The sequence below is a fragment of the Candidatus Dependentiae bacterium genome, from assembly GCA_026389015.1.
Lineage (GTDB): Bacteria > Babelota > Babeliae > Babelales > Vermiphilaceae > JAPLIR01.
Genome location: JAPLIR010000018.1, coordinates 1 through 53493, shown reverse-complemented (window position 1 = coordinate 53493; position 53493 = coordinate 1). Strand labels below are relative to the sequence as shown.

The 53493-nt window shown below is 40.6% G+C and carries 60 protein-coding genes and 1 pseudogene; 41 read left to right on the top strand and 20 right to left on the bottom strand.

Annotated features, from left to right (window positions below; all coding sequences use genetic code 11):
- On the top strand, positions 1 to 200 hold a 200-nt coding region (locus NTX86_03165), incomplete at its 5' end, for a hypothetical protein (protein MCX5922302.1).
- A gap of 120 nt (positions 201 to 320) precedes the next feature.
- On the opposite strand, the gene NTX86_03160 is transcribed toward NTX86_03165, so the two are convergent.
- Complete coding sequence (locus NTX86_03160; GenBank protein MCX5922301.1) at positions 321 to 2417, bottom strand: DUF6165 family protein; 2097 nt, start codon at positions 2415 to 2417, stop codon at positions 321 to 323.
- 155 nt (positions 2418 to 2572) lie between these two features.
- Between NTX86_03160 and NTX86_03155 the strand changes: the two genes are divergently transcribed.
- Positions 2573 to 3922, top strand: a complete 1350-nt coding sequence (locus NTX86_03155) for a hypothetical protein (GenBank protein ID MCX5922300.1) — start codon at positions 2573 to 2575, stop codon at positions 3920 to 3922.
- Positions 3923 to 3925: 3 nt separating this feature from the next.
- On the opposite strand, the gene NTX86_03150 is transcribed toward NTX86_03155, so the two are convergent.
- Genes NTX86_03150 through NTX86_03140 form a run of 3 tightly spaced genes read right to left on the bottom strand, consistent with a single transcriptional unit; the run spans position 3926 to position 8142 of the window.
- Positions 3926 to 5635: a tetratricopeptide repeat protein gene (locus NTX86_03150; protein ID MCX5922299.1), complete on the bottom strand. Its 1710-nt coding sequence runs from the start codon at positions 5633 to 5635 to the stop codon at positions 3926 to 3928.
- A gap of 11 nt (positions 5636 to 5646) precedes the next feature.
- Entirely contained in the window at positions 5647 to 6906 is a 1260-nt protein-coding gene (locus NTX86_03145; GenBank protein MCX5922298.1) for a hypothetical protein, read from the bottom strand.
- Positions 6907 to 6936: 30 nt separating this feature from the next.
- Positions 6937 to 8142, bottom strand: coding sequence for a hypothetical protein (locus NTX86_03140; protein MCX5922297.1), 1206 nt, complete (start codon positions 8140 to 8142; stop codon positions 6937 to 6939).
- Between the two features lie 227 nt (positions 8143 to 8369).
- Here NTX86_03140 and NTX86_03135 point away from each other — a divergent pair, with 227 nt between their 5' ends.
- The 3 genes from NTX86_03135 to NTX86_03125 all read left to right on the top strand — a co-directional run bounded on the left by NTX86_03135 (position 8370) and on the right by NTX86_03125 (position 10461).
- On the top strand, positions 8370 to 8897 hold the full coding sequence (locus NTX86_03135) for a rhodanese-like domain-containing protein (protein MCX5922296.1): 528 nt from the start codon (positions 8370 to 8372) through the stop codon (positions 8895 to 8897).
- A gap of 106 nt (positions 8898 to 9003) precedes the next feature.
- A complete protein-coding gene (locus tag NTX86_03130; GenBank protein ID MCX5922295.1) occupies positions 9004 to 9285 on the top strand; it encodes a hypothetical protein in 282 nt (93 codons plus the stop codon).
- Between the two features lie 27 nt (positions 9286 to 9312).
- On the top strand, positions 9313 to 10461 hold the full coding sequence (locus NTX86_03125) for a hypothetical protein (protein MCX5922294.1): 1149 nt from the start codon (positions 9313 to 9315) through the stop codon (positions 10459 to 10461).
- Between the two features lie 73 nt (positions 10462 to 10534).
- Here the strand turns inward: NTX86_03125 and NTX86_03120 are convergent, their stop codons facing one another.
- The 8 genes from NTX86_03120 to hflX all read right to left on the bottom strand — a co-directional run bounded on the left by NTX86_03120 (position 10535) and on the right by hflX (position 21696).
- Complete coding sequence (locus tag NTX86_03120) at positions 10535 to 11734, bottom strand: hypothetical protein (protein ID MCX5922293.1); 1200 nt, start codon at positions 11732 to 11734, stop codon at positions 10535 to 10537.
- Entirely contained in the window at positions 11731 to 13227 is a 1497-nt protein-coding gene (locus tag NTX86_03115) for a tetratricopeptide repeat-containing glycosyltransferase family protein (GenBank protein MCX5922292.1), read from the bottom strand. The genes NTX86_03120 and NTX86_03115 overlap by 4 nt, the downstream gene beginning before the upstream one ends.
- The gene (locus NTX86_03110; protein MCX5922291.1) at positions 13211 to 14548 is read right to left on the bottom strand and encodes a tetratricopeptide repeat-containing glycosyltransferase family protein; all 1338 of its coding nucleotides are present in this window, start codon (positions 14546 to 14548) and stop codon (positions 13211 to 13213) included. The genes NTX86_03115 and NTX86_03110 overlap by 17 nt, the downstream gene beginning before the upstream one ends.
- Positions 14548 to 15981: a tetratricopeptide repeat protein gene (locus tag NTX86_03105; GenBank protein ID MCX5922290.1), complete on the bottom strand. Its 1434-nt coding sequence runs from the start codon at positions 15979 to 15981 to the stop codon at positions 14548 to 14550. The genes NTX86_03110 and NTX86_03105 overlap by 1 nt, the downstream gene beginning before the upstream one ends.
- Positions 15978 to 17801 carry a tetratricopeptide repeat protein gene (locus NTX86_03100; protein ID MCX5922289.1) on the bottom strand — a complete coding sequence of 608 codons (1824 nt, stop codon included), beginning with the start codon at positions 17799 to 17801 and terminating at the stop codon, positions 15978 to 15980. The genes NTX86_03105 and NTX86_03100 overlap by 4 nt, the downstream gene beginning before the upstream one ends.
- 25 nt (positions 17802 to 17826) lie before the next feature.
- The gene (locus NTX86_03095) at positions 17827 to 19608 is read right to left on the bottom strand and encodes a tetratricopeptide repeat protein (protein ID MCX5922288.1); all 1782 of its coding nucleotides are present in this window, start codon (positions 19606 to 19608) and stop codon (positions 17827 to 17829) included.
- 98 nt (positions 19609 to 19706) lie between these two features.
- A complete protein-coding gene (locus NTX86_03090; protein ID MCX5922287.1) occupies positions 19707 to 20462 on the bottom strand; it encodes a hypothetical protein in 756 nt (251 codons plus the stop codon).
- A gap of 82 nt (positions 20463 to 20544) precedes the next feature.
- Positions 20545 to 21696 (bottom strand): GTPase HflX, encoded by a 1152-nt coding sequence (gene hflX, locus NTX86_03085; protein ID MCX5922286.1) that lies wholly within the window; start codon positions 21694 to 21696, stop codon positions 20545 to 20547.
- A 197-nt stretch (positions 21697 to 21893) separates the two neighbouring features.
- Here hflX and NTX86_03080 point away from each other — a divergent pair, with 197 nt between their 5' ends.
- The 8 genes from NTX86_03080 to NTX86_03045 all read left to right on the top strand — a co-directional run bounded on the left by NTX86_03080 (position 21894) and on the right by NTX86_03045 (position 28061).
- Positions 21894 to 22598, top strand: a complete 705-nt coding sequence (locus NTX86_03080) for a hypothetical protein (GenBank protein MCX5922285.1) — start codon at positions 21894 to 21896, stop codon at positions 22596 to 22598.
- 127 nt (positions 22599 to 22725) lie between these two features.
- Positions 22726 to 23622, top strand: coding sequence for a hypothetical protein (locus NTX86_03075; GenBank protein MCX5922284.1), 897 nt, complete (start codon positions 22726 to 22728; stop codon positions 23620 to 23622).
- Positions 23588 to 24991 (top strand): signal recognition particle protein, encoded by a 1404-nt coding sequence (gene ffh / locus NTX86_03070; protein MCX5922283.1) that lies wholly within the window; start codon positions 23588 to 23590, stop codon positions 24989 to 24991. Before NTX86_03075 ends, ffh begins: the two co-directional genes overlap by 35 nt.
- Before the next feature lie 87 nt (positions 24992 to 25078).
- A complete protein-coding gene (gene rpsP, locus NTX86_03065) occupies positions 25079 to 25330 on the top strand; it encodes a 30S ribosomal protein S16 (GenBank protein MCX5922282.1) in 252 nt (83 codons plus the stop codon).
- A 30-nt stretch (positions 25331 to 25360) separates the two neighbouring features.
- Positions 25361 to 25591: a KH domain-containing protein gene (locus NTX86_03060; GenBank protein MCX5922281.1), complete on the top strand. Its 231-nt coding sequence runs from the start codon at positions 25361 to 25363 to the stop codon at positions 25589 to 25591.
- The gene (gene trmD, locus NTX86_03055) at positions 25592 to 26896 is read left to right on the top strand and encodes a tRNA (guanosine(37)-N1)-methyltransferase TrmD (protein ID MCX5922280.1); all 1305 of its coding nucleotides are present in this window, start codon (positions 25592 to 25594) and stop codon (positions 26894 to 26896) included. It abuts the gene before it with no gap.
- Positions 26897 to 27049: 153 nt separating this feature from the next.
- The gene (gene rplS, locus NTX86_03050) at positions 27050 to 27439 is read left to right on the top strand and encodes a 50S ribosomal protein L19 (protein ID MCX5922279.1); all 390 of its coding nucleotides are present in this window, start codon (positions 27050 to 27052) and stop codon (positions 27437 to 27439) included.
- A gap of 34 nt (positions 27440 to 27473) precedes the next feature.
- Positions 27474 to 28061, top strand: coding sequence for a hypothetical protein (locus NTX86_03045; GenBank protein ID MCX5922278.1), 588 nt, complete (start codon positions 27474 to 27476; stop codon positions 28059 to 28061).
- A 29-nt stretch (positions 28062 to 28090) separates the two neighbouring features.
- Here the strand turns inward: NTX86_03045 and NTX86_03040 are convergent, their stop codons facing one another.
- The 4 genes from NTX86_03040 to NTX86_03025 form a co-directional block, all read right to left on the bottom strand.
- Complete coding sequence (locus NTX86_03040; GenBank protein MCX5922277.1) at positions 28091 to 28342, bottom strand: hypothetical protein; 252 nt, start codon at positions 28340 to 28342, stop codon at positions 28091 to 28093.
- Between the two features lie 194 nt (positions 28343 to 28536).
- On the bottom strand, positions 28537 to 29103 hold the full coding sequence (locus tag NTX86_03035; GenBank protein MCX5922276.1) for a hypothetical protein: 567 nt from the start codon (positions 29101 to 29103) through the stop codon (positions 28537 to 28539).
- A 137-nt stretch (positions 29104 to 29240) separates the two neighbouring features.
- Positions 29241 to 30635: a UDP-N-acetylmuramate--L-alanine ligase gene (murC, locus tag NTX86_03030; protein MCX5922275.1), complete on the bottom strand. Its 1395-nt coding sequence runs from the start codon at positions 30633 to 30635 to the stop codon at positions 29241 to 29243.
- 137 nt (positions 30636 to 30772) lie between these two features.
- Positions 30773 to 31156, bottom strand: coding sequence for a MerR family transcriptional regulator (locus tag NTX86_03025; protein MCX5922274.1), 384 nt, complete (start codon positions 31154 to 31156; stop codon positions 30773 to 30775).
- Positions 31157 to 31392: 236 nt separating this feature from the next.
- Here NTX86_03025 and yidC point away from each other — a divergent pair, with 236 nt between their 5' ends.
- The 3 genes from yidC to NTX86_03010 all read left to right on the top strand — a co-directional run bounded on the left by yidC (position 31393) and on the right by NTX86_03010 (position 35116).
- The gene (gene yidC / locus NTX86_03020; GenBank protein ID MCX5922273.1) at positions 31393 to 32979 is read left to right on the top strand and encodes a membrane protein insertase YidC; all 1587 of its coding nucleotides are present in this window, start codon (positions 31393 to 31395) and stop codon (positions 32977 to 32979) included.
- The gene (recR, locus tag NTX86_03015; protein MCX5922272.1) at positions 32976 to 33575 is read left to right on the top strand and encodes a recombination mediator RecR; all 600 of its coding nucleotides are present in this window, start codon (positions 32976 to 32978) and stop codon (positions 33573 to 33575) included. The genes yidC and recR overlap by 4 nt, the downstream gene beginning before the upstream one ends.
- Positions 33576 to 33724: 149 nt before the next feature.
- Positions 33725 to 35116 carry an aminopeptidase P N-terminal domain-containing protein gene (locus NTX86_03010; protein ID MCX5922271.1) on the top strand — a complete coding sequence of 464 codons (1392 nt, stop codon included), beginning with the start codon at positions 33725 to 33727 and terminating at the stop codon, positions 35114 to 35116.
- A gap of 89 nt (positions 35117 to 35205) precedes the next feature.
- Here the strand turns inward: NTX86_03010 and NTX86_03005 are convergent, their stop codons facing one another.
- The 3 genes from NTX86_03005 to NTX86_02995 all read right to left on the bottom strand — a co-directional run bounded on the left by NTX86_03005 (position 35206) and on the right by NTX86_02995 (position 37917).
- Positions 35206 to 35766, bottom strand: coding sequence for a hypothetical protein (locus NTX86_03005; GenBank protein MCX5922270.1), 561 nt, complete (start codon positions 35764 to 35766; stop codon positions 35206 to 35208).
- Positions 35767 to 35863: 97 nt separating this feature from the next.
- Positions 35864 to 36319, bottom strand: coding sequence for a hypothetical protein (locus NTX86_03000; protein MCX5922269.1), 456 nt, complete (start codon positions 36317 to 36319; stop codon positions 35864 to 35866).
- Positions 36320 to 36321: 2 nt separating this feature from the next.
- The gene (locus tag NTX86_02995; protein ID MCX5922268.1) at positions 36322 to 37917 is read right to left on the bottom strand and encodes a hypothetical protein; all 1596 of its coding nucleotides are present in this window, start codon (positions 37915 to 37917) and stop codon (positions 36322 to 36324) included.
- Positions 37918 to 38261: 344 nt separating this feature from the next.
- Here NTX86_02995 and rplM point away from each other — a divergent pair, with 344 nt between their 5' ends.
- Entirely contained in the window at positions 38262 to 38687 is a 426-nt protein-coding gene (gene rplM, locus NTX86_02990; protein MCX5922267.1) for a 50S ribosomal protein L13, read from the top strand.
- A 100-nt stretch (positions 38688 to 38787) separates the two neighbouring features.
- Here rplM and NTX86_02985 read toward each other — a convergent pair whose 3' ends face one another.
- Positions 38788 to 39903, bottom strand: a complete 1116-nt coding sequence (locus tag NTX86_02985) for a M50 family metallopeptidase (GenBank protein ID MCX5922266.1) — start codon at positions 39901 to 39903, stop codon at positions 38788 to 38790.
- Positions 39904 to 40287: 384 nt separating this feature from the next.
- On the opposite strand from NTX86_02985, the gene rpsL reads away from it, so the two are divergent.
- From rpsL to rplO, 24 genes and pseudogenes are all read left to right on the top strand, one after another.
- Positions 40288 to 40662, top strand: coding sequence for a 30S ribosomal protein S12 (gene rpsL / locus NTX86_02980; GenBank protein ID MCX5922265.1), 375 nt, complete (start codon positions 40288 to 40290; stop codon positions 40660 to 40662).
- A 19-nt stretch (positions 40663 to 40681) separates the two neighbouring features.
- Positions 40682 to 41164, top strand: a complete 483-nt coding sequence (gene rpsG, locus NTX86_02975; protein ID MCX5922264.1) for a 30S ribosomal protein S7 — start codon at positions 40682 to 40684, stop codon at positions 41162 to 41164.
- A gap of 13 nt (positions 41165 to 41177) precedes the next feature.
- Complete coding sequence (gene fusA, locus NTX86_02970) at positions 41178 to 43244, top strand: elongation factor G (protein ID MCX5922263.1); 2067 nt, start codon at positions 41178 to 41180, stop codon at positions 43242 to 43244.
- Positions 43245 to 43303: 59 nt separating this feature from the next.
- Complete coding sequence (gene tuf / locus NTX86_02965; GenBank protein ID MCX5922262.1) at positions 43304 to 44494, top strand: elongation factor Tu; 1191 nt, start codon at positions 43304 to 43306, stop codon at positions 44492 to 44494.
- Between the two features lie 8 nt (positions 44495 to 44502).
- Complete coding sequence (rpsJ, locus tag NTX86_02960; protein ID MCX5922261.1) at positions 44503 to 44808, top strand: 30S ribosomal protein S10; 306 nt, start codon at positions 44503 to 44505, stop codon at positions 44806 to 44808.
- Between the two features lie 19 nt (positions 44809 to 44827).
- The gene (rplC, locus tag NTX86_02955) at positions 44828 to 45445 is read left to right on the top strand and encodes a 50S ribosomal protein L3 (protein ID MCX5922260.1); all 618 of its coding nucleotides are present in this window, start codon (positions 44828 to 44830) and stop codon (positions 45443 to 45445) included.
- A gap of 7 nt (positions 45446 to 45452) precedes the next feature.
- Positions 45453 to 46118 (top strand): 50S ribosomal protein L4, encoded by a 666-nt coding sequence (gene rplD, locus NTX86_02950; GenBank protein MCX5922259.1) that lies wholly within the window; start codon positions 45453 to 45455, stop codon positions 46116 to 46118.
- A pseudogene (gene rplW, locus NTX86_02945) lies at positions 46109 to 46387 on the top strand (50S ribosomal protein L23). The gene rplD and the pseudogene rplW overlap by 10 nt, the downstream one beginning before the upstream one ends.
- Positions 46388 to 46475: 88 nt before the next feature.
- Complete coding sequence (gene rplB, locus NTX86_02940; protein MCX5922258.1) at positions 46476 to 47297, top strand: 50S ribosomal protein L2; 822 nt, start codon at positions 46476 to 46478, stop codon at positions 47295 to 47297.
- Positions 47298 to 47332: 35 nt separating this feature from the next.
- Complete coding sequence (gene rpsS, locus NTX86_02935; protein MCX5922257.1) at positions 47333 to 47629, top strand: 30S ribosomal protein S19; 297 nt, start codon at positions 47333 to 47335, stop codon at positions 47627 to 47629.
- 114 nt (positions 47630 to 47743) lie between these two features.
- Entirely contained in the window at positions 47744 to 48106 is a 363-nt protein-coding gene (gene rplV, locus NTX86_02930) for a 50S ribosomal protein L22 (protein ID MCX5922256.1), read from the top strand.
- A gap of 2 nt (positions 48107 to 48108) precedes the next feature.
- A complete protein-coding gene (gene rpsC / locus NTX86_02925) occupies positions 48109 to 48741 on the top strand; it encodes a 30S ribosomal protein S3 (protein ID MCX5922255.1) in 633 nt (210 codons plus the stop codon).
- Positions 48742 to 48764: 23 nt separating this feature from the next.
- Positions 48765 to 49187: a 50S ribosomal protein L16 gene (gene rplP / locus NTX86_02920; GenBank protein ID MCX5922254.1), complete on the top strand. Its 423-nt coding sequence runs from the start codon at positions 48765 to 48767 to the stop codon at positions 49185 to 49187.
- Between the two features lie 15 nt (positions 49188 to 49202).
- The gene (rpmC, locus tag NTX86_02915) at positions 49203 to 49397 is read left to right on the top strand and encodes a 50S ribosomal protein L29 (protein MCX5922253.1); all 195 of its coding nucleotides are present in this window, start codon (positions 49203 to 49205) and stop codon (positions 49395 to 49397) included.
- A 45-nt stretch (positions 49398 to 49442) separates the two neighbouring features.
- Complete coding sequence (gene rpsQ / locus NTX86_02910) at positions 49443 to 49715, top strand: 30S ribosomal protein S17 (protein MCX5922252.1); 273 nt, start codon at positions 49443 to 49445, stop codon at positions 49713 to 49715.
- A 13-nt stretch (positions 49716 to 49728) separates the two neighbouring features.
- Positions 49729 to 50094 carry a 50S ribosomal protein L14 gene (gene rplN / locus NTX86_02905; protein MCX5922251.1) on the top strand — a complete coding sequence of 122 codons (366 nt, stop codon included), beginning with the start codon at positions 49729 to 49731 and terminating at the stop codon, positions 50092 to 50094.
- Between the two features lie 9 nt (positions 50095 to 50103).
- Positions 50104 to 50418 carry a 50S ribosomal protein L24 gene (gene rplX, locus NTX86_02900; protein ID MCX5922250.1) on the top strand — a complete coding sequence of 105 codons (315 nt, stop codon included), beginning with the start codon at positions 50104 to 50106 and terminating at the stop codon, positions 50416 to 50418.
- Between the two features lie 27 nt (positions 50419 to 50445).
- A complete protein-coding gene (gene rplE / locus NTX86_02895) occupies positions 50446 to 50991 on the top strand; it encodes a 50S ribosomal protein L5 (protein MCX5922249.1) in 546 nt (181 codons plus the stop codon).
- A 23-nt stretch (positions 50992 to 51014) separates the two neighbouring features.
- A complete protein-coding gene (locus NTX86_02890; protein ID MCX5922248.1) occupies positions 51015 to 51200 on the top strand; it encodes a type Z 30S ribosomal protein S14 in 186 nt (61 codons plus the stop codon).
- A 24-nt stretch (positions 51201 to 51224) separates the two neighbouring features.
- The gene (gene rpsH, locus NTX86_02885; protein ID MCX5922247.1) at positions 51225 to 51620 is read left to right on the top strand and encodes a 30S ribosomal protein S8; all 396 of its coding nucleotides are present in this window, start codon (positions 51225 to 51227) and stop codon (positions 51618 to 51620) included.
- A 12-nt stretch (positions 51621 to 51632) separates the two neighbouring features.
- Positions 51633 to 52193, top strand: a complete 561-nt coding sequence (rplF, locus tag NTX86_02880; GenBank protein ID MCX5922246.1) for a 50S ribosomal protein L6 — start codon at positions 51633 to 51635, stop codon at positions 52191 to 52193.
- A gap of 39 nt (positions 52194 to 52232) precedes the next feature.
- Positions 52233 to 52586: a 50S ribosomal protein L18 gene (rplR, locus tag NTX86_02875; GenBank protein MCX5922245.1), complete on the top strand. Its 354-nt coding sequence runs from the start codon at positions 52233 to 52235 to the stop codon at positions 52584 to 52586.
- 32 nt (positions 52587 to 52618) lie between these two features.
- Positions 52619 to 53131: a 30S ribosomal protein S5 gene (rpsE, locus tag NTX86_02870; GenBank protein ID MCX5922244.1), complete on the top strand. Its 513-nt coding sequence runs from the start codon at positions 52619 to 52621 to the stop codon at positions 53129 to 53131.
- Positions 53121 to 53493: 50S ribosomal protein L15 (rplO, locus tag NTX86_02865; GenBank protein MCX5922243.1), on the top strand; the 373-nt coding region annotated here is incomplete at its 3' end. The genes rpsE and rplO, both read left to right, overlap by 11 nt.

The window sequence follows — 53493 nt, the reverse complement described above, 5'->3', positions numbered from 1 at the left end:
ATGATTGGAAGACGGATGCAAATAGTAATGATGTATTTTTTGAAGAAAGTTCATCATCAAATGAGATATGTTCTTGTGGTGCTAATATTGCCGTAGGTAAGGCCCATTCTATGGGATGCACAGTTTATGCTCATCAGTCAGCTAAGAAAGATCGTAATGATGATGATGTTGATCCAAATGATGATGAAGAAAAAAATTAAATAATTTTTACGCTCACGCGAGACTACATTATAGGGCCCAGTATCTGGGCCCTATAATGTAGTCTCGCGTGAGCGCATTAACGTTATGCAAGAATTTTATAAATCTTAATGCACCTTAAGCTATTTTGCAGGTTGCTTGTAATCTCTATACGATTTTTCTTCAATCAATCGCGATCCACTCAGTTCATTAATCGCTCGTTTAATGCGGCAGCGCTCATCGTTGGTGTAATAGACTGCGCGGGCAAGACGAATGAATTCATGGTCAAATTCTAGCACTCGTTCTTTGTCGCGGATGTCATCTTCAATAACCCACAGTGATTTGTTTATGGTGAGTAAATCTTCCCAGAGCTTTTCCAACTCGGCGGTTTGTGGTACGCTATTTTTGCACGTAGCAAGGAGCGTATCAAGTTCAGTAGTAATATTTTTTAATTTTGCAGGATCTTTAATCTGTTGTGCTTTGATTTGCAGAATGGTTATCTTATCAATGAGCTCACCAATTTGTATCTCCGCCATGATTGATAAGGTGGTAGGCAGTTGATTGGTAATGAATTTCTTGGTACAGCGTTGTTCCAAGACTGCTTTTAATTCTCCAGCCATAGTGCTAATAACTGATGTCCAATCGCCCATGCTGTGTTGTCGGAATAAGCGCATGCTGCTTGGATACCACGGACAATCGTTTCTATCAATCATCCAACGCCAATCGGCAACAAGCGGCAGCATAACCCAGACTGGTTTGCCCAAAGCGCCGGCAAGATGGGTGACGGAAGTGTCCACCGTGATAATCAAATCAAGGTTTTGAATGACCGCTGCGGTGTCCATAAATCTGCCATGCTTGTTATCAAACTCATCATTAAAGCTATGAATGGTCATGCCTTGAGGGAGTGCTGCAAGTTGTTCGGTGCCATTCATTTTTTGTAAACTATACAAGCTTACGCCAGGCAGTTGTGCAATAGGTGCAAAGGCAGCCAGCTGCACGGCTTTTTTAGAACGTGCTGATTTGAACTGTTCGTAGTAGGGTGAGCCTTCCCAACAAATACCAATCTTGAAGTTCGTGTCTGATTTGAGTTGTTCTTGCCAGTGAGTAACAAGGGTCGGGTGTGCGGTGATGTAAGGAATGGTTGTTGGTATAGTCGCCACGGTGGTGTGGAAGTAATAGGGCAGACTCATGACCGGAACTTGAAAGTCGTGTGCGGGAAGCTGTTCGAGTCGGTCAGCAACGGGAACCACTGTGTCTAAATAAGGGCAGAGTGAAAGGAGGGTAACCAACGTATTTTGTGCTTCCAAAATTACGGTTGCTCCTTGTTCTTTCAAAAGCTGCGCATAACGAATAAATTGTATGGTGTCACCTTGGCCGTACTCAGCGCGAATTAAGATTTTTTTGCCTGCTAGATCTGAACCATCCCATAGTCGTGTGCCAAAATCACGAGGATTGTGTTCACGCTTCCAACGATACTCAAATGATTGCCATCCAGATTGAAAGTCGCCCAAGGCCAGTGAGCATTCAGAAAAGCCATAATGCGTATGCGCATCGGTAGGCCAGAATGAGAGTGTTTTTTTGTAATAGGTAAGCGCTTCTTGAATAAGGCCTTGGTAGCGCAATACATGGGCAAGGTTGCAGGTCACATTAGGCATGTTGGGATGTGAAGAAAGAATTTTTTTGTAATAGGTGGTAGCATCTTCGTATTTTTCTTGCAGTGTGTTGAGAAGTCCGAGATCAAAAAGCGTTATCAAATTGTTGGGGTCAAGAGTGAGTGCTTTTTTGAGGATCTCTACCGCTTGGCTATTTTTATCTTGTGCGCGCAAGGTGCCAGCCATAGCAATGAGTGTATCGGTCGATGAAGGATTAAGTTCCATGACCTTGCGGTAGTGTTTGAGCGCAGCGTCATAATTGTGTAGATGTTGATAGGATTGTCCTAAAAAGTGGTACGCTTTGGTATAGTTTGGGTTATGTGTAATTGCTTGCTCAAAATAATTGCATGCTTGGCTGTAGTTTTTTTGTTCCATGCATATGAGCCCGGCATTAAAATAGGTGGGTGCATGGTCCGGTTCAAATTCTATGGCTTTTTGGAAATGGGTAAGTGCTTGTTCGTTCTGTTGCTGTCTAAAGCATTCAACGCCCAGATTGAAATAGGTTTCAAAGCTTTCTGCGATTGCGGAAGTTGAAATAATGAGAGTGAGAATTAAGAGCGCAATGCTCCCGTAGTTTTTTAGCTTCATTAATATCCTTTTTTTAATATAACGTTTCACATTCCTTTTTATGCTCATGTACAACGTGTCATCAATTAATACAAAAAAAAAAAATAAGAGTCAAAGTTTGGTTTTTAGATATAGTTTTGGTTCATAATGACAGATTAAATCTTGGGGAGTACTGGATGAAAAGTGGTGCTATTTTAATAAGCATAAGCCTTTCAGCATTGGCGTTAAGTAGCGCCTTTTTTTGGTCAAAGCATTTATTTTGGCTCGTATTTATATTTCTAGTGCCACTATTTTATAGCATCCTAAAAAAACCAAAGATAGTTGGTTTTACCTATGGTTTGTGGTGGGGGCTGTTGTTTTTTGGTACGCATTGCTATGGCATTGTGAGATTGATTCTAGAAAAAGGACACGGGCCATTCAGAATATTCTTGGGTATTTTTTTTGTTATCTATTGCGCGTTGCATGCCGGGTTGTGGTTTTGGGGTGCACAACGTTTGGCAAGGGTGCGTGCACAATCAATTAACTGGATGGCGCTGTGTTGGTTAATAACTACCATGGCTTATTTTTATTGGGTGCGGCATGGCATATTATGGCCGCTGGGAAGTTACATGGGTTATTGCGCAGGCTCGCCATTATTAGTACTTGCGGAATATTCGATGTTGTTACAAGCCTTGCCAATTATTGGTGAGTATGGGTTATTGTTTGCACTGTGTGTTATGCAGATGAGTATAGTGCTTGCTTATATAAAAAAATCATGGTGGCATGCAGGCTTGGCAATTATGTGTCTTGTGCCATTTTTTATGGGATTGTGGCAATCGTCTTTGTACGACGGAACATCGTATGTTTCCACGCTGGGGTATGTTGCTCCGCCATCGCGCAGTGACACTTTAGAAGATCAGGCTGCCTATGTTAATGAAGCGATCTACCAAAAATTAGCAAATAAACCTTCTGTCACTACCATCATAATGCCCGAAACATCTTTTTTGGCGCCATTGAATTATCATACCTGGATAGGGCATAGTTGGGCGGAACATGACGTTACTATTGCTGTCGGTTCTGCGCGTGTTATAGAAAATGATGAAGGGGTACAAAACTTTACCAGTTATTTTATTATAAAACATGGACGCATTGTGCAGTGGTACGATAAGAAAAACCTCTGTCCTTTCACAGAATTCATACCATCCATTTTTAAAAAGTTTAGTTGTTGTCGTGCGTTGTTTTTAAACGAGTGCAACGACTATTGTGTGAGTGAGCAATCAGATAGGCTCGAGCTCTCTCCTACATTAACCGCGGTGCCGCGATTATGCTCTGATATTTTTATTGGTAATGATCATATGCGCAACGAGCAAGAGGATCTTCCCTTGCTCGTTGCTATAAATGATACGTGGTTTTCTGCTGTGTACATGCGGCGTCTCATGTATCTCTTTGCTATTTTTGAGTCAGTGCGATTGCAACGAGATACTATTTTTGCCAGCCACTCTACTGGGTTTTGGATCAGTAGAGTGGGGCGTCTCATTACATTGTAGGTGCTATTTTACCAGAGCAGCCAATGCTACTTTTAATTCATTGCCTACTGATTGCCAATCGTACGGTTTTGGTTGTCTGAATAAGCGCATGTTGGGATACCATGGTGTGGCCTGGCCTTCGTTATACCAACGTGGGTCGGGAGTGTACGGCAACAGCATCCACACTTTTTTGCCCATGCCAGCAGCAAGGTGTGCAACGGAAGTGTCAACCGTAATCACCAAATCAAGATTCATAATCACGGCAGCAGTATCCATAAATCTGCCATGTTTTTCATCAAAGTTTTGGTCAAAGGTTTTTACGACAAAACTTTCGGGCAGATTCTTGAGCTGATCTTCGCCATTAATTTTTTGCAAGCTATAAAAACTGGTGTTAGCTATTCGCGAGAGTTGTGTGAAGAGATCAATAGTAACGGTGCGTTTTTCCCATGGTGATTTATCAACTTCGTGGTGCGGGTCAACATGCCAACAAAGGCCAATTTTGAATTTTGTATCGTGAGCCAATTTTGATTTCCACAAACTGATAAGCTTTGGATCTGCTTTGAGATAAGGGATGTCGGCAGGAATCGTATGTTCACGTGTCTTTAAAATGCCCGGCAGATTCAAGAGCGGTGCTTGGTAATCAATATGCATTCCTTTGGTTTCTGCCATGCTGCTGATGAGCTTGTCGATGTGCGGAAATTGAGCCAGTAAAGTAAGCAGGGGCTTTTGTACTTTGCACACCACCGTAGCGCCTTTTTCTTTTACTAATTTTGTGTAGCGTACAAATTGTAAGGTGTCGCCCAGGCCTTGTTCGCAGTAGAGTACAATGGTTTTACCTTTTAGATCGCAGCCATCCCACAGTGGTGTACTCATGGCATGTGGGTCAATGCCTAAGAGTTTCCAGCGCCACTCGTATTCTTGCCATGCAACATCAAACTTTTTTTGTGACCAATAAGCTTGTGCAATAGCAACGTGTGCATCAACATAATTTGCTTGGAGTTCCGCTGCGCGGAGTAAGTAGGTGAGCGCTTCGTCAGTTTTTTTCTGAATTCTGAGTGTGTAACCTAGGTTGTACAATGCATTAGGAAATTCAGGTGTAATTTCTAATGCTTTTTTGTACATGGCAACGGCATCGTCGAGTGTGCCATTTCTGTTATGGATATGCCCGAGGTTGAGATAGGCATGAATATTGTTCGGTTGTAGAGTTATTGCTTTTTGTGCATTTTTTATTGCTTGTTCAAATTCTGCTAGTTCTGTTTGTGCTTTGCTGAGTTGGAAATAGCCATCGTAATAATCAGATACTAGTGAAACACCCATTGTGGCGTATTTTGCCGCTTGCGCATATTCTTTTGTATACCGTAAATTTGCGCTTAATGCACCATAAGCACCAAGATGGTTGGGTGCAATAGTGATGGCACTTTTATAATACGTAATGGCGCTGTTGTAATCTTTAAGTTCTGATGCGGCACTGCCCAGGCGAACGAGCGTTTGAGTAATGGCGGGATTTGTTGTGAGTAATTGCTTATAGGTGCTGATAGCCTCTTTGAGTTTACCCGCTGCTTGGAGATCTATGCCCTGTTTTAGTAAGAGGTCTATCTGATCGGGTTGTGTTTGAGGAAACGTCTTACGATAGATTTTATCTAAGGGGTTTTTTATCACAATACCAATGCACAGAGCAAGTGCAAGGGGTCCATAACGGAGTGCAACAGTGGTGAGTTGTTTGTGTGCAAACATAGTGATTCCTTTTATTGTTGTTTATTGAGTAGCTCTTGTAATGCTTCTTTAACTTCTTTTATGACTGCATGCCAATCACCCGGCGTTTTTTGTTTGAATAACCGCATGGTGTTGGGATACCACGGTGTTGTGGAGCCTTGTGCATAGTCAGGATGGCCTGGGAGCCAACGCCATTCAGCTGAATAGGGGAGCAATACCCATACCGTCGCACCGAGTGCACCAGCAACATGTACGATTGATGTGTCAGCTGAAATAATAATATCCAAATTTTTTATGACTGCTGCAGTATCCATAAATCTGCCGTTAGTTGTATCAAATTCTGGATCAAAATCATGGATTGGTAATACGTCGGTGACGATTTTTAATTCATCTGTGCCAAATTCTTTTTGTAAACTATAAAAGCTGCATCCTTGCAATGATGCAAGCGATAGGAAGTTTTCTAGCGGTATGGAGCGACGTGTGTAGAGATTGTCTTCTAGATAAATTGGTTTTGCATGCCAGCACAAGCCAACTTTCAGATTATGGTCGTGTGATAGTTTCTGTTGCCACGATGCTACTAGTTTGGGATCTGCGGTCAGATAGGGTATTGAAGCGGGAATGGTGTTGATATTGGTTTTGAAAAGCATGGGCAAACTAAGGAGAGGAATTTGCACATCATTGTTTGGTATAGCATCACCCGCGCTTATTGTTTGGTCAATAAAATCGCAGCGTGATAATAATGGTCTAAGTGCATCGAATACTTGCACAATAGTGTAGGCTCCTGCGTTTTTTAGTAATTGGACGTATCGTATAAATTGTACCATGTCGCCCAGTCCCCATTCTGCTCTTATTAATATGTGTTTGCCTGCAAGATTTTGCATGTCCAATGCTGTATAACCAAAAGTTTGTTGATAGATTTTTGGATCAGGGAATCGACACTCAAAACTAGGCCATGCCTCATCAAAATTACCGCAGGCCAGTTGAGCTTTGCTTAAACCAAACAGGGTGGTAGTTGAAGATCCCTGCGCGAGAGATTTTTGATAGTAGGGTATTGCTTCTTGGTTTCTATTGAGTTTGCCCAAAAGATAAGCACAGTTGTAAAGGGTGCTACTGTTGGAGTGGTTGCATTCTAAAAGTTTTGTATAATAGACAAATGCCAGCGGAAGATTATCTGCAGTAGTCGCTTGTAATCCAAGCATTTCTATCTGTTTTGGATCGGTTGGAAAATCGCTTGCGTGAAGAGAAAAAAATAGAGGCAAACACAGTAGAACTGTTGTTATGGGTAATTGCATTTAGGTTCCTTTTTTATCATGATTTTTTTATTATTTCAAGCCTTGTATCATCTGATTTATTACCGATTGCCAATTGCCCGGTTGAGATTGTTTAAACAAGCGCATGGTAGGATACCAAGGGCTGTCATTACGATCAAGCATCCAGCGCCAATCGGCTGCATAAGGAAGCACAACCCAGACGGGAACACCCAGCCCACCAGCAAGATGTGCAATAGATGTGTCGACGGTAATAATTAAGTCTAATTGTTGCATGAGTGCGGCGGTGTCCATAAAAGGTCCATGCTCTTTGTCCAGTGCATCAAAATGATGAATTTTGTTAGTACGAGGCAATGCCGTGAGTTGATCCAGGCCATTCACCTTTTGCAAACTATAGAGTTTTATATTGGGCAGTTCAGCCAGTTGTGTAAGGTAGTTGAGTGGTATTGATTTTGCTTGTGAATCTTTTTTTACTATTTCGTCTGGTGAATCCTTATGAATGTCTGCTTGCCAACAAATACCAATTTTTATATGTGTGTCCTGGCCAAGCTTTTCTTGCCAATAGGCAGCGACTGTTTGATCGGCATACAAGTAAGGAATTTGTGTGGGAATCGTTACTCGTGTGGTGTCAAAAATAAGAGGAAGACTCATAAGTAATGCCATAAAATGGTAAGGTGTCGGGCGGCCTTCGGGAACTATTTCATCGATATACGGGCATTGTTTCAGGAGTGGTATGAGTGGCTTTTGGCATTCAACAATAATATGTGCGCCTTTATCTTTTAATATCTTGGCATAGCGAATGAACTGTAAGGTGTCACCAAGACCATATTCTGTTTTGAGGAGTACTATTTTATTTTTGAGGCTATTGCCAGCATTAAGATAGTTTTTCAGCTCTTGATTATAGGCAGGAGGGTTTATCCACCGATATTCATAAGCTGCCCAGCCTTTTTCGAAATCACCGAGTGCTAGATAAGCACTAGAAAGTGCCCGTTCTATTTTTGAGGTGCGGTCAACAAAGGGTCGAGCCTTTTCATAGGCTGTTATAGCTTCCTGCATTTTTTGTTGTTTTTTTAAGATAAATCCTATGCTGCAGAGTATATCACCATTATGTGGGTGGGTTTTTGCTAATTCTTGGTAAGCAACGAGTGCGGTATCGTAATCATCATTAATGAGAGAGTCATAGGCTTTTTGTATGTTCATTTCGGTCGCATGGAGGGGGATGTAGCATAGAATATAGGCTGAACGGAGTATTTTTTTCATTAAGCGCTCTTTTCTAGGGTTGAAATGTAGGTTTGATTGTTAAATTAGTAGAAAGTCATACTAAATATACAAAGGGACGTAAAGATTCATTATGGTTAGACTATACTCTATATTAAGCGTATTTATATTCAAATAGAATTATATTGTTGACTTATTCATGTTAGATTGATTATCATCTTAATTAAGAATCAAACAGATTAAGACGCAATATTGAAATGGATGGTTATATGAATTATATAAAGAAGATTATGGGAATAGGACTTTTGTTAGCCGGCGTACCCCTTTATTCAAGTGAATGTGGGACTGGCGCGTGCCCCATTTCGTACACTTCTATGTATAAATCCTCATTGGGTGCAAAATATACCCATCCAAGTTTTACTGATACCAGATATAAGATTGAAACAATTTCTGCGCAAGAGCTCTTGGCAAAAATAAAAAATGATCCATCTCTTTTTGTGGTGAATGTTTTGGGCCAAACGTTTTTTGATGATGCGCATATTACCGGATCTATAGACGCTCCTTTACGTTTTTTAGAAGAAAAAGCGAAAGCATGGGATAGAAATAGAGAAACCATTGTGTACTGCGCTACAAAAAAATGTGATGCGAGTCTTAAAGCATTTAGATTGCTCAAATATTTGGGATTTAAAAATGTACGTGCCTACGAAGGTGGTATTCGCGAATGGTATAGACTTGGTTATCCTTGCGAAGGACCATGTCAATATGCCTATTTAAAGCAACAAGGTGATTTCGAGTAGTCACATTATTTAATGCGTATTTTGATTGTTGTTTGTTTTTTTTGATGTAGTCTTCATTCCCGAAGTATAACCATATAGTATTCAATGCATGAAGGGGATGCGATTTATGAAGGCAACGATACGCTCTGTTGGCGTTATATCAGCGCTGACGTTAGTAAGTGGTTGTGAAGCCATGAAGGAATTAACAGATCAACGCAAAGATGCGCAGATTAAAATGCAAGAATTGGTGGCGAGCAATCCCTTTGCACAAGCTGCTGTATTGCGTGAATATCAAACCGGTAAAATTAAAAAGAGTCCCTCATTAGACAATATGGCATCATTGTTGCGTGCTGATTTAGAACAACAAGGCATCAAAGTCGGTACACCATTTGATACTTTTATGAATTAATATTGCTCAGGTAGCTACGGTGAAGCATTGTCTTCATGGACACGCTTGAAAACTGGTTTTAATGAAAAAGAAATTCCAACACATATTAAGTTTGCAGTGGCTGAATCCTTATTAGGTCAAGGTGATTTAGGTAATGGTTTTGGTTTAGTCGCAGAAAATATTGATCCAGAAAACAATCAATTAGATGCTGCTGCTTTCAAGAATAATCCAAAATCGGTCATTGTTCGCGCAAAACAAGGCATTGGTGATACCGGATTTTATATGCGTTGGCTTCCTGTATTGAAAAAACAAACGGGAGCAAAAGTTACTGTTGTGGCACGTCCGCCAGAGTTATGTTTCTTGAATGCGTTAAAAGATCAAGGAATCATTGACGAAGTAGTAAAAGCTAACGATGTTAACAGTGGTAAAGTTCAATTGCCACAAGGTTCGTACGAAGCTGACTTCCGTCATTTACCAGCATTGTTATCAAAAAATGGTGTAGGCGCAACAAAAACTATTAAAGATGTGCCAGGTGTCGATGCAGGCTATGTGCAACCAGACGCAGCTAAAGTTAAATATTGGGAGCAAGAACTTGCACAGATTAAAGGGCCTATTGTGATTGCAGGATGGTCTGCAAGTGCAAAAGCGCCTACACTAACCTCACGTGAACTTGATCGTAAATATCCAATAGGAAACTTATTAACAAAGCTCAAAGGTAGTGGAGCAACTGTCTTTGGTGTTGAGTTTGGCTACGAGCAAATGAGTTCACAAGAACTTGGCAAGCTCCAAGCGAGTGGCGATGCAGTCAAAAAGAATCTTGATGCGCGTGATGTTATTGACAGTGTGCCATCAGATTGCACATTTAAGTCATTAAACAAACTTGATTTCATGGAATTAATGGCATTAGCAAAAGCTGCTGAAGGTCGTGGTCTTATGGTGTTTGCTGATTCAGGTCCAGTGAATCTTCTTGGTGCAGCGCAGATTAAAAATGTGATTACCTGTTTGCCAAAAGAATCAGATTGGCGTTGGGGTGCTCATGGCGCTAAGTGGTCTGAGTACTATCCAACGGTAGAATTGCTATGGCAACAAAAACAGGGTGATTGGGAACCAGTTATGAATGAAGTTGCAAAACGAGTTCATGCTATGGCTGGCAAGCACTACGTTGCGCCAAAAGATACTGACGAACATAAGAACTAAGCTTAATGATTGATAGTTGATTCGATACATTTTTTAAGCAAAAGAATCCCCCGAGCATTCGGGGGATTCTTTATTACTGCATAATTTTACTGAGTGCTTGCTGTATTTCATTAAGTACCATGTCCCAATTACCATCTTTTGCTTTTCTGAACAATTTCATACTTGGATACCACGGGCTGTCGTTGCGCTCTATCATCCAACGCCAGTCGGCAGGATGAGGTACAACAACCCACACCGGCACACCCAGTGCACCAGCAAGATGAGCAATAGAGGTGTCAACGGTGATAACGAGATCAAGATTTTTCATGACGGCAGCAGTATCTAAAAATGGTATGGAATCAAATGTATCATCGAATTGTTTGATGATGGTTGGGTCTTGTAAATTATTGAGTTGGTCCATGCCATGTTGCCGTTGCAAGCTGTACATAGAAACGCCTGGTATGTTTGCAAGTTGCGCAAAGTAACTGAGTGGCATGAATTTTTCTTCACCATGAATGGTGCTGCCATGCCAACAAATACCAATTTTAAAATTCGTATCGTGTGACAATGGTTCACGCCATGTATCAATTAATGCTTGATCAATGGTAATGTAGGGCCCTTGAGCGGGTATTGTTTTGACGGTCGTTTCAAAAACCATAGGTAAGCTCATAATCGGAATTTGAAAATGAAAGAGTGCGCTGGGCTCCTGTGGTGCAATGACTTTGTCAAAATATGGTTGTTGTTTAAATAATGGCACGAGTGCTTGGTGAATAAGGTGAATGATGACGGTTGCTCCTCGACTTTTTAGTTGTTGGGCATAACGTGCCATCATAATCGCATCGCCAATACCCCATTCTGCATTGAGAAGGATGATCTTGTTATCTAATGAATAATGACTGTGTAGATAGGTGAGTGCTTCTTGTGTGTAGGCAGGTGGTTCTCCCAAATGCCATTCTAAATCTTGCCAGCCTTGCAGATAATTACCAACTGCCAAATGAGCTTGTGCTGCACCAATGTGCGCATGTACATAGCCCGGTTGTTTAGTGAGTACATGCTCGTAGTAGGGCAATGCTTGTGCAAAGTTGCCTGTTTGTTTCAAGATATAGGCAGTATTATAATGAGCTTCGAGGGATTCTGGTTCTTGTTGTATAACTCCTTGCAACAATGCTACGGCATGCTCCGGTTCTTCTTTATAGATGCGCATGGCGTTGTTGAATAAGGTGACGCAGTTTTGTGCGTTGGTTATGGGTGACCAGCTTAGAGTTGCGAGTAGCACCAAAAAGAGCATGTTCATGCGTCAAGCCGTTCGGCTAAAGCTTGGAGTAATTGCGTGTAGACACCTTGCCAATTATTGTATTCTTGTTGTCTAAACAAACGCATGGTTGGGTACCAAGGACTGTCATCACGTTCGATCAGCCAACGCCATTCAGCAGGGAATGGAAGCACTATCCACGTTGGCACGCCAAGGCCACCAGCCAAATGCGCAATCGAGGTGTCGACGGTAATAATTAAATCGAGATTTTTGATGACCGCAGCAGTATCCATGAACCGTCCATGGTGTTCGTCAAAGTCTCCTTCAAATCTTTTAATGCGGGTTTCTTGGATGAGGGCATTGTATTTTTGATCGTTGGTGGTCTCATCTTTTTGAAGGCTGTACACGCTTACGCCAGGCAGTTCTGCAAGACGTGCAAAATAATTGAATGGCATGAATTTTGATGCGCCGTGTGCGCTGTCGCCACGCCAGCAAATGCCAATTTTAAAGTTGGTGTCTTGTGCGAGTAGTGAACGCCACTGCGTGATTAATTGAGGGGCCGCACGCAAGTAAGGTATGTCTGCGGGAATCGTTTGCAAGTTTGTTTTATACACGTGGGGAAGGTTCAGCATTGGTATTTGATAATCGAATGCGGGGAGCGATGTTCCAATAGTGACAATCTCATCAAGATAAGGGCAGAGCGAGAGAATATCGGCAAGTGGTTTTTGTACTTCTGCTATGACAATGGCGCCTTGATTTTTGAGTAACTGTGCATAGCGAATAAACTGTAACGTGTCACCAAGGCCTTGTTCAACATTGATGAGTATGCGTTTGCCGCGTATATCGGCTATACCGTCCCATTGTTTGGCAAGAGGATAACTGAAGGAACGTGGGGCATGGTTGGCGCGCTTCCAACGTGTTTGGTAGGCATCGAACCCTTCAACAAGATTTCCTGATGCCAGGAGCGCTAGTGAAGAACAAAATCGTGTTTCAACATTGTTAGGATTATAGTTTGTGGCTTTGCGATAATGTTCAAGGGCGCCGTGTATGTCGCCGGATTGTTCGGCTAAGGTGAAAGCAATGTTGTGGTGCACTGCTGAAAAATTTTCTGAAATGGTAAGTATTGATTTGAAAGCATCGAGTGCTTTTTCTGTTTCATGGGTACCAAAAAAGTGGTTACCAAGATTGAGTAAACAGTTTCCTAATTCGACGGCACTTTTATCATCGGAAGGTCTTGTGTTAAGTGCCTTGGTGAAACTTGCCAATGCAGCATCAGCGGCATTCAATGCAAGATGGCTTTTTCCCATAGTAAGATGTGCGCGGAATGACGTGGGGTCTTGTGCGATTATAATTGTACACAAACGTAATGCTTCTTGATGTTTGTTTTCGGTCATACACTGTTGTGCTTGCTCAAGCAGTGTAGTGGTTTGTTCTGTTTTTGTGGCGGGAAGAGATTCTATATGGCCTACATAGTCAGCTTGTTGAGCTGAGCATAAGGTGGTGCATGTCAGGAGAATACTATAATATTTTTTCATGAGCGGTTTCCTTTTTGATTATGAAGAAAGATACTTTATCAATAATTTTTTCAATGACAGTAGTCCACGGTTCCGACTGATTTTTTCTAAAAATATGCATAGTTGGGTACCACGGCGTTGTGCGTTGTGTGGTCAACCAACGCCAATCTGCTTTATAGGGTAATATGAGCCAGGTTGGCGTGCCGAGCGCTCCAGCTAAATGAGCGATGGCAGTATCAACTGAAATGACTAAGTCAAGGTTGCACATAATCGCGGCAGTATCCATGAATCGTCCGTTGGCAGTATCAACGGTTGGTCCAAAATCATGCATGCATGGCGGTGCTACGGCTCCTTGTTGGAGGCTATAGAGCTTTATGTTGGGTAGTAGTGCAAGTGGTGCAAGCATGTCTGCGGGAATCGAACGTTGTGCTTGTGGAGGGCGGTTAGCATCATTGGTGGTGTCTGCTTGCCAGCAAATGCCAATGTTAATGTTGTTAGCGTCGATGAATTTGTTTTTCCATAACTCAATAAGTGTAGGCTCTGCATTGATGTAGGGAATAGGTATTGGAACGGTGTCGATGGTGGTATGCATGAGCGCAGGTAAGCTCATGAGCGATGTATAATAATCGGTTGCCGGCAGGGGTTCTTTTTCGGTAATAATTTTGTCGATGTATGAACAGTTACTTAATAATGACGTCAGGGGTTTTAATGTTTTGAGAATCACGGTTGCACCCAGTTCTTTTATGCATTGTGCATAACGGACAAACTGTATGCAATCGCCTAGCGCTCCTTCAGAAAGTAGCAGTATTGTTTTGCCGCGCAATGACTGTATGCCATCCCAACGAATGGCGGAAAAGGTGAGAGCTTTTTTATCTGGTTGTTGCCAGCGTTGTTCATAGTTTTCCCAGCCTTGTTCATAGTTGCCCAACGCTAATTGTGTTGTTGCTAAAGCGACATGGAAATCAGGATTGTCTGGTTTGAGCATGCATGCGTGTGCAAGTACTTTTTCTGCTTTATCGTAACGGGTGAGTTCAACCAAGGTGAGGCCAAGGTTGTGATGTACGGCTGAGCTGTGTGGAAAAAGATCGACGAGTTGTTGGAATATAGTTGCTGATTTTTCCATGGCCGCTTGTTGATAATACATGTTGCCGAGGTTCAGGAGTGCATTGCCGATGGCATATTGTTCGCTGTCTTGAATGGTCTGAGTTAATGCTTGTGAAAAACAGTGATGTGCTTCGTCTAATTTTTGTTGCTGCAAAAATTGGTTGCCTTGTTCGATGAGAGATGGAGATGCGTGGAGATGTGTTATGAACAGGAGGAGGATTGTAAAAATACCCTTCATTATTTGTCCTCTACCAACATTTTCAGTTCTTTTTCAACCTCATGCATCACTGATTCCCAATCGAATGGGTTAGGCTGCTTGAAGATACGCATGCTTGGATACCATGGTGTGTCAGTACGACCAACAATCCAGCGCCAGTCAGTAGCATAGGGGAGCAAGAGCCATACCTTGGTGCCCAGTGCACCAGCAAGATGTGCGATGGCCGTATCGACCGTAATGACCAAATCCAAATGCTTCATGACCGCAGCGCTATCCATAAAAGCACCGTGGGCGTTATCAAATTGTTCGTCAAAGACATTGAGCGTGCATGGTGCTGGCATGTGTTGAATTTGTTCGGTGCCATCTTTTTGCTGCAGACTATAGAGGCTGATGTTGGGCATCTGTGCCAGAAGATAAAAATGCGTTAATGACATGCCACGTCGTGCAACGCGTGGACGAGAAGAATCATTAAATACATCAGCCTGCCAGCAGATGCCAATTTTAAAGTGGGTATTTGTTTGAAAAAAATTTCCCCATTGTTCTACGAGCGCAGGGTCTGGGTAAAGGTAGGGAATATTTTTGGGTATGGTGACTTCGTCTGAATTAAAAATTGCCGGGAGACTCATAAGTGCTACCCACTCGTGACAAGGAGGTAGTGGGCTTTGCACTGGCACTACTGTGTCAATATAGGGACATCGTGTCAATAATGGCACGAGTGGTTTTTGTACTGCTGCAATAATGGTGGCACCTTTTTCTTTTAATAGTTGTGCATAGCGGATAAATTGGAGTGTGTCACCAAGCCCCCCTTCAGGACGCAATAAAATAATTTTGTCGGCGAGTTGATTGGTGAGTAATAATGTGCGTAACAGTTCAGAGTTCTTATGGGATCGTTTTAAATAGTGTTCATGCTGTTGCCAGCCTTTGTTAAAATCACCTTTATATAAATAGGCATGGCCGAGTGCAAATTCTGCCGATTCATAGTCAGGCTGTAGCATAAGTATTTTTTCATACAGCGCTATTGCCTCATCAACACGGCCGGCCATTTTGAGTGTATAGGCACTATTGTACATGGTTTGTGTACTATGGGGGATCTGATTAAGAATGTCGTTAAAGCCATCCAGAGCTTCTTCAACACGGCCAATATTGATGCACAGGCAAGCAAGTCGGTGCGTGAACCCTACGTTGTGAGGAGCCAGGCACAGCGCTTGCTGGAGCACCGTGCATGCAGCATCGTAATCACCCGATTCGTCTAACAAGTCTACCAACAAGGATGTTGCATCATGATTGGCAGGCTCAAGATCCAGAGCCTGTCTGAGTTGTGCAATTGCCTTCTGATTATCGCCGTGCTTTCTCAGCGTGGTTGCTTGTGCAAGGTGATTGGCTATATCATGCGCTTGTAGCCCTGTCGCCGCGCAGAGCAATGACATACAGAGCATTATTTTTTTATTGATCATACCGTTCCTTGTATGGCTTTCTTGAGTTTGTTGTGCTCGGCACATAAAGCAAACATTGTTTGATTGAGTTGGGTGAAGTTTGCATCGAAAGATTGTTTGTGTTCATGGAGATTAAGTTGCTGTTCAATTCGCGCTATTTCTTCTTGAATGTCCCGTATTTTTTCAGCAATAGATTGTTTTGGCGTCATGAGTTTGGTCAGTTCTGCGGTGATGGTTTGCATGACACTGTCCCAATCGCCAGCGGCAGGTTGTCTGAATAAACGCATGGTTGGGTACCATGGTGTATCCGTGCGCTTGAGCATCCAGCGCCAGTCTGGTGGTTCGGGGAGAAATACCCATGCTGGTACGCCCAAGCCACCAGCAAGGTGCGCAATGGAGGTGTCAACGGTGATAATAAGATCAAGATTTTTCATGACAGCTGCCGTGTCCATAAAGCGTCCGTGCGTCGTGTCAAAGTCATCGCCAAAATTAATAAGTGATGCGTTGGTAGGTAATAAGTTTAATTGATCTTCACCCGTAACTTTTTGCAAGTTGTAGGTGCTGACGCCTGGCATAGTAAGCAGTGGCATAAAGGTTGGGAGTGAGATTGATTTAGCAGCAACGGCGGTGCGTAAAAAATGGGTGCTGTAGTTTGAATTTCCTTGCCAGCAAATACCAATTTTAAATTTCTTATCGGCAGATAGTTTTTCCTTCCAGGATTCTACCAATGCTGGATCAGCATATAAATAGGGCATGTCGTGAGGAATGGTTTCAGCTCTTGTTTTTAAAAGATAAGGGAGTGACATTAAGGGTGCATGGACATCATAGAAAGGTAAATTATCATTGAGTGATATCACGGTGTCCATATAAGGGCAGAGCTTGAACAAGGTGACCAAGGGGCTATGCACAGCGGCAACAATTTTGCCACCACGTTCTTTTACCATTTTGGCATAGCGAATAAATTGGAAGCTATCGCCAAGGCCTTGTTCGGCATGGAGCAAAATTGTTTTTCCATGGAGTGGGGTGCCATCCCAGAGTGGTTTGCTGAGATTGCGGGCAGAACCTTGATCGCGCTTCCAACGCCATTCGTATTCAGGCCATCCTTGTTCAAAGTTGCCAGTGATAAGATAGGCAAGGCTGAGACTGAAATGCGCTTCACTGTTATTGGGGTCAAGTTCCAATACTCTTTGATAAACAGGAAGTGCTTCTTCTATTCTATTAAGTTTTTTTAAGGTGTAGGCGACGTTATACATGATTGAACTGTTGTTAGGAAGAATGGCCAAAATTTTATAATAGATTTCGAGCGCCTTTTCTGTCTGGTTGGCCATATTTAATGTGTTGGCATATTCCAATAGGATGTTTGCATTCTGTGGTTGCAAGCCGAGGGCACGTTCAAAGCAGCGGGTTGATTCCTCAAATTTACTGACTGCATTGAGTACGCGTGCGAGTCCAACTAGTGCATCGTAATGGTTTGGGTCAAGCGACAGTGTTTTTTGGAATTGTTCTAGTGCTTCCTGATTTTTCTCTTGATCGCGCAATGCGGTACCGAGGTGATAACGGGCTTTTGTATAATTTGCATCGTGGTCAATGGCTTGCTTAAAGGCATCGGCCGCTTGTTCAAAACATTTTTGTTGTAGGTGTACTAATCCGAGATTGAAATAAAGCTGCGGACAGGTTGTGTTATAGGATAATGCTTTTTTATAGGCGACAATTGCTTGGTCATGGTTTCCGCATTGAAATTCTTGTGTGCCTTGGTTGAATAGTGATTCAAATGATTCTTGTGCTTGGCAATTCATTATGGAAAACATTGTCGTCAGTATAATTTTTTTTATTGTGTGCATCGTTGGGTCCTTTTTTATAGCATGTTTAGGAATGAGTGCTCATTGATTTTCGTTCAGTAAGTAATTGCTCAAGCGCCACACCTACTGCTGCAAAAACCGATTGCCAATCGCCCAATGTCGGTTGCTTGAATAAACGTACATTGGGATACCATGGTGTGTCTTTACGATCGATCATCCAACGCCAATCTGGTGGTTCAGGAAGCAATATCCATGTTGGACACCCCAGCGCAGCAGCAAAGTGGGAAATTGATGTGTCGACGGTGATAACAAGATCCAAATTTTTAATAACGGCTGCTGTATCCATAAAACGTCCATGGTCTTGGTCAAAGTTGCCGTCAAATTCTTTGATGTTGATAAGGGAACGTATTTCTTGTAGTTGTTCTGAACCATTCATTTTTTGCAGACTATAGAGACTAATGCCAGGAATGTCGCCCAGTGCTGCAAATTCTTTGACATGTATAGATTTGGCAGCAACGGTGCGCCGTAAAAATTGTGTGGAATAGTTTGCGTTACCTTGCCAGCAAATACCGATTTTAAAGTTAGTGTCGTGAGCAAGTTTTTTGTGCCAGTCAGTGATGAGGGTATCATTGGCATAGAGGTAGGGAAGAGCTGCAGGCACCGTATCGACTGTTGTTTTAAAAATGAGGGGTAAGCTCATGAGTGGTATTTGATAATCAATGTGTGGGATAGAGTCACCAGCAATAACAACCCGGTGAATATAAGGACATAGGCTTAATATGGTTTTTAGCGGTTTTTGTGCTTGAAAAATCACCGTACCGCCTTGTTCGCTGATAAGTTTTGCATAGCGAATAAATTGGAAGGTGTCACCCAGGCCTTGCTCTGAATACAAGAGAATCGTTTTTCCTTGAATATCTTCGCCTTGCCATAATGGTGCGTTAAACTTTTTGGGTGTTTCATTATAAGCAGCCCAGCGCCATTCGTATTCTTGCCATCCATGCTCAAAGTCACCAAGTGATAAATAGGCGAGCGATAGGCTGAAATGAGGTTGTGCATAGGTCGGCTTGATGGCGATTAATTCTTTGTAAATTTCCATTGCTTGGATAAAATGTCCCTGCTTTTTGAGCGTAAAGGCATAGTTATAGCGCGCTTCATTAATAGCCGGATTAATCTCTAATATCTGTTGATACCACGTGAGTGCGGCATCAAGGTCGTCAATCATGTTGTAGGTGTTTGCTAAATCAAGCATGGTATGAATGTTCTTTGGATCAGATGCCAACGCGCGTTGAAATAGTGGTATGGCTTCCTCAAAATTATCAGATTGTTTGAGGAGATTGGCAGTTTTTCTGAGCGTTTCAACATTGTTAGGATCAAAGGTGAGAGAAATTTTGTTGTGTACTAACGCTAATGGTATGTTCTTTTGTTTTTCATAGATGCTGGCCAAATGTTGATGAGCTTTGCTATGGCTTGGGTTGAGTTCAATAGTTTTTTTGAAAGCAACCATAGCTTGGTCGGTATTACCGTCTTGGTTATAGCTCATGCCTACATTGAACCAGGCAGCAGGGCTGTTGGGATTAAGAGCGATAGCTTTTTTATAGAATATAATGGCATTAGTTGGATTGTCTTGGCTGTAGAAGATGCTTGCGCTATTGAAGCAAGCTTCGAAGTTAGTGGGATTTTCAGTCAGAGCTTTTTGATAGTATTCAAGAGCTTTGTTTTGATTGTTGTGCTTGGCGTAGGTTTTTGCTAAATCGAGGTATTCCTGTTCTGAATCTGTGTAGCTACAAGAGACATAGGTGAGTGCAATGATGACCAAATATTTTCGGTTAATATTGATAAGAGGCTTCATAGATATCCCTTTGTATACGAATGTACGATGATATGAAAGATCATCAATTCATACAAAAAAATATATCAAAAGTAAACTACAAAGCCTCTGAGATGTTTTTATAAGATTACGCAACAAGGATTTGTTGATGTTGAGCCATCTGAAAGTGGTTTTTTTGCTAGACGTTTTTTTGCCTCCGAAGGCTTAATGTCGTCTTTGGCTTCAGCGACCATGGTAAGGGTTATTTGTTGGGCTGCAACAGCAGATGTTTGATTTTGTTGTGCGGTAACTGAACTGCTGAGGGAAGCTAGAGGAGTATCTCCTGAGCGGATTTGCACGAGGGTTGCTTGGGAGACGGTGGTCATTATTGGTGCTGCCGATGCACTAGTGTCGGTTGTAGCACTTGAAGCAGCGGCATTTTTTGATGCGAGTTCAAAAGCTTCTTGAGCTTGTGGTTTTGGTGAGGTGCTTTGTGAGCGATTAGAAGTTGCCGGTGTAGATGATGGTAGTTGGTCTAGGTGTGATATTTGGCACGCTGAATGTGATTTTCGCATCGCCGTTGCCGGTAGTTCAAAAGGTGAAACGTGTGTATTGTTTTGCTGAGGAGTTTCTGAGTTATTTTGATGCTGTGTGTTAATTTTTAGGGTTGCTGCAGCAAGAGAAACGGCAAAATTCGGTGCAGTTTGTTGAATTTCTGGAGTATTTGGCTGTGTAGAACTTTTTGGGGCGCATCGTACTTTGTTTCTGCTGCTTACTTTTGCTAAGTCTACCCAACCAGCGCCATCAGATGAAGCGTTAGAAGCCGTGTCCATAGCGTTGATGTATGGGCAGAGTAATAGGCTTGTGTATAGTAATGTCGTTGCAATGTTATTCATGATTTATCCTGCGTAAAAAGAGTTACAGAGTGCCGATTGAAACGCTCTATATATAGCATGAGTCAGGATAAAAAACAATTATTTACTTTTGTTCTGTAGGGGTCAATTCACTATCTGCGTTCTTATTTCGAGAATCCCAGGTGGCAATAAATTCAATAAGAGATTGTAATCCTTCTTTATTTAAAGAAGAGACTAAAACATGAGGTTGATAGGTTGATACTGGTCCATAAAGTGTTTCAATTGCAGGTATTTTATCAATCTTATTGAAGGCATAGACCATTTCTTTGTGTATATCAAGATCTCTGAGAATTTGGTGTACAACGTTAATATGGGATTCCCAGTTTGGATCAGAAAGATCAATAACGTGTATTAATAAATCAGCATATTGTAGTTCTGACAAGGTAGACTTGAAAGCTGCAATGAGATGAGGAGGTAATTGTTGAATAAAACCTACAGTGTCTGATAGAACACCGACTTTCTTCTTATTGATATACAGTTCGCGTGTTGTTGTATCAAGCGTTGCAAATAATTTATCTTCAGCAAGCACATTACTTTTGGTTAGTGCATTGAGGATTGTGGACTTGCCAGCGTTAGTATAACCAATAATACATATATGAGGTATCTGATTATTGATACGTTGTTTTCGTTGTATTTCACGATTGTGATGCAGAGCTTCAAGTTGTCGCTTTAGTTTAAGCATGGTGTTTTCGATATGGCGACGTTCTTTTTCTTTGGTTGTTTCACCAAACCCACCACGCATACCGCGGTGGCCAGCTTGTTGGTCAAGATGGATACCTTGGCCTGTTAACCGAGTTTTTTGGAATTGAAGCATGGCTATGGCAACTTGTGTTTTGCCTTCAGCTGAATGAGCTGCTTTATCAAAGATTTCTAAAATAAGTTGTGTGCGATCAAAAATTTTACAGTCAAAAAAATCACTAAGATTAGATTCTTGTCGGCACGTGAGCATCTCAGAGAAAACTACTTCTTCAATTTCATGCTTGTCGCAATATTCTTTGACGTCATTAAGCTTACCTTTGGTTAAAAAGTAAGAAGTGTCAATGTCTCTTATTTTAATGAAGAGCGTCTCATAATTTCTGATATTGTTAGTTTTTGCTAAATTGACAAATTCTTCAAAGTAGGTCTCTATACTTTTAGTATGGTTATAAGGTGCTTGAACGCCTAAAAGAAGGGTTTTTGGGTAATCAGTGGCGTTATATTGGGCTTCGCGTGTCATGGGACCTCTTTGTGAGATTGGTGATATATCTCACATAAGCCTATGAGAAAGGGGCTTTTTGTCAAGCTATTCAAGTGTGGCAGAGGAGGCGAGTCCTATTTATTTAGTTGCAATTTGTAATTGATTATTGCTAGTATAGTTAAGTATGGAGGGCTATCCTAAAAAAAATTAAAGTGGTATTCATTAGGAGAAATAGGATGAAAAAGATAGTAATAGCGATAGGGATGATTCTTATCGAAGGCGGCCAGGTTTTTTCAATGTCTGATCCTTATAGCGATATAATTATATCGCTTGATCCTGAAGTCAGCGTGGGCACTAGGCAGTTAGATTCGGAAAAACAGGTTGTTCAGCTCAACGATGGCCAAAAACAAGCGATTGCACAGGCAGTTAAGCATCTTTTTGATGCGCAGCAGGCTTCAACGGTTACTTATGATGCTATTTTACAGGCTATGCAGGCTGCACTTGGTTCATCAGAAGTGCGAACAAGTGGAGAGCGTGTTATTGCGGATATTAAAGAGTGGGTGCGATTATTTGTCAAAAACCTTGCATTAACCAATGAGCAGGCTTTGAAAATTCGTGACGCTTTGGAATCAGTGCGATCGTTGGTTGCTATTCAAGAGCAGTATATGAGAACACAGGTTCTCGATGAGGCCATGCGCGTGAAAGTTGATGCATTACAAAAAGGTTTAGCGCGGCATATTATGGCGATGGCTCAGAGTGTAGATCGTGCTGATATGCAAGAGTTTTTAGAAAAAAAGCAGACCTATTTTTTACAGATTTTACATCAATTGCTTGAAGAAATGTTGGCCGTAGTACCAGCAAGCACGAGTGGATCTGGCACTACAAGCCTTGGGGAGCCATTTGTTCCTGAAATGGTCCTTGTTGATGAGCGGGTTAATTAGTCTTATTCTTTTCATAAAAAATGTTATAAAAAACTGTATGTTGTTCTTTACGGACATGGTGCCTGGTGGTATTCTTACTACATGTTTAATAGTGTAGTGGTTAGGGTTCTTTTCAGGGGGATTGTCTATGAAAAAATTATTAGTAAGTTTGTTGTTGGTATCAGTAATAACCGTTGGTGTGCGTGCCAATAATGAGATGGCTGCTGATGTGTGCATGAGTTCTTGTGTCGATCGTAACGTATCAGAAAAAATTGCTGACTTTTTAACGAGCGAAGACTTTTCTTATGAAATTCAAGGTTTTTTCGATCGCTCAGCGCAGCCAACTAAAGAGTTATTGCGTGGGTTAGTGATGCATGCTGATTTTAATAAACAGCAGTTAGGGCAAGTAAAGTTGTATCTTAACGATTTTTTAGTATTAGCGGCAGCTTCAAAGCCGTTCGCATTGGATTTTATTTTTGATCTAGTAAGAAGCGTTGAATTAAGAGATTTTGCCAAGATTGCTATCGAGAAAAAAGTGTGGGAAGTTGATGGATGTGGTCAACGCAAGAGTCTCGATAGTGAGGAAGCATTGACACAGGCAGGAGATCGCGTCCAAGAGTTCTTGGGAGCGGCTCTTGATAGACTTGATGAATCAGGTTTAGCAGAATTGTGGACAAGTTTTATTGGTGATGTGGTATGTAGTGACATTTCCAATACCATGAGCGACCAGGTAATAGCACGTTGGAATGTGTGTCAGGAACCCATGAAAGAACATCTTCAAATTTTTGTTTGTTCCATGGCTCTTGTGCATATTACTCGCGCAGAGGTTTTCATGAACAAATTTGATCTTAGCGATACGTGGTTGGAAGAAGTAAAAAGAAATCCTGCTGTGCATGGTCTTGGTTTTGTTAATCAATTACACAGCAATGTCGTCGAGAATGAAGCGGTACTCAAGGAAAGACTTGGCCTATTGGTGCAGAGAGTGCTTGATACGTATGGTGCGTTGATTAATGAAGTTATTGATGAGGCGCTTGCTCAGTTCTAACGCCGATAACACTTTTGATAGTTGGATTAAGCTTATGTTTGATTTTCTTTCACAAAAATTTTCATCATTATTCACCCACTTGACCGGTCAAAATAGGTTAACGGAAGCGAATATTGAGGATACGCTCGTAAAAATACAGGATTCTTTGCTTGAGGCGGATGTTCCTCATGGTCTGATTGAGCAGTTTATTGCATCGGTTAAGGCTGAGGTTATTGGAAAAAAAGTTCTTGGTTCTCTCAAGCCTGGTGAGCAATTACTTAAAGTAGTGCATGAGCGTTTATTGCACTTTTTGGGTGGCAACAATTCGGTTCAATTTGCTTTTCAGTTGCCTTCAGTGGTAATGGTTATGGGGTTGCAAGGATCAGGAAAAACGACCTCAGTAGCAAAAATGGCCCACTTGGTTACGCAGCAGGCTCAACAGCGTGGAAAAAGCAGGCGGATTTTACTTGCTTCGGTTGATTTTTACCGTCCAGCAGCTATCGATCAACTCGAGGTATTAGCTCAACAGGTCGGTGTTTCTTTTTATCGTTCTTCGCAAAAAGATCCAGTCAAGGCGGCAGTAGATATCTATGCCCATTATCAAAAAGAGGGTTTTGAGCTCTTATTTTTAGATACAGCAGGCAGATTGCATATTGATACTGCATTGTTACAAGAGTTGCGTGATATTGATGCGCGACTTAGGCCTCGTTACAAGGTTTTGGTATTAGATGCAATGACTGGTCAAGAATCGCTCAATGTTGCCCAAACTTTTGATCAACACGTCGGGTTTAATCATGCCATTCTCAGTAAGATGGATAGTGATACGCGAGGCGGTGCGGCTTTTTCCTTCAGATATACACTACAAAAACCTATTGTGTATGTTGGTGTAGGTGAAAAAATTGGTGATTTAGAGCAATTTTACCCTGATCGTATGGCCGGCCGTATTTTGGGCATGGGCGACATGTTGAGTTTAGCCGAAAAAGCTTCAGCCTCTATTAAGGAGTCTGAACAGAAGAAAATGTATGCCTCACTGACGCAAGGCAAGCTGACGTTGCAGGATTTTGCCGATCAGTTAGGGATGATGGGTAAATTGGGATCATTAACCCAGTTGTCCAAGTATATGCCTGGCATGGGCGGGTTGAATTTGACTCCTGAAATGCTTGAAAAGGGTGAGCAAGAGTTAAAGCGATTCAAGGCGGTTATAGGTTCTATGACCTCTAAGGAGCGCATATATCCTCGCCTGCTCGATGCATCCCGTAAGCAAAGGATTGCAAAAGGGGCCGGGGTAACGGTTGCAGATGTAAACGGATTGCTAACTAGATTTGAACAAACGCAGCAATTTGCTAAAATGTTTAAGGGATCGGGAAGATTTCCCAAATTATTTCAATAGTCCCTGGACTCTTTTTGTAGTATCGGTATTATTAATAGTTAAGAAAAGCTTAATTAAAGATGTTTTTTTATTGTAGAGGATATATACATGGCAGTTAAAATTAGATTATCTCGTGTGGGCAAGAAGCACGCACCTTTTTTCAGAATCATCGCAATTGATGCTCGTAAAAAGAGAGATGGCGCTTGTTTAGAGAACCTTGGTACCTATGATGTACTTAAAGGCGTTTTCGTTCAATTTCATGATGAACGCATTGCTCATTGGGTTTCTAAGGGTGCAGTAATGACTGATTCAGTCAAGAAATTGCAACGTGAATACAAGCAACTAGAAAAAGCTCAATAATTCACGCTAGCTTCAAATGAGGTTTTTTGCATGTTAAAAAATATTATGGACTATGTTGTTAAATCGCTCGTCGAAGATACTGCATCAGTGGCAATAACGGTTACACAACTTGGTGGCAAAGATGTCTTTGAAATCCAAGTGGGCACTCAAGATATTGGCAAGGTTATTGGTAAAGACGGTCAGACCATCAGAGCATTACGCATGTTAGTTACGGCGCTTGCTCCTAATGGTCAAGAAATTGAAGTAACCATAATTAAATAAATGAATATTTCAATCCTCACGGTTTTCCCAGAACTTTATAATTCTTTTTTGCAGACGAGTTTAGTTGGTCGTGCGCAAGAAAAAAAGCTTGTTAGCTTAGAAGCGACAAGCTTTTTTTCCTATGTTCAGCCAAAAGAACGTATTGATGCGCCAACCTTTGGTCATGGTAGCGGTATGGTTATTCGTCCCGACGTCATTGAGAAAGCAATTGCCGATAAAGAGCAACAATTCGGTCCAGCATTCAAAATCTTCTTTTCGCCGCAGGGTAAAAAGTTGGATCAACCTATGCTCCGTAAGTTAGCGCAGATTATTCAAGAGCGTAAGCATATCATGCTTATTCCGGCGCGCTATGAGGGTATGGATGCTCGTGTTGAACAGACGTATGCCGATGAGATTCTTTCTATAGGCGATTTTGTGTTGCTGGGTGGCGATCTTCCGGCGATGGTCTTGATTGAAGGTTTAATAAGACTTTTGCCCGGTGTTGTCGGCAAGCAAGAATCGATCGAAAAGGAATCGTTTTCAGGGGCATTTGTTGATTATCCTGTATATACTGCTCCTGTGGTCTGGAAGGATCTTGAAGTTCCTGAGGTTGTACGTTCTGGTAATCATGCGGCTATGGAAGCATGGCGCATGGATCAAGCAGTACACAAAACGGTACTGACTCATTTTGATTGGCTGAGGTCGCAACAATTAACGTCTGATCAGGTTAAGGTTGCCAAGCAGCATATGCCAAATCATTACGTTGTCCTTATGCATGGTGATGTTTTGATTGGTGAGGATAAACAACTCGGCACCACCTCGGTTACTTCCATTGATATTCATGATATCGCACGGGCTTCAAAATCGTACGGAGTTAGACAATTTTTTATAGTCACACCACTACTCGATCAGCAAAGAATCGTGCGCACCTTGTTGGATTTTTGGCAAACAGGAGTGGGTATTGATTATAACCGGCATAGACATGAAGCGGTAAATGCTGTTGACATAAAAGATACTATTGATGGAGTGATTGCTTCGATTGAGGCTCAAGAAGGCGTAAAGCCTCTTTTGGTTGCCACATCGGCTCGTGATCATGGCGTCGATAAGACTATTTCCTTTTTTGATCAAGCAAAGGTTTGGGGGCATGGACGACCGGTTCTCTTTATTTTTGGTACAGGTAAAGGACTCAGTGAGCAGCTTATGAGTCGCTGTGATTATGTTTTGATGCCGGTTCACGGCTTTTCAAACTTTAATCATTTGTCGGTCCGATCGGCAGTAGCCGTTATTTTGGATCGATGGATGGGTATTAATGTTAGAATTAGATAAAAAAAATTAGCAGAGTTAGCATTTTTTTAGTATATTGAAAAGATATTTTAGACTATTGTGGCACTATTATTTTATATAAAGTTTTAAGAATTCCCAAGGGAAAAGCATATGAAAGCTAACAAAATAACACGCGAAACAGTTCGTGAATTAGGCATGACTCAACGTAGTTTTCCTACCTTTGATGTTGGTGATACTGTTGCAGTTTCACAACATATTATTGAAGGTGACAAAAAGCGTTTACAAATATTTGAAGGTGACGTTATTGCTATACACAATAATGGCGTATCTTCAACCTTTACTATACGTAAAATAAGCACCAATTCTGTGGCGGTTGAAAGAATTTTCCCGTACTATTCACCAAAAATTGAATCTATCAAATTCGTTCGCTACGGCAGAGTGCGTCGCGCTAAATTATACTACATGAGAAATCGTGTTGGTAAAGCGGCTCGCGTTAAGGAAAGAGTAATGACTCGCGAACAACGTGAGCAAAAAGGCATGGCTAACGTTACTGCATCAGCAGCAAACAATCAAGCCGCTGTTTAAGCTCTAGAAATTTTATATAACGGGAGTTTCTGGCGTGTTTATACAGTATGGCATACTTATTATACTGATGAGTATACTATTGCCAGGTTGTGTAAAGACAAAAGAGGTCACTGTTAATCAACATAATCCATTCATGGATTATGTTGATTCTGTAGAACATTATAAAAAAGCGCCCTTTGATGATAACAAGGGGCGCTTTTCTGTTTCTGGATCAGATGGGGAATCTACTCTGTCGGACCATCAGTCATCAAGGCGACATCGCGAGCGAGTAGTTGATACGTTGCCTGTGTACCGAGAAGCAAAATTAGATGATATCCCTATTCCGTTATCAGCATTCTTACAATCATATGATCCAAAAAAATCATCGACGCTCGTCGATTCTATTATGCTTACCTATACCGTATTCCTTTCGCGTAATGATATTATGCTTTTCTATGATCGCGAAATGGAGCGTCTTGGTTGGCAAAAGCTTGCCTTTGTGAACGATGAGGAAGCATTGTTGCTTTTTAGTAAGCCTACCAAGGTCTGTTCTATTTCTTTACGGTCAAATTCTGATGAGCGTAAGGGTATCATCATGGTGATCATTACTGGTAAAAAAGAAATCGGCTACTCAAACGAATAACCGATTATATTGTCATTACAAGAGAAATCTTATGCGGCCTTGGTGCTGGTCGTTTCTTCTATCTCTACCGTTGTTTCGTTTGTTTTTTTCTGAGTATCTTTTTTTCGACATGCTTTTCTTGTTGAGACGCCTTTTTTTCTACGGTAATTTCCTTCAAACCAAAGTGGTGTATTTGTTATATAACTATTAGCACCATAACGTTGTTGAAACGTGTTTGCTGATAGATTACTTGCTGTGCATGTTGCAACAAGTATGGTTAAAAGCATAAGTATCCGTTTCATACTGCATCCTCCATCATATTGAATTTTAGCATAGTGTGATCACATATTTAATTTACTATGTGTAAAGAAAAGAATGCAATAAGGGAGAGAATATGATAAGAAATCTGGTGTGCTAGCAGCTTTTTTTAAATGAGATAGTGTATACGAAGGCGCATGTGTACAACGGCATACGCCTTCGTTGGTATGATAAGTGATTATTCTTGTGTTCTAACTTCGTTTGAATCTTTTTCAATAATTTCTTCTTGAGCGTCTTCAATGTCTTCTGCTTGTCCGAGATCTATAGAGTCGTCAAGAGTTGCTTCTTTTTTTTCTTCTACTTTTTCTTTAAGTTCTGTCTTGGTTTTTTTAGCCGGGATGCTTTTTTTGTCTTCTTTGCTTGGTTGTGTGGCTGGTTCTTCTGTTGGCTCGTCTGTATCATCAATTCTTACGGCGACTACTTCATCAGAATCATCTTCGTCTTCATTATCTGCATCGTAGCCAGAGTCATCAAAGTCATCATCGTAGCCATAATCTCTGTCTCGTTCCGCTGCTGCGGCCATTGCACCGACGCCTAAGCCAACACCGGCACCTATTGCTGCACCTCTACCGCCTCCAGCAAGACCACCTACCGTAGCGCCCAACAAACCTGTTCCAACTACTTGTCCAGCGGTTCTACCGCCATCGTCACGGCGACTATAATATATTCGTGCTTCGAGATTGTGTGGCGACAAGGTGCAGAGTATCATCCCCAAAAGTGTTAACAGGGTTAATTGTTTTTGCATAAGTAGAGTCTCCTTGTGTAGGGGGTTATGATACCTAGAGTTCTTCATAAAAATAGCACCAAGAAGCTAACATCTTGGTGCTATGATTTTACTCATACATAGTTCTTTGCGTGCAACGCAATAGTTTAAAAAGTTTATTAAGCACTTAACGGGATAATGACGTCGGCTAATTTGTTGATTTTTCCTGCACCTAATAAAAGAACGAGATCATTAGCTTCAAGAAGCGGTTCAAGTTGTGTGCGTATTATAGCGTAGTCTGATTCGTACGGTGCATAGGAGACGGTAAACTTTGGACTACGCAGTAAAATAGCTTTGACTAAATTTTGGCTGGTAATTTCTGGAATGGGGGCTTCACTGGCTGGATAAATGTCGGTGATGATTAAGTGGTCGATGTTACTTTGTACAAAAACATCGACGAAGTCATTCCATAATGCATAGGTTCTGGTGAAACGGTGTGGTTGGAATATGACCGTTAATTTCTTTTTAGTGCGTCGTTTTGCAACGAGAAGCGTGTTTAAAATCTCTTGAGGGTGGTGGCCGTAGTCATCAAAAAAGTCAGCGCCTTTAAATGAACCTTTAAAACAAAACCTACGTTCAATGCCTTTGAAATTTTGTAAAGCTTTGGTAGTAACATTAAATGGGACATCTAAATCGTTGGCGAGAGCTATTGCTGCTAAGGAATTGAGTATATTGTGTCGGCCGGGCATATTGAAAGTGACAACGCCGAGAATGTTTCCTTTGTGCCAGACGGTATAGGTTGAATGGTCGGGTTGCAAATCAATATCAGTTGCGTAGAAATCAGCATCAGTAGTGAGGCCGTACTTGATTGTTTTGACATGAGGAATCGGCAATAGCGATCGAACATTGGCATCATCAATGCATACAATTGCTTTTCCGTAAAAAGGAATATTATTGAGGAATCGTTTAAAGGTGTCCTTGATGTCATCAAGGTCGGTATATGTTTCCAAATGTTCTAAGTCGATATTGGTTACGATTGCCAGTGTTGCATTGAGATATAAAAATGAGCGATCGCTTTCATCTGCTTCAGCAACTAAAAAATCACCATTGCCAAATCGTGCATTATTAGAAATGTTCTTGAGATGGCCGCCAATGATGACGGTCGGATCGATATTTGCTTCAATTAAAATATGAGATATCAGGGATGTCGTGGTTGTTTTACCATGAGACCCGGTGATTGCTATGCCGTATTTTGTTCGCATTAATTCTGCAAGCATAACGGCTCGTGGTATGGTTGGGATGCCGCGTGCTTGAGCGGCAGTAATTTCTGTGTTGAGAGCTTTAATAGCGGATGAATATACTAGAATGTCTATGGCGCTATCATTACATGATGGCGTATTATTGCCATGATAAATGTGACAACCAAGATCTTTTAAATTTTTTACACTGGTTTGATCTAAATCAAGGTCGCATCCAGATATTTCATAGCCCTGGTATTTTAGAATCGTTGCGATACCGCTCATGCCAATGCCGCCAATACCAACAAAATGTATGTGTGCTTTTTTCTTATACATGAATAATTTTTCCTGTTCTACACCGCTAAAAATAATTGCGCTCTATACATTAAGTTTACTGGAGAATGACTGGTGTGCCAAATTTATTTATAGGCATGCAAGAGCCCTGTTGTACAACAGGGCTCTTATAAATATCTTTATAATAATTCACGTAATTTCATGAGTTGTTTTTGAAGTTCGGTAATTTGGTCTTGGAGGTTTTCTGATTCGTGTGCTGTGACATGCGATAGTTCGTTGTCAAATGTAGTTTTGTGCGAAGCTATAATAGAGGTGTTTGCAGATGGCACTGTTTTACTTTTTAACTGTTTTCGTGCTCCGGAGATAGTGAATCCTTTTTCATACAGGAGTTCTTTGATTTGCTTGAAGCGTTCAAGATCTTTTTCATCGTAAAAACGTTGGCCGCCATCGGATCGAGTGGCTTTCAAAATGAACTCTTTTTCCCAAAATCTAATGACAAAGCGTTCTACATTGAGAATCTTTGCTAATTCACCAATGCGGAATTTCCTTTTTTGCATTTTCATACTACTTCCTTTTTAGGGATTAAGGGTTGATGCTCTATACCATTTTTATTTCTTTATCTTAAGTGATACTTTATGTAAAAGCTACATTTGCTCCTGATTTTTTAATTTTCTCTAGCCTAATAAGGGTTTCTTTGTTATTCTAACTTCATTATTTGCCCGGGTGGCAGCATCTTTCTATCTGTATTTATTGTTATTTTGAGTAGTTTCCATAATCTCTTGTTTGAAGGGTTAAGTATATGAATTTTTTTGAACGTATGAATTTTAAAGATTTAGTGGTGCCTTTATCGCTTGCGCTATTAACAACATGGGGTCTTCATTATTTTTTCTTCTCTAAAAATAGCGAAGAAACAGGCATCCGTGCCGGTCAAAGTTTTGTAGCACCTAAAAATAAACAGGAATTAAAGCCGCTTAACACTGAGGTAGATTTTATCGATGTGCAGCGTCCAGGATTTGCTACACGCACTGAAGTTGAAACTCATGGCGCACGGCTTATTTTTTCTACTGATGGTGCATCATTGGAGAGCTTAGAATTCAAGCATTTAGCTGGTTGTCCTGCTTGTCCATTGTCCACCATTGAAGCGCCAGCTGAAGTTGATAAAGCTGCGCGTTGTTTTTTGGTTGCATTGGATCACGAGACACCTTACTACTACACATTAGTGAGTCGCCAAGATGTTGGCGATACGACAGAATTGCTTTATCAAGCAGATTTTCCTAAAGGTTCTATACAGAAAAAATATACGGTTCATAAAGATACTTACAAAATTGATTTAGAGATTAAGCTGGAACCACAAAATCCTGAAACAAGTAAGCTTGAACCTCGTATTTTCTTCTCATCACCTTTTGTGGCTCCTATTGAGCAGACAGATGTTGTTTCGGCTATTGTAAGTAACGAGAAAGGTTCTCTTGATAAAGTTGGTCGCGACCGTTTAACAGTTGGCCAGGGTTGGTTTTCACCACGTCTTTTTGGTACCGATGATCGTTATTTTGTTAATGCCTTAGTGGAGGATGCTCAAGGGTTTGTTCAACGAGCTTATTATAAATTTGCTGATAAAACTAAGTTGACCTCGATTCTTGAGGGACCAGCAGTTGGACTTAAAACTGAGACATGCTGTAATCAATGGAAATTATCATTCTATTTTGGTCCAAAAGAAAGTGCTGCTTTTGCTAAGGTTGATAACAGGCTAGAACAGACGTTGGATTATGCTGGATTCTTTGCTCCAATATCAAAGTTTTTACTTGCTGTCTTAAGAATGCTGTATAGCTACCTAAAAAATTATGGTTTTGCGATTATTGCCATGACCTTTTTAGTGAAGTTGGTCTTGTTGCCATTTTCCTATGGCGCAGAAGACAGCATGCAAAAACGAGCAGATTTCGACAAAAAACTACGTCATATTCAGCAAAAATATAAAAATGAACCTGATATGTTAGCGCAAGAGCGTGCAGCTTTGATTCAAAAGCACGGCATGCCCGGACTTTCTGGTTGTTTGCCATTGTTGTTGCAAGTGCCGATTTTTATTGCGTTGTCGCGAGTTCTTTCCAGTGCTATCGAGTTGTATCAAGCGCCATTCATAGGTTGGATTCACGATTTATCAGTAAGAGATCCATACTTTGTTTTACCTATTGTTACAGCATTGGGTATGATTTTTCAAACAGCACAAAAACCAGGCAACGATCCTAAGCAGCAATTATCAACGGTAGTTATGGCACTCGTTATTGGTGCAGTGACAGCGAATCTTGCGGCAGGATTAGCACTGTATATTTGTATGTTTACGTGGCTTGGTATTGCACAAACAAAATTACTGGCTAAGTTTAAAAGGTCATGATAGATAAACTGCCCACCTTAGTTCAGTTATTGAAAAATTTGCAGCAGGTTCCGTTTCTTGCTTCAAAGAATATTTATCGTGTGGCTTCGCATTTCTTGCACATGGATAACGCGCGGGCTGAACAGTTCTGCGCGATAATTTTGGAAGCAAAGAGAAAGCTGACGCAGTGTGTAACCTGTTTTTCTTGGCAAGAAAAGGATCGTGATTGTTTGTTTTGTGCTGCCATTAAACGCGATCAACGCGTTGTATGCGTGGTTGAAACATGGCAAGAGCTGCTTGCTATAGAAAAAACAGGAGGCTATAACGGCGTATTCCATGTTTTGGGTGGTGTTATTTGTCCTCTTGAAGGCGTGGGGCCAGAAGATTTAACTATTGTCCCATTAGTCAAGCGTGTTGATAGTGGTGTTACTGAAATTATTTTGGCACTCAATCAAACACCTGAAGGTGAGGCGACGGCCGCTTATATTGCGAGTAAATTAAAAGGCATGCCGGTTGTTATATCTTGCCTTGCTCGTGGGTTGCCGGTTGGTTCATCATTAGACGCAATGGATCGATTAACGGTGTATAAAGCATTGTCTGAGCGTCGACCATTTTAACATAAGATCTTGAGCTTCTCGTGCTACTGTTCTACAGTTCGTAGTATGAGAAGCTTTTTATGTTAAAGCGGGAGTCGGTAATGAACATTAAATATAGTTGTATATATGTAATGCTAGGATTGCTAGCGATAGATTGTAGGGGTATGACCATGACTTCAGGATTAGAACAAAAAAAACAACATGATTTTTCATTGAATGTGTTACGTAGAAAAGATTTAATAAGTGTTATTAAGCAGACGCATCCAGGTAAGGATGGCGTTATTGTGTTATTTGCTGGCTTTGAAAGTGAATATAGATCGTTTAGGCAGGAAAGTTCATTTTATTATTTGACTGGCATTACTGAGCCCGGTGTGGCATTGGTCGTTGATTTGCATGGCCAATCAACACTTTATATACCCAATTGTGCTGATGCTCGCTCACAGTGGATGTCAGCCTCTGTTGCTTTAACGCAAGCAAACGCAACGAATATTGGAATTAACACGGTCAGTACATTAGGCGGTTCATGCGTTGGGTATCAATTTCATCCCTTTTTCCCTCGTGCAGAATATGAAACATTGCTGGCCGATTTGAGTAAACTTATTGAGTCACAAAAAACTATTTTTACGTTATCACCTAACAATGCATATGGTTACGTTGAACAACGATTAGTATTGAAACGTTTAGAAGAGTTTTTGCCAGGATTATCTCAATCGATTGTTGATATATCTCCTTTGGTTGCAGAGCAGCGTCGCATTAAAGATATGCGAGAAATCGAATCATTGTACTCCGCAGTAGAAATTACCACTATGGCTCATGAGGCAGCAGCTCGAGCAATTGAACATGATGTTATGGAATGTGAAGTGCAAGCAACGTTGGAATATATTTTTACCGCAGCTGGTGCAACGCAGTCGTTCCCTAGTATTGTGGGAAGTGGTAAAAACAGTACGGTGCTGCATTATACGGTCAATAGCGCTACCATGAAAAATGGGGACTTGGTGGTTGTGGATATTGGTGCTGAATTTGGCCATTATGCTGCAGATTTGACACGTACCTATCCCGTATCAGGTAAATTTACCAAGCGCCAACGCGAAGTATACAATGTAGTGCTTGAGACACAAGAATATATCGCTGACATTGCAAAGCCGGGTTACTGGTTAAACAACAAAGATGTTCCTGAAAAATCATTAAATCATTTGGCTAAAGCATTTTTAGCCAAAAAAGGTTACGAAAAATATTTTATTCATGGCATTGGACACTATTTAGGTCTTGATGTTCATGATGTCGGTGATTATAAAAAACCTTTAGAAGTAGGCGATGTTTTCACCATCGAGCCGGGTATTTACATTCCTACTGAATCAATTGGTGTACGCATAGAGGACGATTATTGGGTCGTTAAAGACGGTGTTGTATGTCTAAGCGATCAATTGCCAAAAAAAGCCGAAGATATTGAGGCTTTAATGAGTCAGCGTGATGACGAAGATGAAGATGAAAAAAAACCAAAATCTGACATGGGTTACGATTTTAATTCAGATGATGATGAAGATGAATCATATGAGGCATAAGACTTCATAGACATTAGTAAAAAAATAAAACCGGCTTTGTGTACATTGTTTATACACAAAGCCGGTTTTTTATTATCAAGCGTTTAATCTTATGCGCCGAATTTATGAATACTAAAGATGCCGCCACCAAATGCGAGCAATCCAGCAGTTATCTTTGCTAGTCCGCATCTAAATGCGGTGGTACTTTTACTTTTTTGTTGATTGGTTTTCTCTGGCATTTTATAGCTGTCGATTGTTTGATGGAGGCCTTTGTAAAACATTACCATACCTGCACATGCTCCCAAGAATCCTAATCCCGTGAAGTAGGTACGTTTATTACTCACTGTTTGAACAAATTTTACGCTTGTTTCATTGGTAAGTTTTGAGAAAGATGTTTCTACTTTTGTGCTTGTTTCACTGGCAAGTCTTGAAAAACTTGTCTCTGCCTGAGTGACAGTTGTAGAAAGATTCTGTGTTGCATTATTAACAATGGTGGTTAGGTTGGTCGTCGCATTATTTACAACCTTATTTAAGCTTGTTTCTATTTGCTGTGCGGCTTTCTCAGAGTCGAATTTTGCAATAGTGAAGAAGTCCATGCCATGTGTTGGCATAAAGCTCAAGCAGAAAGCCGCGCTGAATAATAATATTCCATGTTTCTTAGATATATTCATAAATCCTCCATATATTTTATAGTAGTACATTACTTATACAGAATACAAGGGGAATTGGGCGGTGTCAAACGCTCTAAGGGTTTTCTATATGAATTATTTATTTTGATTTGAAGTGATTGACGATGGCATTGGTCTTCAGTATGGCCGTTAAGCCGGTGCCAACAAAGAGCACTCCCGTTCCAAAATGCCACCAAAACCTATTTTTGTTGTTTCTGCCTTCTACTGTTTGATTATTGCTCAAGCCGGCGTATTTTGTAGCCTTATGAAGGTTTTTTAGACCTAACAGGCAGCCCTGATAGCCAAGGCCCGCTATGGCAACGGATGGTGCTAGGCCATAAAGTGTTGTTGGGGCGTTATTAATGGTAGTTTGCAGGTTCGTTAGAGTTCCTTGCATGTCAGAGACAATGCCTCGTGTAGTTGCCATGTCTTGAGTGAATAATGCTAAATCTGCTGATAAAGGGTCAATTTTTTTCATGGCATCGCACGACAGGGTGCATAGCGCTAAAATCAAGGTTGCAGAATAAAGTGTCAGGCTAGGTGTGGTAGATTTCATGATTATTTTCTTTTATTAAGTATATGCATGCTGTAAAGCAATACAAAGCATAGCGTCATGCCAGATGCCAGTGGAACAAAAATTCTCCATATGAGTGAATATGGTGCGCATAATCCGCTCAGTAGAAATGCTAAGGCTGAGCCGACAATGGCTGGCACAATATACGGTAATTGAGTGCGGGTATGGTCAAGTGGGTAGCAGCCAGAACTTGTGGCAACCATAGCGGTTGTATCGGCGATTGGCGAAATGTGATTGCCGCAGACTGAACCGGAAAATACTGCTGCAATGACTGGTAATAGATACGTTAATTCTTCTGGGGTTGTTGGCAAGGGAATGCCGGTCAGTGCTGTAAGCATAGGAATAGCTATTGGGATGAGAATCATGGTGGTGCCCAATGATACGCCAAGCAATGTTGCGGTTACTGCAGAGAGAATAAAGAACATGAAAGGGAGTATTGGCAGATGTAAGACGCCTTGTAATAGAGTTGCCAAATACTGTCCAGTTGCCAAGTCAAAGCGCAAGAGTGAACTCAGGGTGTTGGCGAGCATTACCATGATTACCGCGCCAAGCATCATAACAATACCCTCTTTGGTGCATTGGAGGAGTGCTTTGGGGCTGGTAGTTTTTCGTAAAAATGCAAAAGTAATGGTGATTGTTAGGGTGATGAGACTAGCAATGAAAAGTACTAAAAACATATTGTTTACATGTTTAAATGCTTCTAAGGCTGTTCTGGTACCACCAAAAAGATGATAATCTCCTTGCCATAGGCAGCCTAAAAATACGGTGCTAATAAGGGTGATAATGGGTAATAAGAGATCGATAGCCGATCCATGTGAGGAGGCTTCAATGTTAAGTGTGTCGGTGATAGGTTGTTTGCCGCCAAATAAATTGTCGGTTGTAGATGCTATAGCTTCCTGCGTGTGCATAGGGCCGAATGAAATGCCGTAGTAGACAATAAACCATGCGGATGCAATGATCAAAAAAGAATAAAACATGTAGGGAATAGTCTGGAGATAGATAAATAATGGATCGCCAATAATTTTAGCGCCACTTGTTCCTTGTGGTGCTATGCCAGCTGAATCTAACGATGTTATGAGAATGCCAACCCAGCTAGAAATTGGCGCAAGTATAACCAGCGGTCCGGTCATAGCTCTGACCAAATAGGCTAATTTTACGCGTGGAATATGAAGGCGATCGGTGATGGGGCGCATAACATAGCCAACCGTGAGGCTGCTTAAATAGTCATCGATAAAAAGCGCGAGGGATATTAAGAGTGATGTTGTTTCTGCTGCGCGTTTGGAACGTAATCTTTTGGTGAGTATGTGGGCAAAGGCCAATGCGCCGCCGGTGTGGTTTAACAGTACAATGATAATGCTTATGATGAAAAGAAAAGCATATAAATAGAGATTGTCATAATCGCTTATGGTGCCTAATAGTCTGGTGCCAGCAATGTTAATGGTTTGCGGTAGGTTAAAATCGGCAGCTATGAACGCTCCGGTGGCAATGCCTATGGCAAGTGACCAATTAAGCGATCCGGTGATAAAAGTGCTGATGAGAACGATGCAGGTAGGGAGAAGAACAAGCCAACTCGTATGCATTTGAATCCTTATGTGTATGCTTATTGGTTTAATTTTACGATTTATTTAAACAAATATATCAAATGTTTTGCAACAGAAGAATAGAAAGATGTATTAAAATTTTTTATGTGCATTATGATATTCATTAATCAGTACTATTTTGCTTATTACTTGAGGTTTTTTGTCAATTATCTATTTGACCTATACTGATTTTTCATTTACATTTATCTATAAGTTTCCGTTCGTGCTTATTATATAAAAAATTCAAAAAGTAGTTTTAGATTCGAAAAGGTTTATTCATGGCGAAAAATGAAAAAAATAGCTTAGTTGTTGAAGAAACTAACACCAAAAACTTAGGTGTTAATATGAATACGGCTTTTTTCTTGAAGAAAGAAGCAAGACAACCTGAGTGGCATTTGATTGATGCTGAAGGTAAAGTATTAGGTCGTTTAGCTACTGAAATCGCTGATAGATTGCGTGGTAAAGACAAACCGTTTTATACACCGCATACCGATTCTGGCGATTATGTTGTCGTAATCAATGCAGAAAAAATTGTATTGACTGGTAAAAAGTGGACCGATAAAACCTATGACACGTATAGTGGCTGGATTGGCGGTTTAAAAACAGTTACTGCTGAACAAGTACGTGAAAAGCATCCAGAAAGAATTATTGAATTAGCGGTTAAAAGAATGTTGCCTAAAAATATTCTCAACCGTTATGTTATAAGAAAATTAAGAGTATACGCTGGTGATCAACATCGCCATATAGCGCAACTTACTAAGAAAGCGTAATATATCTTCTCGATGTATTATTAAAAGTTGATTTCAAAAAGAGAAGGCAAGCCTTAAAAAAGCTTGCCTTCTCTTTTGTGTTTCTATCTGGTAATCGTTGTTACTTGCTGATTCCTAAGAATTTGAGAACTGGCTCGATATAATGCCCTGCAATGCGCATGATATCTTGGCCAATGAGATAGATGGTAAGAAGCATGAATCCTATCCATGTTCCAATGAAAATATACTCTCGTATGCGATCGGGTATTGAACGTCCTATTATAGCTTCTATGGTATAAAATAGAATTTGGCCGCCATCAAGGATTGGCAATGGTATGAGATTCAGGATTGCCAAATTTATGCTGATAATAGCCAAGAAAATTAGGAAAATTTTAAAGCCCTGGGATGCTGTGTGCATGGAAGCGGAAAAGATCATCACAGGACCTTGTAGGCCAGTGGTGTCGCATGAAGTAAACAGATACTTAAATGCATAAAGAGTATCAAGCAGAATGGTATTGGCTAATGCGAGTCCTTCTTTGATCGATGTGAGGAGTGACTTGCCTGGTAGTGGAATATAGGTGAATTCAGCGCCTAGGAACCCTACGGTCTCCCCTAAGCACGTGCGCGAGCCGATGATGATCGTTACCTCTTCGTGTTTGCCCTCACGCTCTACGGTGATCTTTGCTTGTTTTTCGGCCATGGGCTTGGTGAGGTCGAGTAGTTTTGCTGTGTCATTATTAATAGTTTGGCCGTCAAGTGCTACAATAGTGTCGCCAACACGCAAGCCGGCCTTTTGAGCTGAAGAATTGGGGCCAAAGGCTTTAATAGTTGGAATGGCGTTGGTAGGGTGGAGCATGCGTGTAGCTGGCATTCCGGTTAGAAAAAGCAGTATGAAAATGATATAGGCCAAAATAACGTTAAAACTTATGCCGCCAACCATGACAAGCAGCTTTTGGTAGTAGGGTCGTGCGCTAAACGATAGTGAATCATGTTCTTTCCCCTCTGGGCTACCTAAGTCAACATAGCCACCTAATGGTATTGCTGATAAGGCAAAATCGGTGCCGCCTATTTTTTTATGGATAAGGCGTGGTCCAAATCCTATAGAAAATGATTGAACGCGCATACCAAACATCTTCGCGAACAAAAAGTGCCCTAGTTCATGAAAAGCGATGATAAATCCTATTCCTGCAAGGCTGACTGCAATTAATAAAATATTCGAGACTGTTGATTGGATCATATAATGACTCCTTGTGGCTTAGTGCATTGATTATTATTTTTTTATTTCTGTTTGCTAGTGTACCCGTAAAGGTGCGGTAATAGCAAATTGTAGCTGTGACGTTGGGGGGGGGCTTTTCTTTTATTTGCACTCGACGAGAAAATTGTGTATTTGTAGTGAATGAGTGGTGGGCGTGGGAGAGTGTTATGAGTGGCGAGAAATGGCGTTTTTAAGCAGCCATAGAAGATCTTTTCTTTCATTTTACTTGAAAAAATATACAAAAAGGGTAAAATATTAATAACTTTTGTACGTTTTTTTCTTTCATTTTGTAGAAAAATTGCGATTTTTTTTAAGTTTTTTAAGGTTTAATGTATATCACTTTTATAAAGGTAGGGCTTTTGTACTATGCCTACAATTAATCAATTATGTCGATTTGGCAGAGAAAAGGTAAAATATAAATCAAAGAGTCCAGCGCTTAAGGGTGCTCCACAAGCTCGTGGTGTGTGTACTCGTGTATTTACTATGACACCTAAAAAACCAAACTCAGCATTGCGTAAAGTTGCTCGTGTGAAGCTTTCTACTGGTATTGAAGTCACCGCTTATATCGGTGGCGAAGGTCATAACTTGCAGGAGCACTCTGTGGTCTTGGTTCGTGGTGGCAAGGTAAAGGATTTGCCTGGTGTTAAGTACCATGTTGTTCGTGGTGCATTGGATTGTTCTGGCGTTGAAGGCAGAAAGCAATCACGTTCATTGTATGGTGCAAAACTAGAAAAAAAATAATTTAAACAAGGATTAATGTATGCCTAGGCATAAAAAATCAGAATACAGAAGAGAAATTGGTATCGATCCGCGTTATGGATCACAACTAATACAAAAATTTGTTAATGTTGTGATGGAATGTGGTAAGAAAAGCATTGCATACAACATTGTATACGATGCTATTGATGTTTTAATTAGCAAATCAAAAGGCGATAAAGAAAAAGCCTTGGCTTTGTTTAATAAAGCTTTTGAGCAAGTGACTCCTATTATTGAAGTTCGCCCCCGCCGTGTTGGTGGTAGTGTTTATCAAATTCCTATGGAAGTGAATCCGTACAGAGCTCGAGCGCTTGCTATGCGTTGGCTTCTTGCTGCTGCTCGCACACGTTCCGATAAGACTATGGGAAAAAGACTGGCTCATGAGATGCTAGATGCTTATGAAGGTCGTGGCGCTGCAATTAAGAAAAAAACTGACGTGCATAAAATGGCAGAATCAAATCGTGCATTCTCACATTTTGCTTGGTAATTAAGGATGATCAATGAGTAGTTATTCTTTAGATAAATATATAAATATTGGTATTGCGGCGCACATTGATGCGGGTAAAACCACTGTCACTGAGCGTATACTTTTTTATACTGGTGTTTCTCATAAGATTGGTGAGGTTCATGAAGGAGAAACCGTCATGGACTGGATGGAGCAAGAGCGTGAGCGTGGTATTACCATAACTTCTGCTGCTACTACTTGTTTTTGGAAGGATTACCAAGTAAATATTATTGATACTCCGGGACACGTTGATTTCACCATTGAAGTTGGTCGATCCTTGCGCGTTTTAGATGGCGCTATCAGTGTTTTTTGTGGTGTAGCTGGTGTTCAACCTCAATCAGAAACGGTATGGAAGCAAGCCAACAGATATAAGGTTCCTCGTATCATTTTTGTTAATAAACTTGATCGTGTTGGAGCTGATTTCTCTAAGGTTGTTGCCGATGTTAATGAGAAGTTGCGTGCTAATGCTGTTGCGATGCAAATGCAAGTTGGTTTTTCAGAAAACTTCACGAGCATCATTGATTTGCTAACTCGCAAAATGGCTACTTTTGAAGGTGACATGGGTCTTGATATCGTATGGCATGATGTGCCAGAAGAACATAAAGATCGCGTCGAAGAATTGCGTAATAAAATTGTCGAAGCAGCTTGTGATTTTAACGATGATATGGCTGATAGATATTTGAATGGTGAAGAGATTTCCATTCCAGAAATTAAACTTGCATTGCGCAAGGGTGTTTTGCATAGAAAAGTTACGCCAGCGTTTTGTGGATCTGCGTTTAAAAACAAGGGTGTTCAATTAGCGTTGGATGGTGTTATTGATTATTTACCATCTCCTATGGATGTTCCTGCTGTCATGGGTGTTAATCCTAAGACTGGGCAAGAAGTTGAGTGTCCTGCGGATATTAAGGCGCCGTTTGCTGCATTGGTATTTAAACTTTGGACAGATCCGTTTGTTGGTGTTTTGAACTTCGTGCGTGTGTATTCTGGCGAATTAAAGGCTGGATCATATGTATATAACGTTCGTACGCGTACCAAAGAACGTGTGAGTCGTTTAGTTAAGATGCATGCAAATAAACGCGAAGAAATTGATTCGGTTCATGCCGGAGATATTGCGGCGGTGATTGGTATTAGGGATGCGATGACGGGTGATAGTTTGTGTGATGAGGGTCACTTGGTGTTGCTCGAGTCAATCGATATTCCGGCGCCAGTTATTTCGACTTCTGTTGAACCTAAAAATAAAGCTGATTATGAAAAGATGGGCCTTGCATTGAGAAAAATGATGCAAGAAGATCCATCATTCAGATTTACTTACAATGATGAGACTGGGCAAACAGAAATTTCAGGTATGGGTGAGTTGCATCTTGAAATTATTGTGGATCGTTTACGCAGAGAGCATAAATTGGATCTTACGCAAGGTAAGTTGCAAGTTGCTTATAAGGAAACTATTCAGCAACCAGTTGAGACTGAAGGTAAATTTATCAAACAATCTGGTGGACGTGGTCAATTTGGTCATGTTTGGATGAAGTTTGAGCCGCTTGAACGAGGCAAGGGAATTGAGTTCGTCGATAAAGTAGTCGGTGGTTCTATCCCGAGAGAATTTATCCCAGCAGTTGAAAAAGGTTTCATGGAAGCTGTAACTACGGGTATCCTAGGTGGTTATCCGGTTGTTGATCTTCGTGCTACCTTGGTTGATGGCTCATATCATGATGTTGACTCTTCTGAAATTGCATTTAAGTTCGCTGCGTCACTTGCATTTAAATCTGCAATGGCAAAGGGATCGGCAGTTTTATTAGAACCAATTATGAAAGTTGAAGTTGATATGCCAGACGAATGTCTTGGTGATGTCATGGGTGACTTGAGCTCACGCAGAGGTAGAATTTTGGGTACTGATTCCAAGTTCGATAAGCAAGTTGTGTTAGCTGAAGTTCCATTAGGAGAAATGTTTGGTTATTCAACAGTGCTTCGTTCGATGAGTAAAGGTCGCGCGAGTTATTCTATGGAATTTGAGTGTTATCGCGAAGTTCCAAAGAACGTACAAGAAGCAATTGTTGCAAAAAAGTAGTGATTGAAAACGGCAATTTAAGATAATAATTATGTTACGTATTTGTTAGGAGACTCACGATGGCAAGAGATATATTTGAGCGTAAAAAGCCCCATCTTAATATAGGAACGATTGGGCACGTTGATCATGGTAAAACAACATTGACTGCTGCTATTACCAAATTCCTAGCAGAAAAAGGTTTTGCAAAAGCAAGAGCTTTTGATGAAATTGATGCTGCTCCTGAAGAAAAAGCGCGTGGTATTACTATTTCAACATCACATGTTGAGTACGAAACCGATAAGCGTCACTATGCACATATCGATTGTCCTGGTCACGCTGACTATGTTAAAAACATGATCACCGGTGCAGCACAAATGGATGGCGCAATCTTGGTTGTTTCTGCAGCTGACGGTGCTATGCCTCAAACAAGAGAGCATATCGTTTTAGCTAAGAACGTTAACGTTCCTTCTTTAGTTGTTTTCCTCAACAAAGTTGACATGGTTGATGACCCTGAAATGGTTGACATGGTAGAAGAAGAAATCAGAGATCTTTTAAAGAAGTATGATTTCCCTGGAGACACAATTCCTGTTATTCGCGGCGCAGCTGTAAAAGCATTGCAAGGCGATAAGGGTGATCTAGGTTACGGCGCTATTGCAAAGTTGATGGATGCGGTTGATACCTTTATTCCTGAACCACTTCGTGAAGTTGATAAACCATTCTTGATGCCTATTGAATCAGTATTCTCAATTTCAGGCCGCGGTACTTTTTGTACGGGTAGAATTGAAGCTGGTAAAGTTAAAGTAGGCGAAGAAGTAGAACTTATTGGTTTTGGTAAAAAAGAAAAAACTACCGTAACTGGCGTTGAAATGTTCAGAAAGAGCTTGCCTGATGGTCAAGCTGGCGACAACGTAGGTATTTTACTTCGTGGTACCAAGAAAGAAGATATTGAACGTGGTATGGTTCTTGCTAAGCCAGGAACAATTACTCCTCATAAAAAGTTCAAATGTAAAGTGTACATTCTGAGTATTGATGAAGGTGGTCGTCATAGTCCATTCTTTACCGGTTACAGACCGCAATTTTATTTCAGAACAACTGACGTTACTGGTGTTGTAACCTTACCTGCTGGCCGTGAAATGGTTATGCCAGGTGATAACGTAGATCTTACTGTTGAATTAATTGCTCTAGTTGCTATGGACAAGGATTTACGTTTCGCTATCCGTGAAGGTGGCAGAACTGTTGGATCCGGTGTTGTTACAGAAATTATCGAATAGGTTAATTGATGAAGAAACAAAGGATTCGTTTAACATTACGATCATACGATCATCGATTGCTTGATAAAGCAGTTAAACAAATAGTTTTGACAGCAAAAAGAACAGGGTCCCAGCTTATGGGCCCTGTTCCAATGCCGAATAAAAATCGTTGTTTTACCGTATTGAGATCGCCACATATTGATAAGAAATCAAGAGAACAATTTGAACTCACAACGCACAGACGTATTTTAGATATTATTGCGCCCTCTGATAAGACTATGGATGCACTGATGAAACTAAATATTTCTTCTGGTGTTGATGTGGAAATTAAATAGTGCGAGGAAGGGTCATTCAATGACACAAGAATTTTGGGGTAAGAAAATAGGGATGACCCAGTTGTTTGTTGGGGATAAAGTTGTTCCTGTCACAGCAATAGATGTTTCTTTTTGGGTAGTTACCCAATTAAAAACTCAAGAGCGTGATGGTTATAATGCCATTCAAATAGGGTTGCCAAGAGATCGTTATGCAGGCCAACCATTTTCAGACGATTGGCTGAAGAAATCAAAAAAACATTTCCTTTTTGTTAAGGAAGTGAAAGTGGCAGAAATTCCAGCAGATCTTACTGTTGGCAAGCCTGCTGATTTTTATGCTCAATTAACTGAGGGTGATTCAGTAAACGTGACCGGAATAACTAAAGGTTGTGGGTTTGCTGGTGCGGTAAGACGTCATGGTTTTGCTGGCGGTGCAGCAAGTCATGGTTCCACCATGGGTAAAAACCCTGGATCAATTGGTTTCATGAGATCTCGCGGCAGGGTTATTAAAGGAAAAAAATTGCCTGGTCATATGGGCGTTTTACAAAAGATGATGAGAAAGCTTGATGTTGTTAAAGTTGAACGCGATCGCCACATTGTGTTGGTAAAAGGTTCAATTCCTGGCAAGTCAGGATCTTTGGTCTTTGTGAAGAAAGCGTAGGAAGAACATGGCGAAACAAAAAGTAACAAAAACAACGCAAGCAACGAGCAACAGCGCACTAAAGCATGATACGCTTTCTGTCAAAGAAGCTGGTTTGCCGGCAACAAACGAAAGAGCGTCCCAAGTAGGTTTTTCTATATGGGTTCGCGCTCTATTACAAAACTGGCGCCAAGGAACTGTTGGATGTAAAGATCGTTCCGAAGTTGCATTCTCCAATAAAAAACCTTGGAAACAAAAGGGAACTGGTCGAGCACGTGCTGGATCAGCTCGTTCTCCTTTGTGGCGTAAGGGTGGCGTTTGTTTTGGTCCACAACCACGTGTAAGAACATTAAAAGTTACCAAGAGTCTGAAGAAGAACGTATTGAGTGATATCGCTTTTAATCAGTTAAATGCTGGTCGTGTTGCATATCTCGATTGGACTTTGTCTGACAATAGGCCTCAAACAAATCTAGCATATACTTTATTGAAAAATGCTGGATTAGTTGATGGCAAAGTAACGGTGTTCATGCCAGTTGGCGATCTGCTTACGTATTCATCGTTTGCTAATATTTCAAACGTAAGAATTTTATTTTATGATCAAGCAAATGCGTTTGATTTGGTACAAGGCACTCGTTGGGTAGTCTTTAAAAGAGATCTAGACCACTTTAAAGGAATGGTTGGCAAATGGATTTAACAATCTATGATGTAATTGTAGGGCCAGTGATTACCGAAAAATCGTACGATTTAAACAAAAAACTTAAAAAACTTGTTTTAAGGATTCATCCACACGCGAATAAACCGCTTGTTAAGGAAGCTTTAGAAAAACTTTTTGATGTTAAAGTTGAAAGCGTTAACATTTCGGTACGCAAAGGCAAATTTAAAAAAGCTGGAAAACGCATTGTACAGGGAACTTTACAAAAAAAGGCGTTTATTACTTTAGCAGAGGGATATTCTCTTGATCTGCTAGACCAATCTGGCAAAGTTGTTGTATCTCAAGAGAATAAATCAAGAAGTCCAAAAGATACTTTGGCAAAGTGATTAAGGGTAAACAATGACAATAATCAGTAGAAGGCCGCGAAACCCATCTTTGCGTTTTCAAACTTTTCTTGATACAAGTGACCTGACAAAGAAGAAGCCAGAAAGAGGCCTTGTAGTTGGGTTGTTAAGAAAAAGCGGCGGAAGAAACGCATATGGTCGCACAACGGTAAGATACCGTGGCGGTGGCGCACCGCAAAAATATCGCATCGTTGATTTTAAACGGAGCGATCGTGACGTTTTAGGAACAATAACTGCAGTTGAGTACGATCCTAATCGTAATACACGTATTGCTTTAGTTGTTTATCAAAACGGCGCTAAAAAATATATCTTGATGCCAGAAGGCTTACACGTTGGCAATACCGTTATTGCGAGCAAGAGTGCTGAAGCAAAGCCAGGTAACTGTTTACCATTAAGTAGTATACCATCAGGTTTTATGGTACATAATATTGAAATTACTCCTGGATCAGGCGGTAAATTTGCTCGTAGTGCAGGAACGTCAGCGCAATTGGTTGCTAAAAGTGGCGATCACGTGACTCTAAAAATGCCTTCAGGTGAAATTCGTTTGGTACTCGGCGCTTGCTGGGCAACTGTTGGCGAACTTGGTAATGCTGACTATAAAAACATCAGCTGGGGTAAAGCTGGTCGCACACGTCACCGTGGGTTTAGACCTCACGTTCGTGGTATGGCTATGAACCCTGTTGATCACCCACATGGTGGTGGTGAAGGTCGTTCAAAATCTGGTTCTCACCCGATGACGCCATGGGGTAAAGGATGTAAGGGTACAAGAACACGAGTTCGTGTAAATCCATTAATCCTGAAACGCCGCAAAAAATAGATAAGTTGTTCATTGTTGAATGAGGTACATGACGTATGACAAGATCGGCAAAAAAAGGACCTTATGTACAGCCATCATTGCTGGATAAGGTAAATAAGGTTAAGGATAGTAGTAAGCGCGAGGCCATTAAAACATGGTCACGTAGAAGTATGGTTACGCCAGAATTTGTTGGCCTAACCTTTGCAGTGCATAATGGTAAAAAGTTTGTCTCTGTCTTTATAACTGAAAATATGGTTGGACACCGTTTGGGTGAGTTTTCTCCTACCAGAACATTTAGACTTCACAGTGGTCAAAGACAAACTGGAGCTTCTGCATCTTCAAAAGATGAATAATAGTTGATAAATATGTTAGTCAAGGTTGCCACGTTGCAGTATTTGATGTAAAATTTAAATGATTACATCAATTTTGGGATGCATTCTTGAGTTATAACTTGAGGTTTTAAGTACATGCAAGAAGAAAAAAAATATGTGGCTATAGCTAGATACATTCGTATCTCTCCGTATAAATTGAGGCCAATTGCCGATGTGATACGCGGGAAGAATGTTCAGTACGCCTTGAATTGGCTTGCTACCTGTGCTTTGAAGAAGGTAGAGCCTATTCATAAGGTTTTAAAGTCAGCTGCAGCTAATGCGTTACAATTAGGAAAAGTTGAAGCGGCTCAACTTACTGTTAAGGAAATTCGCATTGATCAGGGGCCTATAATTCGTTATTTTAAGCCAGGCGCCATGGGTCGTGCTAATATTCAAAGAAAACGGTTGAGTCACATGAGTGTTATTGTTGAACCTGTTGCTAATAAGAAAGAGGCATAACGGTGGGTCAAAAAGTTCATCCAATTGGATTTAGATTAGGTGTTTATCGTGATTGGGACGCGCGTTGGTTTGCACGAAATTCATACGGCAAGCAAGCGTTAGAAGATTTGGAAATCAGAAGATTTCTAGATACTTCTTTAGAAAAGGCAGAAATCTCTCGTATTGAGATTGAAAAAGCTGGCGACAATGTGCGCATTGTTGTTCACTCTGCTCGTCCTGGTGCTGTTATAGGTAAAAGAGGTCAAGAAATAGATTTCTTGCGTAATCAACTCATTGCTAAGATCAAAAAGAGCAATGTGGAAATTTCAGTACAAGAAATCAAGACCCCTGAATTAGACGCTATAATCGTTGCCAAAAACATTGCTGACCAATTGGAAAAAAGAGGCAGCTATAAAAAGGCTATGAAAAAAGCTGCTCTTTCTGCAATGAAAGCTGGCGCAAAAGGGATTAAAATTTGTTGTGCTGGTCGTTTGAATGGCGCGGAAATAGCTCGAACCGAATGGACTCGTGTTGGTTCTGTACCTTTACATACCTTGCGAGCTGACATTGATTATGGTCTTGCAGAAGCGTACACGACATATGGCAAAATAGGAATCAAGGTTTGGATTTGCAGGGGCGAATACCAACAAATCTAACTATTGCATGAAAGAATAAAATTATGTTGATGCCGAAAAAGACAAAATATAGAAAAGTTCAAAAAGGTAACCTTCGGGGTAGATCCAAAGGTGCTCGTACTATTCATTTTGGTGAATACGGTCTCCAAGCGATGGAGCCATCTCGGTTGACCGCTCAACAAATCGAAGCGATGCGGGTTACTGTTTCTCGTAGTTTAAAAAAAGTTGGCACGTTCTTTTTACGTGTTTTCCCGGATAAACCTGTTACAAAAAAACCAGCCGAAACTCGTATGGGTAAAGGTAAGGGTAATCCAGAGCTATGGGTATCAGTAGTTAAGCGTGGTAGAGTTGTTTGTGAAGTCGCTGGATTAAGTGAAGTGGATGCACGTAAAGTGTTACGTTCTGCTGCATATAAGCTTCCTATGAAAACGAAGATTATTAAAAAAGATCAAGAAGTGCAATTTTAACAATGGTAGCTTTTTATGAAAATGACTAAGGTCAAAGAAGAAATGAAACAACTCAATGCTCAAGAGCTTCAGGAGAAGCTTGATGCATTCAGACGAGATCTTTTTGGGTTGCGATTGAATGCTTCTACTGCGCATGTTAAAGATTATTCTCAATTTAAAAAAATTAGAAAAAACATTGCTCAAGTTTCGACGTATTTACGTCAAGCGTAGCAATAAATAGCGATTATTAAGTAAGGCGTAAAGGTTATGGTACATATGGAAAAAAAAGAACAAACACAGAAACGGGTGTTTGTAGGTGAGGTCTTATCAGACAAAATGGATAAAACCATTGTTGTTGAAATAGTGAGGACCTATACGCATCCTGTTTTTCACAAAACGATGCATAAAGTTAAAAAATATAAAGTTCATGATGAAAATGGGCAAGCCAATGTTGGTGATATCGTTGAATTTTATGAAGGTCGTCCAGTTTCTAAAACTAAGTATATGTACCTAGCCCGTGTTGTGCAGGCACGTGCCGTTAATCAGTAGAAGGTAAACTGTTATGATCCAAAAAGAATCCTATTTAGAGGTAGCCGATAATTCTGGCGCTAAAGAGATACAATGCTTTCATATTATTGGCAGTACGCGTAAAAGATTTGCTTATCTCGGTGATAAGATTATATGCGCTGTCAAGAAAGCAATTCCAGGGGGCATGGTAAAAAAAGGTGATATTGTAACTGCTGTAATAGTGAGAACAAAAAAAGCTTATCGTCGTGATGATGGTAGTTATATTCGCTTTGGCGATAATGCTGCTGTGATCATTAAAGATGATGAGTTGATTGGCTCACGTATTTTTGGTCCTATCGCTCGTGAATTGCGAGCAAAGGGATATGTCAAATTAGTTTCTTTAGCACCGGAAGTTTTGTAAGAGGATATTATGGTAGCGCGTGTTAAAAAAAATGACAGAGTAATGGTCTTGGCAGGAAAAGATAAAGATAAAACCGGTACTGTCATTGCATTGTCCTTTAAACATGACAAAGTAATGGTGAAGGATATCGCTATTGTTACGCGACACGTTAAGGCGCGTAAACAAGGGGAAGCTTCTAGTATTAAAAAAGAAGAAAGTTTCATAGCTTTATCTAATGTTATGCCAGTGTGTAGCTCATGTAAAAATGCTTGTCGTGTTAATACTAAGGTTTTAGAAGACGGCAAGAGAGTTCGCACGTGCAATAATTGTAAAGAAATATTTTAAGTTAGCAGGTTTTGGTTAAGGATAAGAATGGAAAAAGCGCGGCTTGAAGAATTGTATAACAAGGAACTCCGTTCTCAGCTACAGCAAACGCTTGGTTTGAGCAACTGTATGGAAATTCCTAAAGTTAGCAAAATTGTTCTTAATGTTGGCGTCAGAGATGCTGTTGCGGATAATAAAGTTTTGCAAAAAGTGATGACGGTTGTTGCTAAAATTGCTGGGCAAGCTCCAGTAAAAACATTGGCAAAGAAATCTATAGCGGGCTTTAAGCTACGTGAAGGCATGCCTATAGGTGTTAAGGTTACTTTAAGAAAAAAAAGAATGTATGAATTTTTGGATAAGCTTATATCTTTAGCTTTACCTAAAGTACGTGATTTTCAAGGGGTTCCATCGAAATTTGATGGTCGAGGCTCTTATAATTTAGGTGTTAAAGAGTGGATTATCTTTCCAGAAATTGATTATGAAGTAACTGATAAGCTCTATGGTATGAACATTACTATTCAAACCACAGCGAAAAATGATCAACAAGGTTATGAGTTGCTGAAGAGTTTTGGAATGCCGTTTCGTAAAGCATAAATGTTAGTTAGCTGAGGAATACAATGGCAAAAAAGTCATTAATTGTAAAAGCAAATAAGGTTCCCAAGTTTGCGGTTAGACAAAAGAATCGTTGTAAGCTTTGTGGACGACCAAGAGCTTACATGGGATTGTTTATGATGTGTCGTATTTGTTTTAGAAAAAATGCTTTAGAAGGATTACTTCCTGGTGTTAAGAAGACCAGCTGGTAAAATTTTTATAATGGAAGGACTATAATGTCAATAGACTCTATTGGAAATTTTTTAACGATTATTAGAAACGGATTGTTAGTTTCTAAGCCTTTTGTTCTTGCGCCTTATGCAAAAATGCGTGATGCAATTGCGCAAATTTTAAAAGAAGAAGGTTTTATTCGTGATTTTGTTGTCGAAACTGATGAAGCTGGTAAAAAATCAATAAAAGTATTATTCAAATATGTTGATGGTGAATCAGTTATTCATGAAATTACACGTATCAGTAAGCCTAGCCGCCGTTTTTATACTGGTGCAAGCACCATTAAGCCGGTTATTAGTGGATTAGGTCTTTCTATCCTTACAACAAGTAAGGGAGTTATATCTCATAAGACGGCAGAATCATTGAGTGTTGGCGGCGAAGTTATTTGTACTGTCTGGTAAGAGGTATTTAGTATGTCTAAGATTGGTAGAAAACCTATAGATATTGGCGATGTCAAGGTAGAAGTAAAAGGACAAGAAATACATTATGTCGGCAAAAAAGTTTCTGGCGTACATGTGTTGCCAGTTGAACTAGTTGCAGAGTTAAATGGTAAAAAACTTGTTATTACTGCTGCTCAAGATGTCAAAGGTGCGCATACAGCGCAACGTGAAGTCAACCGTGTTTGGGGACTTAACAGAGCGCTACTTTTTAATAAAATCAAAGGTTCAGATGTTCCTTTTGAAAAAGAGATGCGTATTAATGGATTAGGCTTCAAGGCTGCAGTATCAGGTCAAAATGTTGTCTTTACTCTAGGGTTTAGCCATAAAATTGATTTTGAGTTGCCAAAAGAAGTGACGTTGGAAGTTGATAAAACCGGTCAAAAACTTATTTTCAGATCATCTGATAAGTTTTTGGTTGGGCATGTATGCAGCAAGGTGAGAGCACTGCGACCACCTGAGCCATATAAGGGCACTGGCGTTAAGCTAGCAAACGAGGTAATTGCTCGTAAAGCTGGTAAGACTAAGTCTGCATAATTGCAATGATTGTTATGATTTTTTAGTGAGGTATAGACTGTGAGTTTTGAGAAAAAACAAAAAGCAAGAATAAAGCGTAGAGTGCTTCGTGTTAGAAGTACCTTGAAGCAAAATATTTTGGTACCAAAGGTTTCAGTATTTAGAAGTTTAAAGCATATTTATGCTCAAATCGTTGACATGACTTTAGGCAAGACTGTTGCAAGTTGTTCATCATTAGAGCTTGATGCAACTGGTAGCAAAAAAGAAATTGCGCGTTCAGTTGGTCTTGAGCTTGCAAAACGTGCAAAAGATCAAGGAATTAGCACTGTCATATTTGATAGAGGTAGATACCTGTATCATGGAAGAGTTCAAGAACTCTCTGATGGTTTGCGTGAAGGCGGATTAAAAGTTTAGTAAGATACATAATCTAAGACAGGATTACTGAAATGGCAGAGAGGAAAGACAACAATTTCATCGATACAGTGGTGAGTGTTAATCGTGTTACCAAAGTAACTAAAGGTGGTAAACGGTTCTCATTTTCAGCCCTTGTTGTATCTGGTGACAAAGAAGGTCAAGTTGGTATTGCAATTGGAAAAAGCCGCGAAGTTTCTTTAGCTATTGCTAAAGCGACTAATAAGGCTCGTAAACATTTAATTACTATTCCTTTGCGTGGCACTACAATCCCTTACGATGTTTTGGGCCAACATGGCGCAAGCAAAGTAATGATTAGAGCCGCAGCTAAGGGTACTGGCGTTATTGCTGGTGGCGCTATGCGTGCGATTATGGAAGCGATTGGCATTAAGGATATTCTTGCTAAATCTTTAGGTTCTTCCAACCGTCAGAACGTTGCAAAAGCAACGTTAAATGCGCTTGCAAAATTACGTCTTGCAAGTGTGCTAGCTCATCAAAGAGGAACAACAGTAAAAGAGATGATTGGATCAAAAAATGTTGCAGCTTAATAATTTAAGTCCATTAGTTAAAAAAAGAAAAAGAGTTGGCCGTGGTGGTAAACTTGGTGGCACTTCTGGTAAGGGTCACAAAGGTCAAAAAGCACGTTCAGGTGGTTATGTTAGAATCGGATTTGAAGGTGGCCAAATGCCACTTTTCAGACGTTTGCCAAAACGTGGTTTTAACAATTTCAATTTCAAAGACAACTTTGTCATTGTTAATCTAGAACAAATTGAAAATGGTTTTGATGCTGGTGCCATAGTAAATAAAGAAGCTTTGGTAGAAAAAGGTATCATTAAAGCTCACAAGGGCAAAAAAGGTTTGATGTTGAAAGTTTTGGGGCATGGGGAACTTTCTAAGAAATTAACAATTC

Excerpts from the sequence above, each read along its gene's own strand:
- NTX86_03160 (MCX5922301.1), bottom strand. The coding sequence starts at position 2,417 with ATGAAGCTAAAAAACTACGGGAGCATTGCGCTCTTAATTCTCACTCTC.
- NTX86_03155 (MCX5922300.1), top strand. The coding sequence starts at position 2,573 with ATGAAAAGTGGTGCTATTTTAATAAGCATAAGCCTTTCAGCATTGGCG.
- NTX86_03150 (MCX5922299.1), bottom strand. The coding sequence starts at position 5,635 with ATGTTTGCACACAAACAACTCACCACTGTTGCACTCCGTTATGGACCC.
- NTX86_03145 (MCX5922298.1), bottom strand. The coding sequence starts at position 6,906 with ATGCAATTACCCATAACAACAGTTCTACTGTGTTTGCCTCTATTTTTT.
- NTX86_03140 (MCX5922297.1), bottom strand. The coding sequence starts at position 8,142 with ATGAAAAAAATACTCCGTTCAGCCTATATTCTATGCTACATCCCCCTC.
- NTX86_03135 (MCX5922296.1), top strand. The coding sequence starts at position 8,370 with ATGAATTATATAAAGAAGATTATGGGAATAGGACTTTTGTTAGCCGGC.
- NTX86_03130 (MCX5922295.1), top strand. The coding sequence starts at position 9,004 with ATGAAGGCAACGATACGCTCTGTTGGCGTTATATCAGCGCTGACGTTA.
- NTX86_03120 (MCX5922293.1), bottom strand. The coding sequence starts at position 11,734 with ATGAACATGCTCTTTTTGGTGCTACTCGCAACTCTAAGCTGGTCACCC.
- NTX86_03115 (MCX5922292.1), bottom strand. The coding sequence starts at position 13,227 with ATGAAAAAATATTATAGTATTCTCCTGACATGCACCACCTTATGCTCA.
- NTX86_03110 (MCX5922291.1), bottom strand. The coding sequence starts at position 14,548 with ATGAAGGGTATTTTTACAATCCTCCTCCTGTTCATAACACATCTCCAC.
- NTX86_03105 (MCX5922290.1), bottom strand. The coding sequence starts at position 15,981 with ATGATCAATAAAAAAATAATGCTCTGTATGTCATTGCTCTGCGCGGCG.
- NTX86_03100 (MCX5922289.1), bottom strand. The coding sequence starts at position 17,801 with ATGCACACAATAAAAAAAATTATACTGACGACAATGTTTTCCATAATG.
- NTX86_03095 (MCX5922288.1), bottom strand. The coding sequence starts at position 19,608 with ATGAAGCCTCTTATCAATATTAACCGAAAATATTTGGTCATCATTGCA.
- NTX86_03090 (MCX5922287.1), bottom strand. The coding sequence starts at position 20,462 with ATGAATAACATTGCAACGACATTACTATACACAAGCCTATTACTCTGC.
- hflX (MCX5922286.1), bottom strand. The coding sequence starts at position 21,696 with ATGACACGCGAAGCCCAATATAACGCCACTGATTACCCAAAAACCCTT.
- NTX86_03080 (MCX5922285.1), top strand. The coding sequence starts at position 21,894 with ATGAAAAAGATAGTAATAGCGATAGGGATGATTCTTATCGAAGGCGGC.
- NTX86_03075 (MCX5922284.1), top strand. The coding sequence starts at position 22,726 with ATGAAAAAATTATTAGTAAGTTTGTTGTTGGTATCAGTAATAACCGTT.
- ffh (MCX5922283.1), top strand. The coding sequence starts at position 23,588 with ATGAAGTTATTGATGAGGCGCTTGCTCAGTTCTAACGCCGATAACACT.
- rpsP (MCX5922282.1), top strand. The coding sequence starts at position 25,079 with ATGGCAGTTAAAATTAGATTATCTCGTGTGGGCAAGAAGCACGCACCT.
- NTX86_03060 (MCX5922281.1), top strand. The coding sequence starts at position 25,361 with ATGTTAAAAAATATTATGGACTATGTTGTTAAATCGCTCGTCGAAGAT.
- trmD (MCX5922280.1), top strand. The coding sequence starts at position 25,592 with ATGAATATTTCAATCCTCACGGTTTTCCCAGAACTTTATAATTCTTTT.
- rplS (MCX5922279.1), top strand. The coding sequence starts at position 27,050 with ATGACTCAACGTAGTTTTCCTACCTTTGATGTTGGTGATACTGTTGCA.
- NTX86_03040 (MCX5922277.1), bottom strand. The coding sequence starts at position 28,342 with ATGAAACGGATACTTATGCTTTTAACCATACTTGTTGCAACATGCACA.
- NTX86_03035 (MCX5922276.1), bottom strand. The coding sequence starts at position 29,103 with ATGCAAAAACAATTAACCCTGTTAACACTTTTGGGGATGATACTCTGC.
- murC (MCX5922275.1), bottom strand. The coding sequence starts at position 30,635 with ATGTATAAGAAAAAAGCACACATACATTTTGTTGGTATTGGCGGCATT.
- NTX86_03025 (MCX5922274.1), bottom strand. The coding sequence starts at position 31,156 with ATGAAAATGCAAAAAAGGAAATTCCGCATTGGTGAATTAGCAAAGATT.
- yidC (MCX5922273.1), top strand. The coding sequence starts at position 31,393 with ATGAATTTTTTTGAACGTATGAATTTTAAAGATTTAGTGGTGCCTTTA.
- recR (MCX5922272.1), top strand. The coding sequence starts at position 32,976 with ATGATAGATAAACTGCCCACCTTAGTTCAGTTATTGAAAAATTTGCAG.
- NTX86_03010 (MCX5922271.1), top strand. The coding sequence starts at position 33,725 with ATGACTTCAGGATTAGAACAAAAAAAACAACATGATTTTTCATTGAAT.
- NTX86_03005 (MCX5922270.1), bottom strand. The coding sequence starts at position 35,766 with ATGAATATATCTAAGAAACATGGAATATTATTATTCAGCGCGGCTTTC.
- NTX86_03000 (MCX5922269.1), bottom strand. The coding sequence starts at position 36,319 with ATGAAATCTACCACACCTAGCCTGACACTTTATTCTGCAACCTTGATT.
- NTX86_02995 (MCX5922268.1), bottom strand. The coding sequence starts at position 37,917 with ATGCATACGAGTTGGCTTGTTCTTCTCCCTACCTGCATCGTTCTCATC.
- rplM (MCX5922267.1), top strand. The coding sequence starts at position 38,262 with ATGAATACGGCTTTTTTCTTGAAGAAAGAAGCAAGACAACCTGAGTGG.
- NTX86_02985 (MCX5922266.1), bottom strand. The coding sequence starts at position 39,903 with ATGATCCAATCAACAGTCTCGAATATTTTATTAATTGCAGTCAGCCTT.
- rpsL (MCX5922265.1), top strand. The coding sequence starts at position 40,288 with ATGCCTACAATTAATCAATTATGTCGATTTGGCAGAGAAAAGGTAAAA.
- rpsG (MCX5922264.1), top strand. The coding sequence starts at position 40,682 with ATGCCTAGGCATAAAAAATCAGAATACAGAAGAGAAATTGGTATCGAT.
- fusA (MCX5922263.1), top strand. The coding sequence starts at position 41,178 with ATGAGTAGTTATTCTTTAGATAAATATATAAATATTGGTATTGCGGCG.
- tuf (MCX5922262.1), top strand. The coding sequence starts at position 43,304 with ATGGCAAGAGATATATTTGAGCGTAAAAAGCCCCATCTTAATATAGGA.
- rpsJ (MCX5922261.1), top strand. The coding sequence starts at position 44,503 with ATGAAGAAACAAAGGATTCGTTTAACATTACGATCATACGATCATCGA.
- rplC (MCX5922260.1), top strand. The coding sequence starts at position 44,828 with ATGACACAAGAATTTTGGGGTAAGAAAATAGGGATGACCCAGTTGTTT.
- rplD (MCX5922259.1), top strand. The coding sequence starts at position 45,453 with ATGGCGAAACAAAAAGTAACAAAAACAACGCAAGCAACGAGCAACAGC.
- rplB (MCX5922258.1), top strand. The coding sequence starts at position 46,476 with ATGACAATAATCAGTAGAAGGCCGCGAAACCCATCTTTGCGTTTTCAA.
- rpsS (MCX5922257.1), top strand. The coding sequence starts at position 47,333 with ATGACAAGATCGGCAAAAAAAGGACCTTATGTACAGCCATCATTGCTG.
- rplV (MCX5922256.1), top strand. The coding sequence starts at position 47,744 with ATGCAAGAAGAAAAAAAATATGTGGCTATAGCTAGATACATTCGTATC.
- rplP (MCX5922254.1), top strand. The coding sequence starts at position 48,765 with ATGTTGATGCCGAAAAAGACAAAATATAGAAAAGTTCAAAAAGGTAAC.
- rpmC (MCX5922253.1), top strand. The coding sequence starts at position 49,203 with ATGAAAATGACTAAGGTCAAAGAAGAAATGAAACAACTCAATGCTCAA.
- rpsQ (MCX5922252.1), top strand. The coding sequence starts at position 49,443 with ATGGAAAAAAAAGAACAAACACAGAAACGGGTGTTTGTAGGTGAGGTC.
- rplN (MCX5922251.1), top strand. The coding sequence starts at position 49,729 with ATGATCCAAAAAGAATCCTATTTAGAGGTAGCCGATAATTCTGGCGCT.
- rplX (MCX5922250.1), top strand. The coding sequence starts at position 50,104 with ATGGTAGCGCGTGTTAAAAAAAATGACAGAGTAATGGTCTTGGCAGGA.
- rplE (MCX5922249.1), top strand. The coding sequence starts at position 50,446 with ATGGAAAAAGCGCGGCTTGAAGAATTGTATAACAAGGAACTCCGTTCT.
- NTX86_02890 (MCX5922248.1), top strand. The coding sequence starts at position 51,015 with ATGGCAAAAAAGTCATTAATTGTAAAAGCAAATAAGGTTCCCAAGTTT.
- rpsH (MCX5922247.1), top strand. The coding sequence starts at position 51,225 with ATGTCAATAGACTCTATTGGAAATTTTTTAACGATTATTAGAAACGGA.
- rplF (MCX5922246.1), top strand. The coding sequence starts at position 51,633 with ATGTCTAAGATTGGTAGAAAACCTATAGATATTGGCGATGTCAAGGTA.
- rpsE (MCX5922244.1), top strand. The coding sequence starts at position 52,619 with ATGGCAGAGAGGAAAGACAACAATTTCATCGATACAGTGGTGAGTGTT.